Here is a 57,671-nt window from a genome sequence, read left to right as displayed (position 1 = left end):
TCCGACAGGGGTTGAAACCCCTGCCTCAAAGCTAAAGTCGTCTGAAGACGACTAATGAGTTTTTCAGTTAGTCCGACAGGGGTTGAAACCCCTGCCTCAAAGCTAAAGTCGTCTGAAGACGACTAATGAGTTTTTTAGTCCTCTTTGAGAGGACTTTAGCTATTAGACAGGGAATTCATTCCCTGGCGGACTAAGGGGTGGGCGGGAGGACTGGTGGACAAAAAGCTTAAGTTGAACACCTATGGGCTTGGCCTAAGTCCCTACACTCGCCGTGTCCCTACAAGGGCTTACCACCAAAAGTGCGATACTTACTTGCGGCCCGAAGATTGACCTTCCGTAGTCGCTATTTCCCCAGCTTCCATCAACTGCTTAAAGCGACGTAAATCATTGGCAATTTGCTGTTCGGGAGCTTCGCCAAATAGTTTAGCAGCACCAGCACCAATTGCACCGCCGGGAGGGTTGTATTCGATGACAACTTTTACCTCAGTTCCGCGTCCTGCGGATGCCGGTTGAAAGCGCACAAAACCCGAATTTTCAACATCAGATCCTTCCACAGACGCCCAAGCAATTAAGCGATTTTCTTCTTCGCGGACAATCTCTGCATCCCATTCCACACTATTACCCATCGGCGCGCTGGCAATCCAGTGAGAACGCTTTTCATCGATGACCGTAACGTGTTTGAGATGCTTCATAAACCGAGGCAAATTTTCAAAATTGCGCCATAAACGGTACAATTCATCAGCCGGTTTGTCGATCGTCACCGTCTTTTCAACTTTAATGCTTTGATTCGGATCTGCAGCAGACTGCAAACCCTCCACAACCCCCAGACCGCGCGCCGCTAAACCGCCGCCCGCAACTGCCAGCAAAGCACCTCGCAAAGAACGCTGCGACAAACCAAAAAGCACCAGCGCCCCGCCACCAATTAAAGATGCCCAGCGTTCGGTATCGCCGCTGCTACTTTGGTTTTGTTTGTCGGAATTTGTCATTGAAGTAGATTCCATTGGTTTCAACCTGGTAAATTAATAGCGAAAAATAGCAGCTAAAGGTGCCTCGTTCGGCACTTTTTCCGGCGGCATAGCGTAAACAGTTCCGCCGTTGAGAATAGTTTGAATTGCTGCGACATTCAACAAATCTTCGTCACCCAATTCTGCATCGGGGTGGATTTGCACCGAGTTCGTCTCGGGATTAAAGCTACCCCACTGCTGAACGCCAAGAGCAACAAACAGTCGATCGACTCGTCCAAAATAAGCAGCCGAAACAGCTTCTTTCAAGTCAGCAGAAATTTTATCGCTTCCTGTCAGATCGTGGTATTGTGCGATCGCCTCTGACTGAGCCTGCAAAAACAAAGGTTCTACCAGCGGCAAAGCTTCGGCCCGCAATTCTTCCGGCTTGAGAAGTTTCTGATTGCCTGTAATTCCTTCTTCAAATAAATGCGGGTAGGTATTGGCTTCTCGGTAAAGCGGGAGCAAATATTCAACTCCAGCTAACACTAAAGGAGCTTTTTTATTACGCAAATATTCGTGCAGCGCCGCATCGATTATGTGGAAATACTGCAATATTTCCTGCTGGGGCTCATCTCGATCCGGACTTCCTTGGCCGTGAAAACTTCCCGGCTGCTGAAAAGAATTATTAGTGCCTCCTTTTGAAGTAGCAATCCGAAACTGACCATCTTTAGCTGTCGGGTCATATTGCAGAGCCTCCTCAAGGCTTTTCGGCAAGTTTTCAACTTCAACTTCCCGAGCACTGTAAGCCGTACACTCAATCAGCCTCACTTCCTTTTTACTGAGAGCTAAAACATAAAAGAAATTATCTCCTGTCAGCAGAGGCATCAGCGGTTTGACGTGAAAATTGTCGCTTACAACCACTAATTCGTCAAAATTCACCGGACAGGTATAGTAGCGAAAAAATCCAGAACCGACAAAAATCGCCAGCAGGTTGCTTTGATTTTCCCAAAAGTTTTCCTGGTCAATTTCGGCTCGGACTGGCTCTAGCAATTGGGCAGCTTCTTTTTTGTCAAATCCGTACTCTACTATTTTGTCTTCAGCCTCTCTGATTAAATTTTTGAACCGAATCGGATTTTGTTGAATTTCTGTTCCTTGAGCGACTGGCATATAAATAGAGACGCACAATCCAGGAGATTGTTGTACCAGCGCTTTGAGTTCCTCTACAGATATTAAGTTCACCGCTGAAACTCCTTTGCTAAGGGGTTTTGTAATAAAAACAACCGATTCTTTAAAATGTATCTCTCCTGACATGGCCCCTGCGTCTGCCTAAAGTAATGATCGCCTGCTGTAGAGCCTTTCATCCCCGAACTAAAACGGGGTTTGCAGCCGCTGTTCCAATCGAAGTGCTTATGACCTAAGATAGACGCGCCTAAGTCGGGCATTACTTTACCATAATTTAATTTATTCGGCTTCAAATACTCGTTATATATAATAATGAAAACAAAAATTTTTCTGGGGTTGCTCTGGGCAACATTTATTGCCTACACCTTACTGCTAGCTCCTCTAGATCCGCCCGGAACGCTAACAGTTATGGAAAAAATGCTCAAATTCCAGCTAGAAGGAATCAACCCCTACCTTGTCACTATATTCGCTCTCATGGGAGTGTGGCCGATGGTCTACGCTTGCCTCCTATTCATTGATGAGAGAACCCAAAATATATCCGCGCTTGCCTGCTTTCCTCGCTTCCAACGGCGCCGGCATCATCGGCTTAATTCCCTACTTACTCCTCCGCCAGCCCCAGCAAGAATTTTCCGGCCGCAAAGATATGTTAATCAAAATATCAGACTCCCGCTGGACAGGCATTGTACTTTTACTAACTACTATCTGGCTGTTAGCTTGGGCTTGGTTAAATGGAGATTGGGGAGATTTTGTCAAGCAGTGGCAGTCAATTCCTTTTGTGCATTTAATAACTTGGGATTGTTGCTTGATGGCTGTAATATTTCCCTCACTTCTGGGAGACGACATGGCACGCCGCGGACTCGCGGACGATCGCATTTTTTGGGCAGTATCTCTAGTTCCGCTGTTAGGGCCGCTAACTTATCTTTGTCTACGCCCCCCCTCTGCCAGAATCTGCAACTGAAATCGCCACTTTCCCACTGACAGCCAGAAGTTGAAACATTTAAAAATTTGGTAGTGTTCAAGATGTAATGAATATTCAAGGCCGGGCGGGATTAACAAACGCTCAAAAAGCGACATTGAGAGGGTTAGGGGCGATCGCGTAGTCTGGGTGTACCGTAGAGAAAGATTTTAATTGTCCTGAAAATCTCGATCGACACTGATGAGGTCACTCTATGGAGCCAAATGATACATCGGCCCGCTACGACAGAATTGCCCAATGGTGGCAAACTCAGCATCAAGATTCAACCTACGGGATTGCCCAATTAGAACGGGCGATCAAATTTACTTCTAAACAGCACGCAGCACTTGATGTCGGGTGTGGAAGCAGCGGGCGTTTTATCAAGAGCTTATCCAAGCATGGATTTCAGCCGGAAGGACTTGATATTTCTAGCGAAATGATCGATTTAGCCCAGCGGCTACATCCAGAAATCACGTTTTACCGGGAAGACATTTGTGATTGGCAGCCGCCGAAACTTTACAGCCTGATTGCAGCGTGGGATAGCACGTTTCATCTGCCAATAAACAAGCAAGCGCCTGTGATACAAAAGCTATGCGATGCGCTTGAACCCAATGGAGTGCTCCTGTTCACTTGTGGCGGCGGACATACAAGCAGCGAGGTTTCGGGAGCATTTCAAGGTCAAGACTTTGATTACAGCACTTTGGGTGTAGATACTTTTCTGCAAATTCTGGTTGAGCATCATTGCACCTGTCGCCATCTCGAATATGACCAGTATCCTGAAAATCATGTTTATATCATTGCCCAAAAGACCTAATTTATCATTCGCACCATTAAAGTGTGGGATGTCGCAACTGGTGGCTGTATTAGCGGACGTTGATGGGCGATCGTATAAAGGCATGAATATTCAACGCGCAACGGGATTGACGAATGCTCAAAAATCGACATTGAAAGCGTTAGGGGTGTGGGTGTAACGTGTGTCGAGATTAGGGCGATCGCCATTTAGATCACCGCTGCGATCGGATATCCAATTACGAATCATTGTGAGGTGGATGTAGAGCGATAGAATGCAGGACTCCTCGAAGATTGACTACTCCTTCTCGGTTGAGTTGCAGCCGATCGATGGTAGCGCGTCCAGTTGGTGTTAAGCCCAACATTTGAGTCGAATCGCTGCTCCAAGTAAAGTGTTCGCTCCAGTTATCCTGTCGAGGATGATAAAGTGGGACGGAGCCACCTGTAACGGGGTCGATCGCCTCACTATGACTGTATTTGAAATTGTTGCACCCTTGACAAGCGATCGCCAGATTATCCAAATCACTGGTGCCACCTTTGGATCGAGGGATAATGTGTTCAATGGAGAAGGGGTCTGGAGAGAATTTAGCTTGACTGAGACAATACTCGCAGCAACCATTGGCGCGTTGTTTAATGAATTATCGTTGCTGCTGTGTGAGGCGGGATTCAGGCATAATCAACGATCTCAGGATGAGGATTGATGCCGAGGGTTTGCATGAGCTCCGTCAGAGGTTGGTTGCGGAAGGTTGCGAGTTGAATTAAGGCTTGAATGCGGGCAACATTGAGTTGTTCAAGGCGATCGCTCATTTGGATCAGTTGCTTGTGTTCTTCGGGAGTCAGGGTTTCGGCATGACGCTTGGCGATGAGGGCATGGTATTCTTCCCAGGTTTGTGCACTAAAGCCGATGTTAATTTGTTGCAGCAAGTCGGCTTCTGTAGGTTGGGTGGTTGGAAGTCTAGGCTGGAGGCGTTCTTGCAGGGCGTTGAGGATGTAGCGATCGGGTTCAACGCCTTGTCGAGACGCTTCAGTGCGGATCTGGTGTTCGAGTTCGGGAGAGAGGTTGAGGGTGATGGTGGTCATGGTTATCTTGGCAGCAACATCTATTCATCATTTTAGCGATCGGGCTTTCACCTTATCAAAAACTTCATCGCCTGGGACTTCTCGATTTTACTGCCCGCGTCCTGGTTTGCAATCTACGAAAGCTAATGCTTCTGTGTCGAGAAAACTGGCGATCGAAATGGCGATCGGATATTCAATTTTCGCAGCACGCGCAATTAGAGCAGCTTTAATTCGTTCTGGCAAACGTCCCAAAATAACTTCGGCATCAGGAGAAAGTTGTTCTTGAAGTTTAGCTTGCATGACATTCACCTTTGGGTTGGAATTTGATAGATACATTCAAGCCACTACCCAACTCAGATTTAGCGGTCTAACGTTGCCAATCACCCGCCGCAAATTACCTCAGACTGCCACCGACAGGATCTCGACGGTCGGGTGCATTGGCGTTGTTCGAGTGCGCGCATCTCTTGCCGTATTTTGATGCTACCGCAAAAAAGCGCGTAACTTTTCAAGTTCATCACCCTGTAAACACTTAGCAAAAGAACGGTGGGTCCGAGCATTTGGATGGGGGAGAAAAGCAAAAAATCTTTCACGATTCCCTATCTCAACGAACTCGGATATTGAATTTGCTGTAGAGATATTGAATTGGCTTTGAATCACTTGCTTTGCGCGTGCCCCCAGTACCACTATCACTTTTGCTCTTGCTAGTTCTAAAACTCTCAACAAGTAGGCTTCCACACATTGCTCCTGTGATTCTTCTACACCAGTTTCGGCACGAGACTTACAATGCACTATCTCGGTAAGCGCATAATCAATGCCTGGACTAACGTTCCGTTGAAGTAGCTCAATCGCACGTTGTCTAACCGCTGCCCAAAATCGAGTAGAGCGACTATATTTCCCGTCTTTTAGCAAGGATTTTGTACCATCAACGATCCAGTGCTTACGTCCTCCTCCAAAACGGTAATTGAAATAATCGTGTACTTCGCTACATGACCAATCCCAAGTTGGGTAATCTTCATCAGAGCCAATTGATGGATTTGAACTCAGGAAGAGAATGGGTGCTTGCTCTATCTGTCCACTCCAAGGTTCAGGCACTTGAAATTTTTCTAACCCAATTGCATTTTGAGAGTCAACAATTTTACGACATGGATTTTCAACAGAAAGATCTTCTTGACACTCTCGTGCATGGGGACAATGAACAATTTCACTTAGCAGAGTTTTTTCAGACATTCCCGAAATATATAAACTGATTACGAGTTTACGAAAATCTAGCAGTCGAACTTATAATTGTATCGCAGTTGCGGTACAATACCCAATAGAAGAGAAAAGTACCGCCGATCGATCGCTGATGTATGTCACCAAAAGTGGCACTAATTCACATAGCAATTGCTGCCGTTCGATGAAAATTCAACCAAATTGTCATGCGGCTAAAACAGGACGATCGAGCTTGCGGACTGCATACAGAAGCGTAGCTTTAATATAGTCAATTTCCAAGTCGGGAAATTCTTCAATAAACTTAAAAATTTGCTCACCCGCAGCCAGCAACTCTAGGATATCGATGACTCGAATCCGCATTCCCCGGATGCAGGGACGACCGCCACATTGTCTTGGGTTCACTGTGATTCTGTCAAACAGATAAGCAACGGATGCTGGCATTGCTTAAAATTGTTTAAAATCTTTGTCTTTAGCTTACTTCATTTATCGCCCGAAACTCACGCCGCGATCTAATTCTGCGATCGCTATGCTGTAATAGAGATCAGTCCCTTCAAACTTCCATAGTTTATGACCACAGCAGTATCTATTGACATTGGTACGCTCATTACACGCACTCCCGGACTGCATGGTGGATGTCCCCACATCGTCGGTAAAGGCGTTACCGTTCGCCGGATTGTAACCTGGTACAAGCGAGGATTGAATGCTGAAGAGATTTGCGATCGCATCGGACATCTCACCCTCGCCGAAGTCTACGCTGCATTAACTTACTATCATGCCAACACCCAAGAAATTGAAACTGATTTGATTAATCAAGCAGCAGAAGCCAAGCGTCTTGAAGCTTTGTACAGCAACTTTGGTAAAGAAGCATGAGTGAGATTAGGCTTTACCTAGATGAAGACTCCCAGGATCAGTCCCTACTACGGGCATTACGGGCACGTCAAGTCGATGTAACCACAGTCAACGAAACTCAAACAGAAGGATTAATCGACGAAGAACAACTTCGGCTAGCTGCCAGTCAAAACAGAGTTTTGTACAGTCACAATATTGGAGACTTCTGTCAGTTACATACTGAGTTCCTTGGCAGAGAGGAATCTCATGCTGGCATTGCGCTGATCTCACAAGACTATTCCGTGGGCGAGCAAGTTAGAGTCATTATGGAACTAACTGCTAATAAGACAGCAGAGGAAATGGTGAACCAGTTAGAGTTTTTGGGTAAATACTTGAAAAATAGCTAAATACCGAGAGCCCCGACTTCTTCAAGAAGCCGGGGTTCTAAAAGCAGACTACATCACAACTGCACTAATCAAAGTTTGCACATTTTGTACAACAGCAGTAGTAAAATTATGAGTCACAGGCAAACTGTCAACGACTATTCCCGCGCACAATAGCATCAGATACAGAATAGAGTATTTGAAGAGCGATCGCGCCACAATCTTATCCTCTGGAGTCTGCAACAGCAACCAAGCTTTTTGGGCAAAAATAGCACCCAGGAAAATAGCTGTTCCCGCATACACCGCGCCCGCTAAATGCAGGGGATAAACTAGCAGCAAAGTTGCAGGAATCATCAATAAGGTGTAAATCCAAATTTGGCGGGCTGTGGCTTCGTCGCCCTCAATTACGGGTAACATCGGGACGCCTACTTCTTTGTATTCGTCGCGAATCATCATTGCTAATGCCCAAAAATGCGGCGGTGTCCACAGGAAGATAATCCCAAACAGCAGCCACGCACCCCAACTCAAATCTCCCGTAACCGCAGCCCACCCAACTAGCGGGGGAATCGCCCCTGCTGCACCGCCGATGACGATGTTTTGCACGCTGTGACGCTTCAGCCAGTGGGTGTAAATTAGGACGTAGAAAACGATGCCTGACATTGCTAGCAATGCGGCTAATAAGTTGGCAACAACTGTGAGCAATGTAAAGGATATTGTAGCTAGGGCGATCGCAAATATCAAAGCATCCCGCTTCTTGACACGCCCGGAAGGAATCGGCCGCCAGCGGGTGCGCTCCATAATATAATCGATGTCACTGTCGTAGACACAATTAATCGTATTCGCCGACGCAGAAGCTAAAGCACCTCCGGTAATAGTTGATACCAGCAATAGCGGATCGACTTCTCCTTTTGCGGCCATCCACATTCCTGCTGAGGTTGTTATTAGCAGTAGTAAAATAATTCTGGGTTTTGTTAGTTGATAGTAACTTTTCACCACTTGCGAAAAGTTTTCGTGGATGCGGGGGCTGTCGTTGGTAAGGATTTCTTGCATCGGTTGTAAGCTGTTAGTAATTATTTGCGAATTCGTCATTAGTCATTAGGTTGGAGTGGCGGGTTTTACGAGATATATTTGGTGTAGCTACAAGGATTCATAAACCCGCCGCCTCTTACTTTAGTCTGATCTCTCAAGCTGATAAAACTCGATCGCGCCAAGCTAAAACACTAAAAGCTATCAGGGTTCCCAGCAAAGCAGCACCGACTGCTTGGTGGGCGACTGTCAGCGGTTCTACCTGAAGGTGCAGCCGGAAAGTTGCTAATCCCAGAACTAATTGAGCAAGGAGGCAAACACTCGCCCAGTTAGCCAGTTTTCGCAAGTTTGGACTCAGTGCAGGCTGTCGCCAAGCCATGACTGCTAAGGCTAAAGTCGCTGCTGTAGCTGGTACGATACCGGCGATGTGGCTGTTCATTACCGAGCACAATTCTGAGGAATCCAAACATTGGTGCAGCGCCCATCTAGAGCCTACTAATGCGCCTAGCAAACTTTGCAGGTAAACTAACAATGCTGCGATCGAACTTACCCAAGCTAATTTGCCGACATTTCCTGTAGCTTCGTAGGGAGTCAGCATGAAACCGATGACTAGCAGGGCGCCAAAAAACAGTAAAGCTGTTCCCAAGTGAGCGGTAACGATGTCAAATCTCAGCAGTTGTGTTACTGTCAAGCCGCCCAATACGCCTTGAAAAACGATTAAAAATAGTGCTCCGGCGCTCGCCCAAGGCAGCCATTTTGGCAGGCGGCTGCGGTAAAACAAAGATAGTCCTAAAAGTGCGATCGCGCTCAAGCCAATTGCCGCTGCGTCCAATCGGTGAAACCACTCCAGAAATACCTGCAAATTCATTTGCGCTGCGGGTATTAATTGACCGTAGCACAGCGGCCAGTCGGGGCAAGCGAGCCCCGCATTCATGACTCGCGTGGCGCTGCCTACAGCCATTAACAGCCAGGTTGCGATCGCAATTTTCCACACTAGACCGCGGATAATATCTTGTGGCTGCCACTGCACTCCTGCTGCTGCGTTTGGCTGATTGAAAACTGAGTTTGCCATGGAATTTACCTTAGCCTTTGTTATCGATCGAACTTAATGAAATAGCGAGCTTTTACTTTTGCTGAGCTTAGCGGAGCTTAACACTCTTTTTCTGTGACAAACCGTCATATATACTACCTTAGCGACATCGCAATCCAATTAGTTTGTCTTTAGATATTTTTCAACTTTCCTCTTTACATTACAAAGTATTGCAGCTATTTTTATAAATTTCAACAAACTTTAATTATTTTACCGAACCCTTTGCTGTTACAGCCTCCCTCCCTGTCCCCCTCGCGGAGAAAAATAAAGATATGATTAAGAAAAGCTTTTTTTCAAATGTTTATGATATATAGCCAACTTTAACGTAAAAATTTTTAACTAAATACAGGACTGAAGAGTTACCCCCTAAGTGTTTTTCAAGGTAGTTCTCAGGTTTACTCACGTCAGATTGTATAATTCAGTTCCAACACTCAGCGTTTTATCTAATCCACCAGTTATCATTTCTTGCCTGCATAACTACATTTGGAATGGAGGAAGTGGCGCTCTTGCAGGGTAGGGTTCACTAATCTTTGAAGCGGTAACTTATACAAATTCCTGCACTTTTCTGGTGGAACCACCTTGAAAGCATTCAGACTAAAGAGTGCGATCGCCCGGATTTGACTATGCCAATGTTACTGAATTATATCAGATCCGGGCGATCGCATATAATAAGGGAATAGTGACTACTGGATTTTAGGCTGGCAGGGTGCCTCAGCTCCGAAAGCATCAATTGATAGATCCAATCACTCTATCTGACGCACCCTACATCAATTCGGGATCGCCAAGTTAAAATCACTTTTTCTCCTTGGTCAATGTTTTTGACTCCCTCCTAATAACTAATGACTAATGACTTCGTTATTTCAAAAATCTAAAAAGGTAAAATTATGTCACAAAAAAATGAAACTGCTGTTCTCATCTTATCCCTCCTAATTACGATCGGGCTAGCCGGTGCAGGTATTTGGTGGCTGACAAGCCGAGGCAGCATCAATGTCGGGGGTTTATCACCCCAAAATCAGACTTTTCCCAACTCGGCGACGGGTAATTCGCCGCAATCAGAGCAGGCAATTGGGCAGCGTCTGAGTGCTGGCGAAAAACTGTTACTTCCAGCAGAGCAAGCCACAACAACTAAACAAGCAGCAGTACAGGCGATCGCATCTGGCAACTATAACGCAGCTATTTCCGACTTACAAGCTTCGCTGAAAACCAATCGCAACGATCCCGAAGCCTTAATTTACCTCAACAACGCCCGCATCGGAGCTCAAAAATCCTACACAATTGCCACTGCGGTTCCCATTGGCGGCGATATCAATGCTGCTCTAGAAATTCTGCGGGGCGTAGCTCAAGCTCAAAATGAAATCAACCAAAGCGGCGGCATTAGCGGTACTCCATTAAAAGTGGTAATTGCTAACGATGACAACAAGCCAGAAATTGCCGCACAAATTGCCAGTGCTTTGGCAAATAACTCAGAAATTTTAGGAGTTATCGGGCATTTTGGTTCAGATACAACGCTAGCAGCCAGCAAGATTTACCAGCAAAAACAATTAGTAGCAATTTCTCCCACAAGTACGTCGGTGCAGCTTTCAGGAGTTGGCAACAATATATTTCGGACAGTGCCGAGCGATCGGTTTGCAGCTAATGCTCTTTCCCGCTATATGCTGGGAAAATTGCAAAAGCAAAAAGCTGCTATATTTTTCAATTCTGCCAGCAGTTACAGCAAATCTTTAAAAGATGAATTCACTACTGCTATTTACGGAGATGGAGGACAAATAGTAGGCGAATTTGACTTTGCTAAGGGCAATTTTAATGCGGCCGAGAGCGTTAAAAGTGCGATCGCCCAAGGAGCAGAAGTGATTATGTTAGCATCCAATTCAGCCACGCTCGACCAAGCTTTGCAAGTAGTGCAAGTAAACGCCAAACGGCTGCCGTTACTAGCAGGAGACGATGCTTATACTGCTAAAACACTGCAAATCGGTGGCGCAGCAGCAACAGATATGGTGCTAGCTGTTCCTTGGCACATTCTCGCAGATCCGCAGTCAAATTTTCCCCAAACATCCAAACAACTTTGGAATGCTGAAGTAAGTTGGCGCACAGCTTTAGCCTATGATGCGGCGATCGCGTTAATTGCCGGTTTAGGGCGCAATCCGACTCGTACAGGCATTCAACAAACTTTATCGGCGTCGGATTTTTCGGCAAATGGAGCATCGGGCCCGATTCGGTTTTTACCTTCGGGCGATCGTAATCGAGTAGTTCAGTTAGTAACTGTTAAACCCGGAAATCGCACCAGTTACGGTTACGATTTTGTGCCGATATCCGGTTTGTCAACTATTAGCGATCGCCCAATTTAGGTTATAGTATTCATTGGTAAGTTCTAGGGCGGGTCAAGCAAAAATGCTTACAAGATGAGTAATTATATCAAATCCGGTTGCATCGGAATTAATATTACCCCCAATCAGGACACGGCAGTGCCGTTTCCCTACAATTAATCGCGTGAGAATTACATCTCTCATTAAGTGTTCTTGATTATTTGGGTGTATGAAAACGGCATTGCCAATTGGTGTCAACTTAAGCTTTTAGTCCATCAATCCTCCCGCCTACCCGGCAGTCCGCCAGGGGTTGAAACCCCTGTCTAATAGCTAAAGTCCTCGCTATGAGGACTGATATCAATTCCGGTTACACTCCTTATGATGGGGAGCGGGGAGTGGGGGAATGTGGAATTGCACGACCTTGACTTTATCATTCCCACCCAACCGGAAACGATATTACAATAAAAATTTTTAAACTCATTAGTCCTCTTTAGAGGACTTTAACTTTGAGGCAGGGAATTCATTCCCTGTCGGACTGTCGGACAGTCGGACTACTAAATTCTCCCATACTTACTTCTGTTTAATTACTACTAAAGTAATGTCATCAAATACTTTTTGCTCCCCGATGTATCGCCGCACGTCGTCAATAATAGCTTGCTTGATTTCTGCTGTTGACTTTTCCCTGTTAAGGGCAACAAGTTCAATCATTGGCTCAATACCGTATTCCTTTTGATTCATATCAAAAGCTTCGGTAATTCCATCTGTGTAGAGTACGACAACATCCCCGGAATTTAACTGTATTTCAGTAGTAGCAATGAAATCGGCAATATCTGGTTCCAAGGCGATGGGAAAGCCTAACTCCATCGTATCAATCCGCTCTACTTCGCCACTGGAACGCACGACAATCACCTCTTCGTGCTGTCCGCTCAAACGCAGGATGTTGTCCCCCCGATATTCCAGCAAAGAAAGGCTCATACTTTTACCGCAATTGATGCGCTCTACGTTGTCAAAAAGCGTTTGGTTGACTGTCTGCAATAATTTAACTGGGTCGGTTTCATTGTGAACCAACAAAGTGCGAATTGCTGTTTGCGCCATAATCATTAACACGCCGCTTTCTAAACCGTGTCCTGTCACATCGCCGATGCCAATTGTGGCTTTACCGCCGTAATTTAGTACGTCGTAGTAGTCGCCGCCAACTTCATCAGCGGGTTCCATGAATGCAGCAATTTCTAGCCCTTCAATAGACTCTAATTCCTGCTGTTGAGGCAAAATCATCTGTTGCAGGCGGCGGGTTACGTCTAGTTCGGCACTCATGCGAAGGTTTTCTACTTTGAGCCGATCGTTCAAAACCAATATTTCTGCATTAGCTTGGGCTAATTGTGCGGTGCGATCTTCTACTTTTTGCTCTAAAGTTCGGTTGTAATCTTCTAATTTTTCGTAGAGAGTTGCATTTTCAATCGAGATCGCAGCTTGAGCCGCAATGATTTTTAAAGTTTCCACTCTTTCCGAGGTAAATGCGCCGATCGCCAAATTATTTTCTAAGTAGAGAATACCACCGAGTTTGCCTTGATTGAGTAGGGGAGTGCAGAGGATCGATTTGGGTTGAGTAGCGGTAATGTAAGAGTCGCGGGTAAATTGTCCTTCATCTGTGGCGTTATTTAATACTACATTTTCGTGGCTGCGAGCGACGTAGTTAACTATGGCGGTTGACAGCAGGGGAATTCCAGTTGCAGGATCTACGGAATCTACGGGAATGGATTGCATAATGGTAATACGATCGCATTCTACTGCTGCTTCGGCTTCAATCGCCCAACTCCCACCTTGATCCAGAATGAGAAAACCTTTTTGGGCCCCTGCGTTTTCAATCACAGTTTTCATCACCTGGTTTAACAATTGTTCGAGAACGATTTCACCGGAGATAGCTTGGGATGCTTTCATTACTGCGGCAAAATCTAGCGCTTCGCCTGATTTTTCACCTGTTGTGGTAATCGGATTCTTGGTATTTTGAGTATCTGTTTTGGTTGAACCAAGCCACTGGAGATATTTTTCATCTAAATCTTCTACTTTGCGTTTTGCTCCCCAAATGTGATAACCTTGGTATGCTTTTTTTAAATAAATTTGGGCGAACTCAGATTTTTCTTCGGCAAACCAAAACTTGGCGGCTAGTTCGTTGGCGAGTGCTTCATCTTGAATAAACTCATTTTCTTTAGCCAATTTAATCGCTCGATCGTATAAATCGCTCGCTTCATACCACTTACCCGATATTCTGGTCATTTCTGCGGCGACTAAAAGATATTTATGTAGAAAATTTTCCGGGCAATTATTTGCCCAGTTTTGCATTTGCGTTTGGTTAGCCTCGATTTGAGTCCAGTATTCTTGTTGCTCTTCTGGAGAAACAGATGGATGGAGTGCAGCTAAAATCAGGGAATAATAAAAGTTGTAAGTAGAAGCTTGAATAGTGCCAGAAATAAACGCTGATAATTCTCGCGCCTTGGCTATCGATGCTAACGCTAATTGCAACTCGCCATATAAATAGAGAACTTGAGCCTTGAAAATGTAATAATAGCAGATTGCGTTTGGGGTTCGGCTAACTTCCTCTGGATTTAGATAGTCGGATTCCTGAATCTCATCGCCACCAAAATCAACTTTATCTTGCGTTTGTCCGAGCAGGTTTTGTAAGATTATTTTCTGTCCCAAGGTACAATCAACAGACCATTGGTTTTTGGTTTTTTGGCAAAAAGGGAGAATGTCAGATGCCTCTTGAGGAAGTAAAGATAGATTTTTGCCTTGGTAAATTCCATTTAATAAAGTATGAGTCATGCTAAAGCCAGCAAATTGAAGCATACCTGACTGTAACCCAGCCTCAATTGATTCTGCGTTAAGACTTTCAGTTTGCTTGATGTGCTTAACCCATGATAAAGAAAAATTGGCAAGAGCATTAGCTGTTTCGCTTAAAGAATATAAATCATCGAACTTTTTACTTAACTGATATCCTAACAACGTGAGTTCGTAACTTAACTGATAGTTTCCTAATATTGCTTGGAATGCACCAAATATACTGTAGCTAATTGCCGATTTGGATGTATGACCGTATTCAACGCTCAGATTGGCAGATTTACTCATTACGACACCGGAAAGCTCTGGAGCGCCTAAGTATGCTGGGGGTTGCATTTTTATCAATAGCTCTAAGGCCATCTGCTTGATCGGGTCTTCCATTTCTGGATTGTCAATCAGCGAAGCAACTTCTCGTTTTCCTAAACTTTCGCTAAACTTAGCTAATTCAGCTTCAACAGCTTTGTCAAAGTCGCGATCTGGAAAGTCGATACCCAATTGCGCTAAAGCTGTTCGACCGATGTGAATCGCCTCCAAGTATTTGCCCTGCATGGTATATAGTTCGATTAGCAAATAATATAATTCCGAGCGTTCTAGCGCTGACTTCACTCTATTAATAGCCAATTCTATAAGCAATTCTGACTCTTGAAAGTTGCTATTGAGATATTCAACCTGGGCTAGGCTTTTATATAAATCCACAGCCATTTTATAATTATTTTTCCCTTTCCATATATTTCCAGGAAAAAATTGCTTTGCCGATATAAAATATTCTCTAGCAGCCGTATATGCAGTAGATTCTTTGGCTTTATAACCTGCCTTGAGATTCAATTGACTCAGATGCACTTTTTCAGCCTTGCTGGCAATCAAGTTTTTTCCTTTATTAAGATGATCGACTATAGCAAAAATATTTTCTTCTTGTGCATCTGAAAGTGTACTTGCAAGTAACAACCTGCCAATTTTAAGATGAACCGTTTGCTTGTGATTGTCATCAATCAAGGTATAGGCGACTTGCTGGACGCGATCGTGTTGAAACTTATAATTCAGGATAACCAAAGAGGCATCGAGGGGATTGTTCAAGGTAGTTTCTAGCGATGAAGCCGGTTGAATCAGCCCGGACTGAATAGCAGGTAGTAAATCTACAAATGTATCTGTCAGGGATTTTTCACAGACTATAGAAAGAGTTTTCAGATCGAAGCTATTCCCAATACAAGCAGCCAGAAGCAATGCTTGCTGAGGCGCATCAGGTAGTTTTTTTAATTTGTCTATCAGCAAATCCACAACATTTTCTGTGATACCTAAAGCCTCGATTTGCGGGATATCCCAGACCCAACAACGCTGTTGCCAATCAAACTTTAATAAATTTTCTTGATATATAGTTTTAAGAAATTCATTGACGAAGAAAGGATTACCTGATGTTTTGCGATAAATTAACTCAGTTAGCGGCTCTACCAGTTCTAGATTGCTGTGGAGAGTATCGGCAATCAATTGAGCGATGTGAGGAGCAGCTAAGGGGGCTAATGTTGTCCTATTGAGAATAACTCCCTCTTTTTCTAAACGATTGAGGGTTAAGATTGAAGGGTGGGTGGGGCTAACTTCACTGTCTCGATAAGCACCAATCAGGAGCAAATATTTCATCTGCTCATCAGTCAACATTAATTCGATAGACTTTAAACTAGCTGCGTCTGCCCACTGTAAGTCATCCAAAAAAATGACCAGTGGATGTGAGCTTTGGCAAAACACCCTAACAAATTTTTGAAACACCAAGTTAAACCGATTTTGCGCCTCCATCGGCTCCAGTTGCTGAATCGGAGGTTGAGGCCCAACTATTAGTTCTACTTCAGGAATCACGTCAACGATGGCTTGACCATTAGAGGCAAATGCTGCCAGTAGTTTTTCACGCCATTCTGATAGCTGTGCTTCATCTTCAGCTAAAATTTGCTGTATGAGAGAGCGAAAAGCAGCAGCAATTGCAGAGTAGGGAATATTGCGCTGTAACTGCTCGAACTTACCAGAAATAAAATAGCCTCGCCGAGCTGTAATTGGCTTGTAGAGTTCCTGTACCAGCACAGACTTACCGATGCCAGAATAGCCGGAAACGAGTACCATCTCAACGCACTTTCGTGTCTGTTCTTCAGAGCTATTTGCTGAGGCTATCCGCGCAAAGTTTGATAATAATATCTCAATTTCTCGCTCTCTACCGTAAAGTTTCTGCGGTATACTTAACCTGTCAGAAAAATCTTGTTGTGCTAGCGGAAAATCTGCAATTTCTCCGCATAGCTGAAACTGTCTGAGGCATTCTTCCATATCTGCAGCGATGCCAAAGGCACTCTGGTAGCGTTCCTCCGCGGTTTTCGCTAACAATTTCACAATCAGGTTAGAAACAACTTTGGGTATATTGGGATCGAGTTCGTGAGGCGGTAGAGGCTGTTTGGCAATGTGGCAGTGTACTAATTCCAAAGCATCGCTTGTATCAAAAGGTAAATAACCAGTTAGTATTCGATAAAATGTCGCCCCCAGAGAGTAAAAGTCTGTAGTGTAGTCGAGGGCCCGATTCATCCGGCCTGTTTGTTCGGGCGACATATAAGCCAGTGTGCCTTCGAGAATATTTGGGTTTTTAATTGTGGGATTTTCCCGCGTAAATAGTGTAGAAATGCCAAAATCAATAATTTTCAGGATATCTGTTTTTAAATTCCAAACAATATTGGCAGGATTGATATCTTTGTGGATAACATTAACAGCATGGATTTCACCTAAAGTCTTCGTTATTTTAATAGCAATAGAAAGAAATTCAGGCAAGCTAAGTTTTCTATCTCTCAGGATAATGTCTAAGGATTCACCTCCAAAGTCTTCTAAAACTATTGCTAGTGTATTCTGATATTTTTGCAAATCATAAGCTCTAATCACTCCATCTATATTCAAGGAACGAGTAATTTCATACTCTTGCTTATATCTGGTTAGCTCCGCAGGGGTAGGATAATCTTCCTTGAGAACCTTGAGAATAACAGGTTGATTGTCATGGCGGTGATTTGCTCGATAAACTAGCGAATTCGAGCTTTCAAAAATTTGGGCGATAATTTGGTAATTAGAAAGAATTTTCATACTTAAGATTTTTCTCAACTAAAAATACAAACAAAAATTATGGTTTTTTAGCACTAATCAGATGATAATAAGCATGAGTTGGTATTGACTGAAAATCAATAAACCCTACTGAGGATAAGATTTCTTCTATTTCCTTTAAAGTATACTGCTTACCTTTCTCATACATCAGTAATATGGCTGACAAACAGGCGACTGTGAGCGGCCCATCTTTTGTGTCATGCAAAGGCATTTCATGCAACAACACTTTCCCGCCCGATTTAAGTACATCGAATGCTCGTCGAGCTAACAAATAGCAATGTTCTAAATCCCAATCGTGAAAAACATTGCCAAATAGAATACCGTCTGGTTCTCCAGGCCACGCATCTTCAAACATATCTCGCGCAACGGTAGTAATCTGTTTTTCTAAGCCATATTGGGCAATATTTTTTTGTGCAATCTCGCATACAGGCTCAAGATCCATAACCGTGCATTGAATCTGCGGATTAAATGCTGCGATCGCGATCGCCAGCGCTCCCGAACCACCTCCCACATCAAGAAGATGCGATATTTGACCGAACACAGGTTGTTTGGCTAAGTTTCCTGCGGTTGGCAGTATCATCATGTGCATCCGATCGATGAAGCTGTGCACCATCTCAATTTTGTGCTGATTCATCGCCACCGCCATCGGCATTGGTGGTTGAGCGCCACCGATTAATTTCATGCGAAGCAGATCCAGATACCATTCATGGGGAGGGCAAAACCCCGTATAGTAAAATGGGCTATCTGGAATCATGTATGTTTTTGCCACCTTTGTCAGGCCAAACCGTCCATCTTTCTGTCTTTCGAGTAATCCAAATGCGGCCAGAACTGCCATGAAAGCTTCAGAGATTATAGGTGTAACTTTGAGGTGTTTGGCAGCATCTTCAATTGTTTGCGGTGCTTCGTCTATCAGCTTAAATAGATTGATTTCTTGCGCTAATGTTATTACTGGCCCGATGATTCTAGAGCAACTGAGATCGAACAGTATACGCTCATCGACTTCGGGAACGGGAAAGGGTTCGTTGAACATATTTATTTAGGAGAAGGGAGTTGGGCCGTTAGGTTTGAATGACATTCAACTGATCCCGTAGAAACGAGCCGGATTTTCCCACAAAATCTTTTCTACAGTTCCCTGGGGCAGTTGCCCCTCAAGAGCAACTACTTGCTCGACAATATCCGATTCGTATTCTCCATGAGGATAATCAGAACCAAAGAGGATGTTATCGGAGCCGATATACTCAATAACTTGAGATAAGTGTGGCTCCGAAGGCTCCATAGAAACAAAACACTGACGGCGGAAATACTCTGAGGGCTTCATCTTCACACGATCTGCCACTTCCCAGCGCGAACTCTCGTATTCTCGATCGAGCCGCCACAACCAGTAGGGCAACCACCCGCCACCTGACTCCAAAAAGCCAACTTTGAGTTGGGGATGGCGTTCCAGTACACCACCTTCAATCAATGTTAGCAGAGCCATCATTTGTTCCATCGGATGGGAACAGGCACGTAAGGCAAAGCGAGTATTAAAGCGATCGGCCCCAGCAGTAGGCAGACGGCTAGGAGTTCCTTCGTGAATGCCTACGGCGATTTCCAACTCCTCGCACTTCGTCCAAAATGGCTCGTAGGCGCGATCGCTCAAAATTCTTCCTTTGACAGGGTTGGGACGCAAAAAGACTGCTTTCCAGCCAAAATCGGCGATTCGTTGTAATTCTGGCACCATCTCTTCTGGATCGTGAAGATTAATGCTGCCCACACCTTTGAGTATTTGGGGATTAAAACTACAGAAATCTCGCAACCAATTATTATAAGCTCGCACAAAAGCACCCACCAATTTAGGTGCCATAGTATTTACCGCAGTGATAAACAGCAGGGATGTGGGATAAATAAATGCCACATCAACCCCCATCTGCATCATGGCTTGTACCTGAATTTGGGGGTCAGCACCAGCCAGGGGCTCGACTTCCAAAAACGGTTTTGCCCATTGACGTAGATATTGCTCGGAGAACTTATTAATAATCGGTTCTCCTTGAATTTTCAGGTCTGGCGAAGGAGCAAAGTGCTTGAAAGCTGGTTCGAGATACTCTTCCCAAATGCTGTGGGGTTCGTAAACGTGAGCATCGGCATCGATAATTTTATAGTTTTTAAACATCTTTTGGGTAAGGGGAAATTATAACCACATTGGAATTGGATTCAGATTATCTTCAGATATTGGTTCGTTTAACCACCCCATTTGTACGGGTACATCATAGAGTCGTCCTGCTCCTAAACGCTTCCAAAAGTGTCGCATTCCAGGCACAATTACCTTGACGACCTTCAACCCAATATCAGGACGAGTTTGATCCAGGACTAACATTTCCATTCCCTTTTGTTCTACGATTTGTTGGCAGCGCTTGATGTCTTCTAGTAGATCGTCACTCCAGTTTTGAGCGTAATCGGCATAAACTTTAGCGCGACTACTTTTGTCGGGAACTAAATAGGGCTGATTATGTAGCGTTGCAGTTTGCCACCAGTTTAATGCTAAGGGTTCCGCTGAGGAGGCGTACTGGGTTTTACCATCGGCGTTAGTTGGTAACACAACACCCAAAATTTGATTGATTTCCGTCAGCGCTCTACTAACAGCAATTTTAGCATCGAAATGAGAACCGAATCCTAAAAGAATATCTTCCGAGTCGCGATCGCAACATTTACTAACAGCAACAAAGGTGGGAATATTCAGATCGCTGGTGACATCCAAAACCCACAAATCCCGATGTATGGACTGATAAGACTCTTCCAGAGAGCGAAAATAAGGTTCATCAAAACTGTCCAAATCCACCTCTGGTCTTTGAATTCGGTTGTACCACCACAGCGCCACGCTATCTCGTTCGACCAATTCCATAAAACCTTGTAATATCGCCTCTTCCAAGGTGTTACCTGCTGCACAGCCGTTCGTATCTGCCCAACAGTCAGGTTTTTCTGGTTTGGGATAGCCAAAGTAACAGTAAGCAGTGGGAAGATACTTAAATTCCTGCTGAGTCAAAGACCAAACAGCCGTCCACTCGATCGCGTTGGTTTGATCAAATGGTTCGGGGACTCTTTGAAAAAGGGTCTGACAACTGGCATTCCAGTTTTGGCGATCGCTATATTGGGATTGGCTGAAATTCATGCAAACATTGGGATGAATTGCGCGATCGCCAAATTGCTGATAAGTTTCTTTAATTCTGATTTCATCTCCCTGGAAAACCCCAGAATATCTCTCTATAGCTTCTCCAAAACCGCTAACTCGCGCCTGAATATCCGTTCTTCCCTTTCCTCCACTTCTACCGCCAATGTTTTGAGCCAATGATCTCAAGTCATCAAACATCGAGATAAAATGATGTTTTGCTACATAATTATGAAAACCATCTAGGCGATCGGGTAACTTTTGTAATTCTCGAATAACCCCCGTGATGGGACTAATATGATGCTGATATTTACTAAGGGTGGCTTCAGGAGAACTGCAACGGTGTCCGCCTTCAGCAGTAAAAGTTTTCTTGCGACTACCCAGAATTAATGGGATTGGTTTTGCACTATTCTGGCTTTTGCTAAATCCGCAAACCGGGCATTGAGGACGCTTGGTGAGAATATGGCTTTGAGTCTCTAAAGTCAAAGTATCGTGAGTAATTAATACCCCTTCCAATCGTTTATTTTCCCGATTCTGAACGATCCATTTTAAGACTTCAATAGCTGTCATCCCCAAAGCCGTTTGCAAGACACCAGGTATTTTCGCTAGGGGTGGCGTCAGCGGTGCTGTATCGTTCGTCCGTCTCTTAAGATACCCTTCAATGGGTCGATTGCATCGCAAGCGTTGCGCCAAACATTCCCAACAGCCCGTTTTTCTGGGATAGAACAGTGGGCCAAGCCAGATAATTGTGCCAATCGGCTTGACAAGTAACCAGGGACGCGATTTTTGTAAGGCAAGCTGATTGAGCGCGGCTAGATCCAGTTGCAGGTAATCATCACACAAAACGACTTGCAAATCGGCATCTTCGCTGACCTGGATTTGGTGCGATTCTAGAGTTTCAATCAATTCAGCAGCGGAAATAGAACCCATTGCCCTCACTGCGACTTTGGTTGTCTGTAAGTGATCGTGTGCGGCTTCCACGCTAATATTCAACTGCTCACAAAAAATCTGTAACGATGGCGACAGCAACTCATCACCGTTGCTCAGATAACCCTGATTTTTTAACTGACTTAGCCCATAGTAGATATAAGATGCCGGCAGGCGATCTTGCAATTGATTGACAATTTCATCAATGCTATGATTTCCATCCAACAACGGAGCTAATTGGGCGTAGATAGGGTCGCTCAGTACAGCCGCATTCCTTTCCGACAAAAGGAAAACTCCTTCTGTTCTTTCTGTCTCGATGCGAAAGCAATCCTTAAATTTTGGCTTGTAATCGCGATACATTCTGTAAGCAAATTTATTGTATTAATTTAAGTATTTTTTGTACGTTGTTGCGCTTTAGCGCTAAAGCGCAACAACCTACCTAACCACTTACTCATCAACTGGTGCTGAGATTACGACCTTAGCAAAGGCAGGTGGGAATATAGGGATTAGGAGGAGTGTACCCTCCATCTCCGACGCCCTGACTCCAATCGCGCAACTCAGATACCGTCAAAACCGATGGACTGAGTGCGGGGCGAGGTGGATAAGCTATTACCATCACAAACTTTTTCTTGTCGTTATTGTAACCAGCCAACCAGCCATTAAATCGATCGACAGTTACCACCCAGACAAAATTTTGAGTCAACTCTTTCGTAAAAACATACGGCTTTTGATTATTGGTAAGCTGCTGGTAAAGCTTAGGCAACGTTAAGTCACTCACCGATATGTCTCCAGTCAAATATTGAGACAGACGATCGCTCTGTGCCATTATTTGATCGACAAACATACCCGGACAGTAATGCTCCTGAATGCAGGTACGGGCTAACTCTTTGACTGCATTGATAAACTCTTGTCGGAGATTTTCCTGCGCTTCGTTTGGCTTATTTTCGGTATACTCATGAGGCTCAAGCCAAGACCAAGCAACCAATTGCGACCATTGAGCGGCGAATTGCTGTGTTGTCTCAGTTAGGTCAAACCCCATTTCTTTGAGCAGATTCTTTAGCTCATCTTCAGCTTTAGTTGGCTGATCTGGACTGACTAAGCTTTGGATTGTATTGAATTCAGACATTGCTATCTTCTCCTTAAGATTGTAGCTATATGGATGATATGTTGCTCTCTCGAAACCTTTGCTTCTCAATCAAAGCTAAGTTCAGGAATTGGGTTTACCATCGCTTGATACATTATTTCTCGAACTTTTAGCACGTTGCAATAGAAAACTAAAATCTGACATGGCTTTTTCAGAAGTACCCCTAGAACTTGGTAGTGTTGCAGTGACGTGGCAACCAATACAGGAATCACCGTTGACCTGGGTTTGGGAATAAGCTTCCATAGCTACATTGAATAGCGGTCCTGGTGTAGTCCCCGTTCTACTGTTTGATATTAACTTATCATTTGTCAAAGACGTAAGTTGACTAGCAGTAGGAGGATTTTGCACCCATTGAGTTCCCACAAGTTGATAGTATTGCCATACAGAATTCCCATCCACTTTTCGGAATTCTTGCTGCCAATTTTTGTTCTGTTGTTGGAGAGATTTCTTTACAGAGTCACTGAGTTGGTTGCTTCTGCAATTGCGCTGTTCGGAGAGTCGTACAGCCTGGGTAGGAATTTGCGGCTTTATTTTCCCATCCTGGGATTTCGTCACCGCATGGGGAGATTGATCGCGCCAAAGAAAAGGCCATTCTACGTATGGATAGTTAGGTAGGCAAGACCCCTTATTTGGATCGTTTGGATCGCAATCTGGGTTGGATAGGGTTGGTTTCAATCCTAGAGGCCCATTATCCACTTTGAGATTATCCACCTGTTCAAAGGTAGCCCAAACCCATCCAGGAGTTGAACTTTGCTGTTTAGGTATTTTATAGGCAATATGGAAGCCAATCAGTCCCACTTCAATTTCCTGAAGTACAGGATCGTCAGTACCACAATTATCGGTAGTACAAACATATTGTTCTTTAGGAATTGCTAATACCCGCTTTGTGGTATAGTAACGACCTTTTTCCTCTGCGCTAGATTTTTTATCAAAAACGCGCCAAGCTGCCTTAACTTCTATGGGTGCATCTATACTTGAATGGGTGGATTTAAACTCTAACTTTTCCTTTTGGTTGTACTCAGCCAATTTGCTAGCATCGTACCATTTATTATCCACAATTTGCTTGAATTCATTTGGGTTCAAATGACTCTCGACTATTATGTAATTTCCTTGTTTATCGACAAGAGGAATGTTGTTGAGCAACAAATTATTTTCTTCATCGCTAACCTCAATTTTTGCTGGGCACTCCTTACTCTTAATAACTTTTTCGATCCAAGCACGGCTATTTTGTAAATTTTTTCGCAATTCCTCATTTTCTGGCGAACCCGATCCTTGCCCCTTGATTAAGTCTAAGTTTAAGGTTCTTATTGCAAAAGGGTTGGGTGTATTTAGCAAAGGGTTTTCACCATTAGGAAGAAACACTTCTTCAGGAGTTCGATAAAATTCCCATACACGTGGAGCGAGCGGTGCTTGACCCAAGGCAAGTTCCTTTAATGACCTGGCGTCATTAGCAGGCCAATTCAAAGTTACAAATGTTCTCCAAGCGATGTCGGCAAAAGCAAACGCATTATTAGAAAGAGGGCTTTGTGGCAGCTCTTTGAAATTTTCCAGCTTTATAGGTGGAGGTGAATAGCCGCTATCAAATACTCCCATAGCACGATAGGAGGCTACAAACCCTGAAAAAACAGAAATAATTGTTACGAGGCATAATAAACTCAGGAACCGAATAATCTTCATAGCTCTTTTGTTACTCCTGATAATCCCGAATGGTATCAATTGCTACTGAAACGATCGCCAAAATACTGCCTATAAAACTCGCAACTCACCGTCGCGAGATTGGCTTGTAAATTTACCAACCCCATACTTTCCAACTTAAATGCCTCCACTACATCCTATTCTACAGGTGTGCTGCTTTTTACCACTCGCATGAATGCTGCCAGCAACTATGGCTCCATTTCGGTTCATTTAAGCTCGATCCGCCCTAGCCCCCCTCCTTAAAAAAGGGGGGGACAAGAACTTACTCTTGCGTCCCCCAACAATCAGCAGGGCGGTTTCATTCTCACCAAAATCGCGATTTTGACTCTTGTAGTGCCAAGAATGCCTACCCTCCCACAGACGATTTCACGGCGTTTCAGACATGGGGGCAGCCCCTACAAGAGAATGAAACAACCATCTCCTGTGCGGTGTAGTCGCACAGGAGATGTTGTGAACCGCGGTTTAGTCCTGACCAACTTTATTGCTAAATTCTCACTGCAAAAGATGCTGCTAATTCCCGTTCTGGTTCCATACCAACTGTAGGCGGCATGGAACGATTTGCTACTTGCTCAATTAGTTGTAAATGTTGCGGCAGCATTTTAGCTAAACTGTAGCGTTCTAGGGCGGTTTGACGGGCTTTGATGCGAATTTCTGCCATGCGGGTAGGATGGTCTAAAACTTCATCAATGCGATCGGCTACTTGTTTCGGTGAGAAGTAATCGACTAGCAAACCGTTCTCTCCGTCGCGGATAACTTCTCTGACTGGCCCTGTGTCGGAACCGATTACTAAACATCCTGTTGATAAAGATTCAATCATCGACCAAGATAGTACAAAAGGTCTGGTCAAATAAACGTGTACGTCGGATGCTTGAATTACTTTTAAATACAGTCCGTAAGGTAGGGGCCCGACAAAGTGAACTCGCGACAAGTCTAGGGGGACTTTTTTGAGCATATAGTCTTTGTAAGACTCGCCGTTGGGTAAAGAACGCCCATAACAAACTCTTTCTGAACCAACGATTACGACGTGACAATTGGGGCGGCGTTCTTGTACATAGGCGATCGACTCAATGAATTCAGGAAAACCCCGGTAAGGTTCCATTCCCCGCGATACGTAGGTGACAATTTCATCAACGCCAGACAAGTCTAAGTTAGGCAAAACCAGTTTAGCACCGGGGTCTGGTTTGAAGTAATCGGTATCTACGCCGTCGTGGAGTGTGGATAATTTTTGTTGTAGTTCTGGCGGAAATTGCGATCGCTGCCAATAAGTGGGCGACAAACCCCAATCACAAGAGTATAAATCGATCAGAATCGGCGCATTTTTGATTCTAATTCTGGCCATATCGTCAACTGTTAAAGGTTCCGCTGGGTCAAAATCTGCGTCGGAACCAATAGCATGATAAAACCACTCGAAATAGCACAAAAGTGGTGTATTTGGAAAAGCTTCTTTGACAAATAATGTCGGCCCCCAACCGGAATGTCCGCAGATAATATCAGGTACGAAACCGTCTGCTTTGAGTTGTTCTGCCATTCTAAATACGGCTTGTCCGTAGATGACGGCACTTTCTAAAGGGCGGACGTATTGGTGAGTCTGCGCGTGGGGTTCCCGGCTGGGGGTAAATGCTGCTTTGCGAACGCCGGGAATGTTCCACTCTGGGCGCTCGTTTTTAGTGCCGAAGACAATTTGATTTTTGGGATCTGCGCCTAAAGCCGTGATAATGTGGCGGTATTGGGCGGGGAAGTTGGGATGGAGAAATAATGCTTTCATTGTCAGTTGTCTGTTGACTGTTGACTGTTGACTGTTGACTGTTGTCTGTTGACTGATAACAATCTAAAATCTAAAATCGATTGACTGTTGACTGTTGACTGTTGACTGTTGACTGATAACAATCTAAAATCTAAAATCTAAAATCGATTGACTGTTGACTGTTGACTGTTGGAATAGAATATTTTGAGGCGGCTAAAAAGCTTTAATTTTATTCATTGGGTGTTGGTGCTTTGCAGATCCAGACACAATCTCGCGGTACTGAAGATGTATTTTTCAGGATGATTTCATAGTTTAAATGATGGAGAAATCTTTCCATAATTGTATCAGTCATAACTGAAAATGCTGTGCCGTCTCTGTGTCCTAGCAAGTTTTTGTCCCACTCGCTGGCGAATTTTTGCCACCCTAATTCGCTAAAAATATTTGTGTGGTGAAACACGCAAATTCGATCGCCCTGCAGCAGTTTGGGAATTCGAGTCAGGTAGTTGAATATATCTACCGGCTCTACGTGTACCATTGTATCGTAACAAAAGCAGACATCGGCTGAACCTGGAGCGATGCCGTCTAATGTTAAACCGTCGAGTTTGACGTAAGAAACGCGATCGTCTCCCAAGCGCGATCGCGCCGCTTGCAGCATTTGACTGGAAATGTCGGCACAAATTAGTCGATCGCAATATTTCAGCAGCAGCGAACCGGTTTTTCCGCCGCCGATACCAATTTCTAAAACCGTATGTTCTTTTTTGATGTACGGTGCAATAAATTGCTGTTCTATCAGCGCTTCGTATTCGGCTAAGGAGTTGGCGGCACCGGCAGCTTTACCTATCCATTCGTCGCCAATATGGGCAAGTTCGGCATTAGTTTTTTGCCACTGTTGGGCGTAACTGTCCCAGGCCCTTTCATAATCTACTCTTGGGCGATCGGTCATTTTATCATCGTTCATTTTTGATTATTTTATAGTATTGATGGCTCAATTTCCAATATGTTCCGCAATTCTTGGCAAATTATATTAAATCCTGCCAAAAGTCTACGAGGTGAGTTACTGCCCTTCACGGGCGGGGACGCTGGGACTGTAAAATGACTAATGACGGCTGAAATATGCTTCGCAGAAAATCTCTGCATAAGCTTGAGTCATTTCCTCAAAAGTATTAAGTGAATCCAAGACATATTTAGCGTTTTCAGCTAACTGCTGCCGCAAAGATTTATCCTCCAATAAGGTAATCAAAGCTGCAACTAATTCGTCCGGGCGATCGGGCGTATAAAACAAACCATTAATTCCAGGCCGCACTTGTTCTTTAATTCCAAAAACCGGCGATGTAACAATTGGCAAATCGCAGACCATCGCCTCCAAAATCACTCTGGGAAAACTTTCAACGCGAGAAGTGCAAACAAAAATATCAGCAGCTTTGTAATATTTTCCCGTCTCCCCAGTTTCCGGGACTACTGTCACCCTTTGCCGCAACTCTTCTGGTAATTCCCCCACCAACTCGGCTAATTTATTGCTGTAAATACTCGGGCGATCGCCCACAATAAAACATCTAATCTTATTGTGCCATTTATCAGGTAAAAGTGAAAGTGCCTTAACTAAATCCTGCTGGCCTTTGCGTTCGCATACCGTTCCCAGCAGCAAAATTACCACATCTTCCGCTGCAACACCTAAAGTTTTTCTAGCCAATTCAGAATTCTCCGAATTTTCCAGTTTGCTCAAATCTAAGCCGTTGTGAATCACTGTAAAATTGTGGTGGCTGTTGAGAGGCAAATACCTATCCCGCGTGGCATCTGCCACAAAAATCACTTTGTAAGGAAAGCGAAAACACTCTAAAGCTCTCGCCGCAATCTCCGAACCAAACCTGTTAAAATAAGTTTGCCAAGGTTCGCTTTCGTGCACGTTCCACACTGTAGGAGTTCCGAGTTGCCGCGCGGCATCAACTACAAAAAAGTTTTCTAAAGTATTGGCATAAATTGCATCTACTTTTAAACTGGCAATTTCTGTGCTAAAACTGCGGATAGCTTCATCATAAGCATCGCGCTGATAGATGTGTTCGAGAGGATTGTCGCGCACAATTACTTCAATTCCATGCTGTTCGTAAGCTTGACGCAGGGGCCCGTCTGTTACGCAAAGTACGATCGGCTTAATCACACCCTCAGCCGCCAATTTCACCGCGATTTCGTACTGATGCAGCGGCGCCCCAGTGAAATCCAGCGAATTGCTGCACATCAAAACTTTGACACGATTAACAAAACCATTGGCTGCTTCCAACCAACCAGAATCACTAAATTTGCGTTCTTCCTTCTCGGTTACATCCGTTACATCCGTTACAAAATCCGTTGCCGAACCTTCTTCCTTCATAAAAACCCGTCGAGGTTGAATATGAAAATACTCATCTTCTAAAGACAAGTGCGGACTATAAAAACTGTCATTTTTCCCCGCATACTTACGCCTAAAAGCCGCCACTTCTTGAGGATTGTCGGTAAAACCCCTAGAAGTTCCCTCTTTGTGCAACAACTCCGCATCGGGACAATATACGCACCGATAACCGCGTTCTAACAATCGGTATCCGTAATCTGCATCATTGTAAGCAACAGCAAAATTCTCCTCATCAAAACCGCCCAATTCTAAGAACAATTGACGCGGAGTAATCGTGCAAGCGGCTGTTACCGCAGAGTAATTTCGCGTTACCATCGCTTGAGAAAGATAGCCTCGATTATTCTTGTCCATCAGCTTAAAAGCATGACCAGCCAAACCGTGATGCAGCCCGTGAATTACGCCCGCGTGCTGAATTCTGCCGTCGGGATATAAAAGCCTCGCGCCGACTGCACCCACGCCCGCGATTTGAGCGTATCCCACCATTTGACTCAGCCAGCGCGGGTTAATTACTTCAGTATCGTTGTTCAAAAACAACACATATTCGCTGTCAACTTGTTCCGCAGCGCGGTTGTTAATTGCTGCAAAACTAAACTTGCCGCCAGGATTTTTTATCCGCAAAACTTGGCAACTTAATTCCTTTAAGTATTCCAGAGTTTTCGGGTCGTCGCTTTCGTTGTCGATGACGGCAACTTGATAATTTTTGTATGTTGTAGTTTGTAGAGAATCCAGACAGGCTTTCAGCAATTTGAGCTGATTTTTAGTAGGAATAATTACCGTTACTGATGGGCCGTTATCCGGGAAATCCTGGGCAAATATCCCCAAATTTTCTTTAATCGCCCATGCGTGCTGAGCGACATTGCCGTTAATTTGGCGGCGGTTTAGTGCGTCTTGAATGGCTTTTTGACCTGCGGAAAAACTGGCGGGTTTCGCGGCCCCAGATATGGCTGTAGAACCGGGTGCGGTTCGCCAGTGATACAGCACTAGCGGCAGGTGGGCGACGTGGCGAGAAACTTCGGTGGCTCTCAAGGCAAAATCGTAATCTTGCGAGCCTTCAAAACCTATCCGTAAACCGCCTATTTCTTCAAAAATGTGTCTTCTCACGGCGCACAAATGACCTAGATACATATAGGAAAGCAGCAGTTCCGGCGACCATTCCGGTTTGAATTGCGGGGCGAATCGGCGACCTTTAGTGTCGATTTTGTCGTCGTCGGAATAGAGAAAATCGGTGGCTGGATGGGTGGCAAAATATAGGGCGACTTCGCCTAATGCGTCGGGAGTTAGTTCGTCGTCGTTGTCTAAAAACAGGATGATGTCGCCTGTTGCGAGGGCGGCGGCGCTGTTGGTTGCTGCGCTGATGTTGCCGTTTTCTGTGCGAAATGTGATGCGGATACGATCGTCCTTTTGAACCCAGCTTTTCAAAGTGTCAGCAACAGTGAAATCGGTGCTGCAATCGTCGGCAATGCAGAGTTCCCAGTTGGCATAAACTTGATTGATTACACTGTCGATCGCACTTTCGAGAAAATCTATCTGCGGATTGTAAACTGGCATTACTACCGAAATTTTTGGCAGGGGTTCCCGGCAGGATTTTAACCTAGAAATCAAGTAATCGCGTGCGCGATCGTTCCACTGATTCACCTCCAGCCATGCGTCATATCTATCAATGGGTTGAGGCACCACAAAACCCGCCGGTGGCAGTAAATCTCCCGGCGCACTAAACTGTTTTTGCTGCCGATAAATCTTCCCCAACTGGCGGAGCACTTTCACAATTTCCCAGGGCAAGGGCACAATTCTACCAAGACGCTGTTTTCTCTCCTTCGCCCGCTGCTGAATTGCGGCTGTAAACCTTGATAACTCCTCAAATTTATCTGCACTTCGCTGCCAGATATGGTAGCGCCGCACTGTCAATTTTTTAGGCGCTTGAAAAGACAAAATTTCCCCGCTTTCTAACTCAGCTTGCAGAGAAACGTGCCATTCCCCTGGCGGCAAATCGACAAGGGCCTCAAAACCGCTTTCCGAACTGTTAACCCAGTCAGGAAACACTTCGCCGACATCTTTTCGCCGCAAACCGTAGGCGCATTCTACAGAAGTATCGCCGCACAACAAGCTTAATTTAGCAATTTTGCGATCGTGGTGGCAGCACCAACCAGCAAACAAAATTTGACCCTGACGCTGTTCCCACACCACCGGTACATCTAACGATGCTTGAATCGTTGAAACTAACAACGGATAAGCTGCCAAAAGATGCCATTTACCTCGATCGTCTTGGGCTTCCAGTAGCACTTCGTGTCGTCCGGCCGGCGCTTCCAATTGAATTGTAAAACCTGATTTATTCGCAGCGGGAATATTAGAATGTGCTAGCGCTATATCACTTCTCTCTATGCCGTAAACGCCTACGAAACTCTGGTTTTTAATTCTGACGCGGACTGCTGTAGTCTCTCTTTTTTGGTTAAAAACCCAGCCAACAATTAGCAGGTTGGAATCACAAACTTGCCAAGTAGTGGGTTGATCTAACGAAAAAATAAATTTAGGGAACAAGTCGCGGATTTTTCGCTGAACTTCCCACAACTTTTCTCTCACTTGCCACCATATTGAAGACTTGATTATAGCAAGTTCTGCCCGAAAAATTTCATTTTCCTGGCGGGAGTTTTCTAATCTTTCCTGAGTTTGACTTTGTGCTGTTTCTAGCTGAATTAACTCAGCTAACTTTTGCTGCAATATAAATTCAGTCTCTTCAAATTGTACCTGAGTTTCCCCTAATTCTGCTTCTAATTTTAAGACTTTCGCTAAAGCTATTTGAAATTGCGATTCTTTGCCGGCAAGCTGTACCTGAGTTTGTCCTAATTCTGTTTCTAATCCCAGGAGTTTCGCTAACGCTTCTTGAAATTGCGATTCTTTGCCTGCAAGCTGTACCTGAGTTTGCCCTAATTCTGCTTCTAATTTTAAGACTTTTGTTAAAGCTTCTTGAAATTGCGCTTCTTTGCCTGCAAGCTGTACCTGAGTTTGTCCTAATTCTGTTTCTAATCCGAGGAGTTTTGCTAAAGCTTCTTGAAAATTTGATTCTTTGCCTGCAAGCTGTACTTGAGTTGCTCCTAATTCTGTCTCTAATCCCAACACTTTCGCCTGAGCCTGGTGAAATTGTTCTTGCCACTGTTTGAGTTCGGAAGAGCTGGTTTTTTGCTGTTTTTCCAGCAATCGGATTTTTAGCCAATCTTCAAAGGGCCAGATTGGAGATGCTGGGAAATGAATAACTTGATCGATCGCATCTTTCGATTCGCTGCTGAGATTGCCAGCTTGGGTTTCCAAAAGTTCATATAGTTCTAATGCTTCGGGAAAATATTTTTCTATTAAACTCGGTCTGTGACTTTTGACAATATCGTTGACTAATAAAGATTCTTCAAAATTGTCGCCCGGTATCGCACCTAAGTTAACATTAAATTTTTCGTTGACTCGATCGAGGAAAAGTTCAGGAGTGTTGCCGATGGGGTAAACGTTGGCTAGGAGACAGCGATGGGGGAAACGTTCGTAAAGTTCTAAAACTTTTTGATTGTAGTGAATCCACATTTTTACTGCCATTTCGGGATTTTGCAGCAAGCTGACATCGGTTCCCCGGCGGTAAAGGGAATCGACTACTTCCCAGGGCGATCGATAAACACAGATAAAATTAGCTTCGGGGAGTAAAGTCAGCCAAAAATCCCAAAAAAGGGCTGTTCGCGGGTCTTTCCAACCCCAATGTTTGTGAGTTTGTTGATTTTGGTCGATCGCCCTTTTGGCGATTTCGACGTATTCTGGTGCTACCGGAATCGTTTTTTCAAACGTACATCCGAGTTCATCAATACCGTGCGATCGCAAAACACTTTTGTGAAACTCCACAAAATCAACATTCTCGAAATGACCTTTCACATTTCCGTCGGCCGGGCCCACTAACTTTTTGCCAATATCAACCCCAACTTTCTGAAACAAAGAAGCTGTTAAAGACGTACCGGAACGGTGCATTCCGGTAACAATAAAAACCGACGGTTTGCTGTCATTTGTACTCACAATTTATCTCCCGCGCCCTAATACCCACACCAACCAAATTTACTCACTAATCTCCCGCTAAGCCCAGGGAGCGCCTGACTTGAAACCACGCGCTTCTAATCTTCCAGAACTTGCTGCTTTCCATTGCCAAAACCCGACACTTCGCTTGCTCTAATTCTTGCTTGAGATTAATTAGCTGATTTTCTGTTTTCTCCAACTGCATTTGCACAGATACTAACTGATTTTGAGTTTGCTCCAATTGCGTTTGAGCTGAAACTAATTGCGTTTGAGCTTCTTGCAAACTTGTTTGAGATTCTTCCAACTTTGTGTGAGTAATCATTAACTTACTTTGATTTTGCTCCCCTTCTATCCTAGCCGACTCTAACTGAGTCTCAAGTAATTGAAGTTTTGTCTGAGTAGAACCCAATAAAGACTGCGATTGTCTTTGGTTGATCAGCGATTTAACAGTGCAAGTTTCCAGAATCCATTCCCAACCATAGTTATTGATTGCTTTGACTATCAACACATCCTGCAATCCTACAATGTTTTTGGGTAAATAACAGCTCCAACCCGACTGCAAAGCCCCATCAGTTTCAAAATATCCAGCTACATCTGGGCGATCGTAAAAAGGCTCGCACCTCTGTACCACCTCCCCATTTACCAGCACTTGCAGCTCCTCAATTCGGCCGTTGAGGTTCACATCAGCTACCCATCCTTCTAGATACAAATTCTCCTTATTCGTAAAAGCAGCAACATCAATATATCCTTCCGGGTGATGATTGAAATTCAACTCCGAAAAATCTCTAACTAGCTCATTTGTGACAACATACAAATCCTGAAATCTGCAGATGCCTTTTTTGATGCGGTGAACAAAAGCTTTGCCTCCGCTAACTTTCTCGACACATTCTCTCACAAACTTTTCAGTTACATAAGTTGTGCCGTATTCCTCCTTATCTAAAGACTGGCTTTCGCTTTGAGGACTAAACAAAATACCATTTGCCGGCATTTCTATATTCGCTAGGCGCAAACACTCATCGTGAACGCTGAACATTAAAATGCCGTTAGGAGTCAACAAATCGTACAAATTTTGTAACCAACTTGTAAAAGTTCTTTCCGGCATATGGCTGAAAAAAGAATTAGCCAGAATGCAGTCAAACTTGCGGTCAATTAAATAATTTTCTGGTTTCCCAGTTGAGACAATACCGTTAACGCCCAAGTATTCAGTTTGAAACTTAACCGCATTAGCATAAATATCAGAAACCCAAATTCGTTCCGGCGGTATTTCCTGAATCAAAAACCTGGTAAATCTACCGTAACCGCAGGCAAAATCTAGAAAAGAGGGAACATTTTCAAAACTGCCAAAATGCCATTCCACAACTTGTTTAACCGTATCCAAGATGCGACGCCCGATCGAATAATAGCGCACCAAAGCCCGATCGCGATCGTCTTTGACGTTGTTCAAGCTGAACAAATACATTTCATCGTCTTCGCAGATATTCAGTTTAAAATTTTCGGGAAACTTAGTTTGATCTTGAATAAATGCTTTGATTACGGGATTTTCGACTAAATCTAAATTGATATCGCTCATTGTTTTTACAGAATTTTAGATAACCTCTGTTGACTGCTCTTTTACTAGAGCATCAGCATTAACAACAGTTAAACACGGTTCGATCAGCAAGTCAACGATGCCGTTACCGCAAGACTCAGTACAAGACTGAACTCTAAACATCGCCACATCAACACAGCGATCCAGATAAGTTAAATCTCCATCTACCGTTCCCACAACTCCAGCATTCAGAAAATAAACACCGGGATTCAGCAAACATTTAAAATGAAACTTTACTACAATTGTCGTTCCTGCTTCCACGTACCTAACTGACTGAGTAGAAGCCTTCAAAGAAGCACCCGCCAACTCAAAACCGCTAATTGTTTTAATCAACATTCCAAACCTAACCTTGGAAGTTGACCGCGAGAAAGTGACAGAGTAAGTATAAATATAATCTTGACGACCTAGCAAGTGATTTACCACCTTTCCCTTCAGCGTCTCGATGTGGGGGTTGATAATTTCCGCTCCACGAGACGGATACCTTACCGTATTCGACGGTATCATCCCCGGATCGTAAAATTCATCGTAATATTCCTGGGGTTTAGAAAGATGTTGCTCCGGTTTAACTTCCCTCTTTGTGCTTTCTAAATTAGCATCCTGAAGCTGGTCTTGACTTTCCTGTTTTGTCAGTTGGTTCAGAGTTCGAATATCTGACTTCAACCCCAGAACCTGATCCGGATCAGCATAAATCAGCTTTTGATACTTAGAAATTACCACTTTCGGCGTGTGAGCGAGCAGCAATTCACCGCTATCCATTAAAATCGCGGAGGTACAAAGTTGCACAACAGAAGTAGCAGCGTGAGAAACAAATAAAATCGTTCCGCCACCTTCCTGAATGCTTTGCAAGCGGGCAAAACACTTGCGTTGAAAAGCTTCGTCGCCCACCGAAAGCGCCTCGTCAACCACCAAAATATCTGGTTCGACGCTAGTCGCTACGGCAAAAGCTAGTCTGACAAACATACCACTAGAATAAGTTTTGACTGGCTGTTCAATGAAATCGCCAATATCAGCAAAAGCAGCTATATCGTCAAATTTTTCTTCAGTTTCTTTTTGATTAAATCCCAGTAACTGAGCGTTAAAAAACACATTTTGCCGCCCAGTAAATTCCGGGTTAAACCCGCTTCCGAGTTCCAACAAAGCGGAGACTCGCCCTTTAACATCCACGCTTCCTGTGGTAGGAGTCAGCGTCCCTACAATTATTTGCAGGAGAGTGCTTTTTCCCGAACCGTTGCGACCGACGATTCCCAGAGTTTGTCCTTGAGGAATTTCCAGATTGATGTCGTGCAGGGCCCAAAATTCGTCCGCCAGTTTTTTGCTGGGGTAAATAATTTCCTTTAAGCGGTCTCCTGGACGATCGTACCGCTTAAAGCATTTGGAAACATTTTTTAGTGAAATTACATTTTCTGTCATTGGCGGCAGTCAATCGATTTTAGATTTTAGATTTTAGATTTTAGATTGACTTGAAATCTCAAACATATTTACACCAGAATCGATTTTAGATTTTAGATTGACTGTAGATCTCAAACAAATTTACAGTACGTCAGCAAAAGCGGGACGCAAACGCCGATAAACAGCCAAACCTCCACAAAATATAGCAGCAGAAATTAGCGTGGCGACACCCCATTCGCCCCAATGCTTAACTTCTCCAAGCAGTATGAGGTCTCGATAAACCTCCGAGATGGCGGCCATTGGATTCAGCCAAAATATCCACGCTCGCCACTCTTGGGGGATGATTGATGCTGGGTAGACGATCGGCGTCAAATAAAACCAAAAATTTAGAATAACACCTAATGTCTGAGGAATGTCTCGCAAAAATACAGTCAAGCCCGCTGTCAAATATCCCAAACCAGCAGTTATCAGCAACTGAGGCACCCACACCAACGGCAGTAAGCATAAAGTAGCGTTGAGCTTTTGCGACGATACTGCTACTATCACAATCAAAGCTGCTAAACCCAGAGAACTTTCAAGAAAAGCTGTAAAAATCGGCACTAGGGGCAGCAAACCGAGGGGAAATACCACTTTTTTTACTAAATTCGGCTGCCCCACCACCGAGACTGCCGACTTGATCAAACCGCTGGTGAAGGCAGTCCAAGGCAGCAAACCTGCAAACAACCAGACTCCAAATGTAATGTCGCTGTTTTCTGGGAAGCCTGCAAGGCTAAGCTTTACCTTGAGGACGATCGAAAATACGTATGTGTAAATCACCAATTGCGATAGCTGATTCAGCAGCGGCCACAAATTGCCCAGAATCGAGCCTTTGTATTGAGCTTCCAAGTCCCGGCGCACCAATGTTGCCAGCAGATTCAGCTTCGCCCACCGCCGGGGCGTATTTGCCGGCCGCCGGCCGCCCAGCCTTCGGACCTTTTGGGCAACTCCTTTCACAGTTCTCTGCAATTTTTTCGCCCTCGTTCACTAGCTTCACACCTAAATCAACTCAAGCTACAATTATGCAGCTTTTGCTAAACCGCAATTATTCCACAGCCCCGCCGCTTTGATCAAGGATCTGCCACCCTGGCTTGGGCTTCTTCGTTCTTTCTTCTTTCCCCTTCCTTCGGAGGTTATTTTAGCCGATCGCCGATCGAACTGCCGAACCCATCGCTAGTTTTTGCTCGTCGTCATAGCCCCACCGCTGGAAAAATTTTTCATACTTGCCGTTGGCACTCTGCAAACTTTCTAGCATTTGCGACGCTATAGTTTGACAGGCTGGCAGTTGCAGGATTTGAATTAAATTGCGCGATCGCTCCTGCACTCTAGCAGAATCGGCCGCCATTTCCTCCTTTTGCTGGCGCGAATGATGCACAACCATTGCCGCCGACATCGCCAAATTTTTCACCAGCAGTTCTGCTACGATCTCAGGAGCCGATCGCAGCGCCTCGACTACTCCGGGTGACGGGTGATCTGCCTCCTGTCCATCGTCCGTTAGATAGGTGACAAAAAACCCCCTAGCACCGTTCTGTGTTTTCACCAAAGATGTAACAGCTTGCTGGATGTCGGCTTGTAAAAGTCGATCGGCCTCCATGAACGAGAGTAAAGATTGAGTCAGCTCGATCGCCCCCTCAAAAGTTATGCTTTCCGATGCTAATAAAGAAGATGGAATACTCATAACGAACTCAATAATTGTCAAGATTCTGCCAATAATTGTAAACAATTCCCGCTGCCCGATCGCAGATAAATATGGCTATTATCTCCTCCAAACAACAGCCCTCCGACCAAAATCTACCCGAAGACATAGCCCCAGCCCGTCGCAAAAAAGCCGCCAAACCCCAGGCGGAATCTTTGCTAGAATCGCAAGAACTACCCGACGAAATAAACAGCAAACAAGACGACAAAATCCGACCCCAGCGCTTAGCTGAATACATCGGACAAAAAGACTTGAGAGAAGTTTTGGCGATCGCAATTGCAGCAGCTAAATCTCGCGGCGAACCTATGGATCACCTGTTACTCTACGGGCCTCCTGGGTTGGGAAAAACCACAATGTCGCTAATTCTAGCAGCAGAAATGGAAGTTGAATGCAAAATTACCACCGCCCCAGCGTTAGAAAAACCGCGAGATATTGTCGGATTGCTGATCAACCTCAAAGCAGGCGACGTGCTGTTTATCGACGAAATTCACCGTTTATCTAAAGTTACAGAAGAAATCCTCTATCCGGCGATGGAAGACTGCCGCTTAGATATTACGATCGGGCAAGGCAAAAGCGCCAAAATTCGCAGCATTCCCCTGAAACCATTTACCTTAGTAGGAGCAACCACAAAAGTCGGGTCGCTGACATCTCCGTTGCGCGATCGTTTCGGCTTGATCCAAAGATTGCGCTACTACGAAATAGACGAACTCAGTCTAATTGTCCAAAGAACCGCCCAAGTTCTCGACACTAAAATCACTCCTGAAGGAGCCACAGAAATTGCCCGCCGAGCGCGCGGAACCCCCCGGATCGCTAACCGTTTGCTGCGGCGAGTTAGAGACTACAGCGAAGTCAAAAACTTAAAGCCAATTGATGCCGAAGTGGCCTCACTCGCCCTGGAATTATTCAACGTCGATCCGCTGGGTTTAGATTGGACAGATCGACGGATTTTGACAGCAATGATTGAGAACTTTAACGGTGGTCCGGTGGGTTTAGAAACTCTCGCAGCTTCGACAGGAGAAGATACTCAAACCATTGAGGATGTATACGAACCGTACTTAATGCAAATCGGATTTTTGCAGCGGACAAGTCGGGGCAGAATGGTAACTATTGCTGCTAGAAAACATTTGGGTTTTATGGAATAAAAGGAGTAAAAAATGGTACAAATACCAACAAAAAGACTAACTTTGTCCGAGTTTCTAAAACTGCCCGAAACCGAACCAGCTAGCGAATATATCAACGGTCAAATCATCCAAAAAGCTATGCTACAAGGAAAACATAGCCGGATTCAAGGTGAATTAGTCCCAGCCATCAATGTCGCTGTTAAGATTCAGAAAATTGCCTTAGCTTTTCCTGAATTGCGGTGTACTTTTGACGGCAGGTCAATCGTGCCCGATGTCACAGTATTTACTTGGGAAAGAATACCAGTTGATGAAAAAGGGGATGTTGCTAATGTATTTGAAACTTACCCAGATTGGACAATTGAAATTCTGTCTCCAGGGCAGAGTCAAACTAAAGTAACTGGGAATATTTTACACTGTCTGAAAAACGGCACTCAAATGGGTTGGCTGATCGATCCGATGGTGCGCTCGATCTTAATTTATCCCCCAGGAAAGCAACCAGAAATTTTAGCAAAACCCGAAGAAGTGTTGCCCGTTCCAGATTGGGCAGCAGAATTGCGGCTGACGGTAGGAGATTTGTTTGGGTGGTTGAAACTATAGCCGAAGTCAGTTGACAGTTGTTACCAATTCCCAATTACTAATTACTAATTACTAATTCCAATTTCCAATTCCAATTCCAATTTCCAAATTCCAAATTCCCCATGTTAATATCCCTCAGAATAGAAAACTTTGCCTTAATAGACTGCCTGGATCTAGAATTTGGCCCGAGTTTGAACGTATTTACAGGGGAAACCGGCGCTGGTAAATCGATTATCCTAGATGCGATCGATGCAGTTTTGGGCGGGAAAGTCGATCGCCGATCGATTCGCACCGGAGCAACGCGGGCAATACTGGAAGCTACCTTTGAATTGGACAAAGCCGCAGCTTTGTGGCTGGGCGAGCAAGAAATTGAACCCATAGACGGAAATTTAGCCGTTTGCAGCCGGGAAATTAACGCATCAAGCGGTGCTCTACGCACCAGATCCCGGTTGAACGGAATTCTCGTCAACCGCCAGTTAATGGACCAACTGCGCGATCGGCTGGTCGAAATTACCGCCCAAGGCCAAACCGTCCACCTCGGACAAGAAACCCTCCAGCGAGAATGGCTCGATTTATACGGCGGCAAAAAGCTCGCTGAAGCCCGATCGATCATCGCCTCCGCGTGGCTGGGAGCCAACAGCGCCAAAACAGCCCTCAAACGGAGGCGTCAGTCGGAACAGCAGCGACTGCAAAGACTTGATTTGTTAGAATACCAAGTCCGAGAACTCGGCGAAGCCCACATCGAAGACGCCGACGAACTCGAACAGCTAGAACACGAATCAATCCGGCTGGGCCACGTCGTCGAATTGCAGCAGCAGAGTTACCAAGTCCACCAAGCCCTGTACCAAAACGAAGGCGACACCGCATCAGCCGCTGACTTGTTGAGCAAAGCCGAAGTAATTTTAAGCGACATGGCGGTTTACGATGTGCAGTTGCAACCAATCCTAGAAATGGTCAGCGATGCTTTAGCTCAAGCCACAGAAGCCAGCCGGCAAATTAGTAGCTACGGCGAACAATTAGAAGCAGATCCCGAAAGACTCGAAGAAGTAGAAGATCGGATTCGCGAACTCAAACAAATTTGCCGCAAATACGGCCCGCTCAAAGAAGCGATCGCCTACTACCAAAGCATTCAAAACGAACTAAATGAACTTTTAGAAGGAGGCGAGTCAATGGAAGCCTTAGAACTCGCATATCAGACCGCTTTAGAGCAATTAAAAGACGCTTGCAGCCACCTCACTACCCTGCGGCGCGAAGCAGCCCTCAAACTAGAAACGCACCTCGTAGGAGAACTTAAGCCGTTAGCAATGGAAAAAGTGCAATTTCAAGTCGAGATCTCGCCTTGTACCCCAACTGCTACCGGTGCCGACCAAATCGCCTTTTGTTTCAGCCCCAATCCGGGCGAACCTCTGCAACCTCTGGGCGCGATCGCCTCCGGGGGAGAAATGAGCCGCTTTCTGCTGGCCATCAAAGCTTGTTTTTCCCAAATAGAAAGCGCTGGTACGCTGATTTTTGACGAAATCGACGCCGGAGTCTCCGGGAGAGTCGCCGGGGCGATCGCCAAAAAACTCTACCAACTTTCCGACAAACACCAAGTTCTCTGCGTCACCCACCAGCCGCTGATCGCCGCGATGGCTGATTTTCATTTTCGCGTCAACAAACAGACGATCGAAGCAGAACCAAGTATCGGCGAACCCGCAGCCGACTCGGAACCAATGGAACGCACAGTAGTGAGAGTTGCCGCCCTCAACAGTGAGCAGCGGCGGGAAGAACTCGCCCAACTCGCCAGCGGCCGCTCAGCAACAGAAGCCATCGCGTTCGCCGAATCCCTGCTTGTCGAAGCCGCCGGATTGCGCCAAACTCAGTCCGCCAAACCCTGATGACACACTTGAGCCGATCGGGGGGTTAAAAGGCGGAGTTTTTTCAGAGTCGGAGGTTACACTAAAAATATCAACCGCAAATTTTACAAAAAAAAGCTGAAAACCCCGTGAATTTAGTGGGATGAAAGCTAACAGCAGCAAAATAGAGAGAAATTCTAGTTAAAAACCACAATTGTGTAGAGAAGGGCACACATCACTAGCAACTGGTAGTGTCACAATTGCGGCTAGTCCCACAAGGCCACCCCTCTTTCAGCAGTCCTCCCGCCAGTACGCATTCATGTTCCTGCGGGCGATCGGCTCAAAGCTCGGTAGAACATACTTAAACCAGGCACGCACAATGTCAAAATCAGTTAATAAACCCTTTAAACAAGATTGGCGCTCTGTAAAAAGATTGCAGCACTCCCACCGCCTCCTTACTCTCCCACCCTCCGTTCAGCAACAAGGTCAACTTAATTTCCCTTGTCTTGTGGCCGGAGTTCTGTAAACTGGGAAATACTTTCACACATACTTGAGTCTTGTGCGACAAGTGACTCACTAATCAACTTCCCCGCTCTCTTGGCTTAGAGACTAACCCTTACACTTAAGCTTCTGTAAAGGTCTATGAAATCTGCATCTTCCACCAATTACTCTTCTCTGGACAACGTGATTGATGTCGCTGTTGTCGGCGGTGAAAATCATCATCAGGAAAATTATTCTCCCCCGGAAATTAGGAGCAGTGCAATTATCCCGCGCCAAGGAAACCTCTCTGGCATTCTCGACCTTCTAAATAAGCAAAGTTTCACAGTAGTAGTTAAGGAAGTAGAAGACAAACTTAAGGTTGTCAATCAAACGCTGGGAATGCTCGACAATATCCTGGAGAGCGAGGGATTTGATGCCATACTCAACGAGATGTTGCAGTCGATTACCCTCAAAACAGGGGAATTGCTGAATGCCGATCGCACCACGATATTTTTATTAGACGACGAAAAAAATGAACTCTGGGCGATCGTTGCTAAAGACGAAAATGGCAAAAACCTAGAAATCAGAGTTCCCGCCCATGTAGGCATTGCCGGAGAAGTAGCCACGTTCCAAAAAGTGGTTAATATCCCTTACGATTTTTACAACGACGAACGATCGGCTAACGCCAAAAAATTTGACGAAAAAACGGGCTACCGCACTTATACAATGCTGGCAATGCCCCTGATTAATGAAGACACAAAAGAGTTAGTAGCAGTTGTTCAACTGATTAATAAATTAAGACCAAATCACGAAAAATACCCAACTTTAGACGAACAAATAGACAGGCACGGATTTACTAAAGAAGACGAACAAGTTTTTAAAGAATTTGCTCCCTCGATTCGCCTAATTCTAGAATCTTCCAAATCTTTCTACGCAGCAACTCAGAGACAACGCGCAGCAACGGCGCTGATGAATGCCGTCAACGCTCTTTCTCAGAGCAGTTTAGACTTAGAAGATACCCTAAAAAGGGTGATGGATCAGGCCCAAGAACTCATGAATGCCGATCGCAGCACCCTGTGGCTGATCGACGAAGAGAAAGACGAACTGTGGACGAAAATCCCGATGGGCGGCAACTTGAAAGAAATTCGCATACCCAGAACCGCCGGTTTTGCAGGCATCGTCGCCCAATCTAGCGAACCGCTGCTGATTCCCTTTGACGTGTACGACGACCCCCGCGCCGCCACTTCCAAAGAAGTCGATCAAAAGTCGGGCTACCGCACTTGCAGTATGCTTTGTATGCCAGTCTTTAACTCGGACAAAAAATTGATTGGCGTCACCCAATTAGTTAATAAAAAACGACAAGGAGAATTCCCCCCCTACAACCCGGAAGATTGGCCTCACGCCCCCGAACAGTGGAAAGCGAGTTTCAATCGCAACGACATGGAATTTATGAAGGCGTTTAACATCCAAGCAGGAGTGGCGCTGCAAAACGCCAAACTGTTTGCAGAAGTCAAACAGCAAGAACAAAGACAAAAAGATATGCTGCACGCCTTGACTAACGGCGTGATTTCTACAGATAAAAAAGGCAATATAGTAGCGACAAATCCCAGTGCCCAAAAATTACTGGGTGTCAGCGAGGCAGAATTAGCCGAAGGTCAATCTTTGCGCGAGTTAATTAAGTTAGAAAAAGGCGATTTTGCCAAATGGTTTGATGCGTCTTTGTCTCCAGAAGACGATAAAGACCGCCAGCAGTATTACCCGGATCAAGTTTTGCTCTCCTGTGAAGCAAAATCGCAGAGTATCAATCTCTCGATTAATTCAATGACCGACGCTACCGACCCCAGCAAGGTCAACGGCGCGTTAGTAGTAATGGAAGATATTAGCAGCGCTAAGCAAGTCAAAAACTTGATGTACCGTTACATGACCCCAGAAGTAGCCGAAGCTTTGTTAGCTTCAGGCGATACTGGATTGGGCGGTAAGCGCAAAAACGTTTCGGTGCTGTTCTCAGATATTCGCAGCTATACCACACTTACGGAAAAATTGCAAGCCGAAGAAGTGGTAGTGATGCTGAATAAATATTTTGAAGTGATGGTAGATGTCGTATTCGAGTACGGAGGGACTCTCGACAAATACATCGGTGACGCTCTGATGGCAGTTTTTGGCTCTCCAGCGCCCCTAGAGGATCATGCTTGGTGCGCCATGCAAACGGCGGTGAAAATGCGGGAAAAACTGGCCCAGTTCAATCGAGAGCGTATGGCAAATGGCGAATTGCCGATCGGCATCGGTATGGGCGTACATTCCGATGAAGTTGTCAGCGGCAACATCGGTAGTAGCAAACGCATGGAATTGACTTCTATAGGAGACGGCGTAAACCTCGCCTCTCGCTTAGAAGGCGCTAGCAAGCAGTACGGCACCGACTTGATCATCAGCGACAATACTTACAGAGATTATGCCGATCGGCTGTACGTGCGAGAACTCGACTTTATTACTGTCAAAGGCAAAAGCGAACCCGTAATCGTTTACGAACTCGTCGGCATCCGCGAGGGATACTCGCCAGTGGGCAAGCCCCTAACCGAAACACAGCAACAAACTATAGAACATTACACCAAGGGGCGCGAACATTACAAAACTCCAGTCAGCCAAAGACTCTCAGAAAGTGAGGTGAAAAACATCTTAAATGAGGTCGCCGAAATGCCAGAGGCAGAGATTAAGAAACTGTCCTACAATCTAGAGCAACAGTTGGAACACGAACTCAAGAACCTGTTATATCAACTGAAAAAGCTGTCAGAGTACGACCCGAAAAACCTGTCGGAAGCAGACAAACTCATCGTACTGTTGCAGCCTGAAATCCAACTGCTGAAATTGGAAGGCATCAAAAACCTCTCGGAAGACGAAGCCAAAATGCTGCTGCAAGCAAAAATCAAGCCCCTATCAGCAGACGATATTAAATACTTGCAAGAAGGTGAAGTCAAAAAGCTGTTGGAAGCAGACATCTTAGAACCATCAAATCCCCCAATCAAGCGGTTGAAACCGGCAGAGATAAGGCAGCTATTGCAGGCGAAAATTAAAAGTCGGGCTTGCGAGACAGTTGGAGAAATGTTAGATGAGGAATTTGAAAACCTGGGACTTGATCGAGTGAAAAAACTGCTGAGCGAGTTTAAGAAAGCCTTAGAACCAAAAGCCAAACAAGCCTTTAAAGACGCTGAACGCGAATTTAACGCCGTTCTGGAAGTTGACCCGAAAAACAAGGCAGCTAAATTGCACGTCGATCGCTGTATGTTATTTCAACATCGGTTTTCAGACGTACTCAACTGGGATGGTGTGTGGAATCTCACAGAAAAATAGCAGTGGCCCACAGCAAATGCTGGCGGTGGCGTCAGGGTTCCGGGTGGGGGCGATCGCGATCGGGGGTGCGCCTCCCATCCCACCACCAATTAACCTTAATATCCGATTGAGGTAATTGTAAATAAGCTCCAACAGGTATTATGGTTATATAACCGGATTTGAACTTGCCAGCGAGATGGCGGGGTTTCACCCTACGTGTTTCGTTTGCACTACCTACCGCAACAAACTTAGCACTTCTATTATTTGAAGCGCTTATAAATAGTTATGACTGGCGGCAGCGTTACCCGGTTTCTGAGAAAAATCTTGGACAAAGGCGACGAAACATCCGCTCAAAAACCGGGTTAATCACCCCGCCCGCGTAAGTCTTAATAGCGTTAGCGGCTCCTAAAAAGAGCTGCCTTCGCAGATAGTCAATGTTCTAGTCTTAGATATAGAAAACCACTAGCGTCAGTTATGGATAATTGGAATTCGCAATCGGGAGATGTTGAGTGGGTAGATCAGGTTTACCAACTATTGCTGGAGATTGCTCGGAGCTCCCTGTCAGATATCCCCAGAATCCCGGAAAATATCACAGTTAAGGCTATCCCTCTGATCCAGAAGGTACAAACCATTCAGCAAAGACCTGACGGGCAAGTGTTCAAATCAGGTTCCTTTTCAGTAAACGATCACGAATGGGTCGATCGAGTCTGCCAACTATTGGTAGAACTAACCAGCGCATCTTTGTCGGAACAGCCCAAAATGCCGGAAAACCTGGCAGGCAGATCTTTAGCCCTGGCAGATCGAGCACAAAAAATTAAAGAAGATATCGAAGAAAATGCAGCCCAAACCCCAGCAGATGAAGATGACAATTCCGTACAGTCTCCAGACGCGCTGCTTTCCCTCTTGCACCACAGTTTGAAAACTCAGCGCGCCAAAAGCTACAACCCCGATGCCCCCGAATGGCAGCAAGTCTTGAGTCTGCTCGACGTAGTGCAGTCAATTTACAAGCAAATCCAAAATTAAATTCCAGCTTAACTCAGGCGCGTCTTGATTGTCCCAGAAAGCTGGCTTTTAAAGGCGGTTGCTATTTGACATAAAATTTTTTTTGCCCTAGCCCAAACATTTCCGATTATTGCGCTTTTGTCAACTACACTAGGTTTAATCGGTTCTAGGGCAAGAGAACATGAGCGGAGAAAACATCGGCGATTTGTCAAAAGAAATATTAGCCGATCGCTATCAGTGCGATCGGCGGCTCGGCAAGCAAGCAGGAAGGCAAACCTTACTCGCCCGCGACTTAAAAACCCAAAAGCAAGTAGTAGTCAAACTCCTGTCATTCAGCAGCGACTTTAACTGGGAAGACTTAAAACTGTTCGAGCGAGAAGTCGAAACCTTAAAATCCCTATCCCATCCCGCAATTCCCCGATATCTCGACTCCTTTGAAATCGACACGCCCAAGCGCAAAGGATTCGCCCTAGTTCAGACTTACATCGCAGCCAAATCCCTACAAGAATATCTCTCAGACGGCCGCACCTTCAGCGAAAGCGAAGTCAAACAATTAGCAACAGCATTATTAGACATCCTCGCCTATCTGCACCAGCGACAGCCCCCAGTGATTCACCGCGACATTAAACCCAGCAATATTTTACTCAAAAATCGATCGGGCAACAGCGTCGGCGAAGTTTACCTAGTTGATTTCGGTGCAGTTCAAACTCTAGCCACGCAACAGGGAAAAACTGTCACCGTTGTCGGAACTTATGGCTATATGCCGCCCGAACAATTTGGCGGCAGAGCAGTTCCCGCTTCCGACTTGTACAGCTTGGGAGCAACATTAATCGCCTTAATTACCAAGCAGCATCCAGCCGATTTGCCACAGCAAGATTTGCAGATTGAATTCGAGCAATTGACCAAACTCAGTCCCGGTTTTACCAATTGGCTGAAGTGGATGACGCATCCGAGTTTAGAATGCCGTCCCGCCTCAGTCCAAATAGCAAAAGAAGTTCTAGAAAAACCACAGGAAATAAATAAATATTCCCAGACATTGAGACTGGGAAAAACGCTAGATACCTCTAGGTTGTTCAAGAATGCGATCGGGCGCAGCACTTGGATGGGAACTCTAGGCGTAGGATCTTGTGCAGCAATTTACGGAACCTTTATTTTTCCGGTAGTGGCGACAATTTTCGGAGGATTTATCGGTCTTTTTCTCGGCTTGCTGCTGGGGTTTGGGAACGGAATAATCGTAGGAATTGTGACGCGCTTGTGGTTTTTTCCCCTAACTAATCCCAAACTTCACCGACAGGTTTTAACTGCAATTAGTATCGTACTCTGTACCTCGACAAGCATCGTCTACTTTCGGATAATGGGTTGGAATAAGCTAAACGATTTGAGTTTTGAGATTATTTTCGTGCTAGCACCGTCGCTAATTGCAGGACTGTCAATGGGGGCAAGTAGCAAGTCTATTGCCCGGTGGTATCAAAAAGAAAGTGGACTGTAATCTAAAATTTACAGTTCTGGACGCACTCCGAGCAAATAAACCGGGTTTTTACGAAAAGACGCATTACAACCGCCAGACTCGCTAAACAACCCGGTTTCTGAACCCCGACGCTCCCCTCACACTCAAATTCATGTAAAAAAATATGACCAGCAAAATATTAGCAGAACGCTACGAAGTGCAGCGACAACTAGGAAAACAAACTGGTCGCCAAACGCTGCTGGCTCGTGACTTACAAACTCAAGAATTAGTTGTTATCAAACAACTATTCCTCGGCAGCGATTTTGAATGGCAAGACCTCAAGCTATTTGAACGGGAAGCGGAAACTTTAAAAGCACTTTCTCACCCAGCAATTCCGCGCTACCTCGATTACCTGGAAATTGACGAACTAAACAGTAAAAGCTTTGCCCTGGTACAGACTTATGTAGAGGGAAAAACTTTGCAAGAGCATTTGCGATCGGGGCGTACTTTTAGCGAAAGCGAGGTAAAACAATTAGCTAAATCGCTGTTAGCAATTTTGAATTATTTGCACAAGCAAAATCCGCCTGTTATTCACCGCGATATTAAACCTAGCAATATTTTACTGCATAGCAGATCAGGTAACTCGGTTGGACAAGTTTATTTAGTTGATTTCGGTTCGGTGCAGAACCAAGCTGCAAAATTTGGCGGCACAATTACAGTAGTGGGAACTTACGGGTATATGGCACCCGAACAATTTGGCGGGCGCTCGGTTCCGGCTTCTGACCTCTACGGTTTAGGTGCAACTTTAATTTATTTGGTAACGGGTTTGCATCCCACCGAACTGTCGCAGCAGGATTTGAAAATTCAATTTGCCGATCGGGTACCGCAGGTCAATCCTAATTTAATAGATTGGCTGGAGTGGATGACAGAACCAAGTTTGTCCAAACGGTTATCTTCGGCTAGGGAAGCATGGCGAGGGCTTAAAAATCCCCACCTTATAAACAAAAGTCCTATGGTGGTGCTGCAGCCACAAGGCAGCGATATTAAACTTACAAAAAATTCGGAGTTTATAGAAATTGTAATTCCGCCACCAGGCATCGGTTTTGGTTTAATTGCCACGCTTTCGGCTGTGGTATCTGCGAGTCCTGTCTCATTTATAGCAAGGGATATGTTGAGCGATGCGTTAAAGATAAATTCCCAATTTTTTATAATAATATCAGGAAGTTTGTTATGTATGGCAGGACTAAAGTTGATATTTGCACTATTTAGGGAAAGGCGCCTCAGAATTGATCGCCAGCAAATCTCCTGTAGCAGCCATCTACTGGGGTTGAGATGGAATCATGCCAAGCCATCTCCCAGGAACGAGATTTGCCAGTTGGAAATTCAACAACGTGAATATAGAAACAGCGGTATTGGTGTAAAAGTTATAAAAGTTATGATTTTTGCTTTTTCAATCCCTAGAGAGTTATATCAAGCGGCATCATTACTTATGCAGGAGAGCCACTCGGAAGTGAGATTCGGGAAAGTCTATCAGATGATAGTTCAAGCAGGCAACCACAAATATCAGTTAGGAGAGAAGGAGGGACTAAGTGAATCAGAAATCAAGTGGTTAGCAACAGAACTGAGCCAGTGGTTGAGATTGAAAATTCAAAGAACTTTGACAGACGGTCAAAAGAAGAGATCGATGTGAAAATATCTCCCTCGCCCAAACAAAGCATTCCCCTGTCAAACTGTGGGATGGGCGTCCCGCCCGTCCGCTCTCTCTTGTGTGGGATAGGCATCTCGCTTGTCCAGTGTATTATCCCAGCCGGCGACACACTCCCCCGCTTTCGGTCAATCTCATGCAGCATCGATCCCGATCGCCCGTAAAATGCTATCAAAGGGATTTGGCAAGTAGCACTCATCCCAATCATCTGTTAACTTGGAGATATTGTTGTGGACTTATCGCTAATTCCGGCACAGCCGAAACCAGGACTGCTCAACGTCCTCATCGAAATTACCGCCGGTAGCAAAAACAAGTACGAATTTGATAAAGACTTACAAGCCTTTGCTCTCGATCGGGTGCTTTCTTCCTCAGTCCAATATCCGTGCGACTACGGCTTCATACCCAATACCTTAGCCGATGATGGCGACCCCCTCGACGGCATGGTGATGATGGATGAGCCCACATTTCCAGGGTGCATAATCGCAGCCCGTCCGATCGGAATGCTGGAAATGATCGACGGAGGCGACAGGGACGAAAAACTTTTGTGCGTTCCCGACAAAGACCCCCGCTACGCTCACTATAAGTCCCTCAAAGACGTAGCCCCCCACCGCTTGGACGAAATAGCCGAATTTTTTAGAACCTACAAAAATTTGGAGAAAAAAGTCACGGAAATTCTGGGTTGGCAAGATGTCGATCAAGTCATGCCCTTAGTGGAAAAGTGCATCGCAGCCGATCGCAAATAAGCCCCTAGCCCGCACTCCTCGACTGCAACCCGACTAAAAACTCAGGGGGCCGAACTTAAGGCGCTGCTGCACGTCTAGGGATGTAGTCGAGGAACGGGTAGCTAGAAGGTCAAATCCGTCGTCAATGCTGAGTCACCGGAACAGCATTCCTAAAAACCCCGCCCCGGCCCCAATCTTGAAAAAAATACTACTCCTAGAGTAAGATTAAGCGCAAATTATACCCCTGGGGAATGCGTTCTACGTTTGAGGAAGTTTTACCCGAACAACTCTGGTTCGGCGCTATCTTAATCTCAGAACAAAGAACACGACGGGCAGCCCGCATTATGCAAAAAATAATCTCTCAAGCGTGACATCTCCTACACGAATCGGTAAGGTTGAGAATTCTAACAGCCCAAGTATTAGGTACTCGAATGGTTTCCCGATCAAGGGCTTTATTATAGTACAGATTGCTAAAAAGTAAAAACTAAAAACTAAGATTTCAACTCCCAAGTTCCAGCCCCCAAAGCTAAAAAAAATGCCAGATTCCGCACCCTCTCTACCCAATCCACAGCCTTCCGATCACAAAGCCACTATGGAAAATAGTCCTTTGACCGAGTTTGTCGTTCAGTTTTGGGGCGTGCGGGGCAGCATCGCCACCCCCGGCACCAAAACACTGCGCTACGGAGGCAACACCTCCTGTGTAGAAATGCGCTTGGGCAAAAAACGTTTGATTTTTGACGGTGGTACGGGCCTGCGAGTTCTGGGCCTCAATCTGCTGCGGCAAATGCCGGTGGAAGCCCATATGTTTTTCAGCCACACTCACTGGGATCACATTCAAGGGTTTCCGTTCTTTACTCCCGCCTTTATCCCAGGAAACTGCTTTCACATTTACGGTGCGATCGCCCCCAACGGCACTACAATCAAACACCGTCTTGCCGACCAAATGGTGCACCCCAATTTTCCCGTCCCCATCCAGGTGATGCAGTCAGACCTCAAATTCAACGATTTGACCCCTGGGGATATTCTCGAACTCGACGATGTGAAAATCGAAACGGCACTGCTGAACCATCCCAATACCGCGATCGGATATCGAGTCACCTGGGAGGGACACACAGCCGTCTACTGCACCGATACAGAACACTTTCCCGATCGCCTTGACGACAACGTGTTACACCTAGCTCGCAACGCCGACGTGCTGATTTACGACGCCAACTACACCAACGAAGAGTATTACGACTTCAAAACCCCAAAAGTCGGCTGGGGACACTCGACTTGGCAAGCAGGAGTAGAAATAGCCAAAGCTGCTGGAGTCAAAAAAATCGTGATGTTTCACCATGATCCGGGTCACGACGACAATTTTCTCGATCGTACAGAAGCAGAGGTGCAGGCAGTTTTCGCCAATAGCTGCTTAGCCCGCGAAGGCATGAGCATACCAGTGATTTAACCAAAAATAAATTCAGAATTATGAAACACGAAAAACCCCGCAAACGTCGCAGAGTAGGCTTGCGGGGGCTTTACTCAACGTTGCTAGTATTGATAATTATCTGTTGTACCTGCGGCGGATGGGTTGCAGCTCAGACTGCCTATTCTGGCACTCCCGCGCGACTTGCTCAGGTGTCTTCGATCGAGGATACTGGTACGGTTGATCGCATCCCCGAACGCTACCAACTCGGACAGCAACTGTACCTAGAAAACTGCGCCACCTGTCACATCGCTTTACCGCCGCAAGTATTACCTACAGAAACTTGGCGCAGATTGCTGCAAGATCCCCAACATTACGGACAAACCATCAAACTGCTAGTAGACCCGCCCCGCATCCTAGTTTGGAACTACCTGCAAACTTTTTCTCGTCCCCAAGCAAAAGACGAAGAACTCGCCTACCGAGTCGCCAGTTCTCGCTATTTCAAAGCACTGCACCCCAAAGTAAAACTGCCACAACCCGCAAATATCAGCAGTTGCGTTACTTGTCACCCCGGCGCGTCTCAATACAATTTCCGCAAGCTTACCGCCGAGTGGGAAAACTCTCCGTAACGAAGATTAAGTTCGTAATTATATCCGAGTGCGAGCGAGACGATCGCACTAACAACAAAACGGCGATCGCATTCTCCACTAGAGACTTATCCAAAGTGTGGGTGCGATCTTTCAATTCATGCTTACTGGGCATCGCACCTTACCAATAACCTCTCGCTTTACCCTCCTCAATAACTCTGACGGCTAACGGTGAAGTTGTGCGACTGCCCATAACGTCTGTTGCAAAACCGACCAAACTTGCTAGTCCGTTCCAACTGAGATGTTGCACCATTCTCAATAAGCTTTATATGAACAGGCTTTTCGGCCTGTTCCACAAGAAAATTCACTCTTTGTGGAACAGGCATCTTCCCTGTTCCTGAGAATGGTGCAAGATGTGGGTTCCAACCGAGTGGTTCGCTGGGGCTTGGGTGGCATAGAAGTAAAAAATCTGTGCCTTTAACTACTTTTTGAGCAATTGTTATGATATCTTAACTTTAGCAGAGGCTAGTTCAGACAATTTAAGAAGCCTGGTTATCAAGTAACCTGATTTATGATTGACCCTAAAAAAATTCAACTGAAATGGGAAAGTTATTGGTTTAAAACCCTTGGGAGATGGCAATCGTGTCCATTGGCCTGCCCAATAGACAGACCTCATCCTCGGCATATTTTTTGGAGTTGGATTGGCAGTTTTTTGGCAATCACTGCAACGTCCTATCTTGCTGTAAAAACTAATTCTCCTTTACTAATGGCTCCGTTTGGCGCTACAAGCGTTCTGATCTTTGGTGTCCCTGACAGCCCTTTGGCTCAACCCCGGAATGTCATTGGGGGCAATTTCTTAGCTGCTCTCACCAGTTTAATGATTCTGCATTTTCTCGGTTCTTCTCCCTGGGCGATGGGAATGGCTGTTTCTAGTGCGATCGGAATTATGCAGATTACCAGAACTCTACATCCCCCTTCGGGAGCAGTTGCCTTAGTGGTCATGATGACCCAACCAGACTGGAAATTTTTGCTAACACCTGCTTTTGAGGGATCAATAATCTTGGTCTTGTGCGCCGTCATCTTTAATAATTTAGCGGCAGAAAGGACCTATCCCAACCACTGGTTATAGCATTGTCTCTAATTCTCTCATCCTTCCCTTGGGAGCACTACCCAAAATCTGGATGCTCCCTCGATTCCGACTTCCATCGGGCTTCTTTCTTCCATCCGTTACATCCCGATCGCGTGCTTCGTTGCCGAACTTCCTTCGGCTAGATCAATCAAAAAAAACGGACGAATTGGGGGAAGTTCGAGATCCATTGTGAAAGCGTTCCCAAGACTGCTTTAACTGAGCCGGCGCCGGATATTCTTTATCGTAAACCACCAGCACATTCGTCAAATTCCGTCCCGGTGGCAATAAAATCTGCCCTTGATGAGCCAAACCCACCGAAGCGCCCCCGTCCAAATTCATCGCTTCAAAACAGCCGATCGCCTGCATAACTTTAGCTTCTGCTTCCAAAGACAAACTGTCAAGAAAAGTCACCAAAAATAACTTATCTCTCGAAGCCGGAAAGCCGATCGCCGTTCTCGAACCCACGCCCAAAACACCAGCATCTTTAAAACCTTCCGACAAAGGAGACAGCCAAACTTTCCCCGCTTTAACCAATCTCGGCCCGCAAGTCAGAGAAAACCAATGTTGACTCCAATCCGGCTTACCTTCAGTTCTAGCCGTCACCATTTCCAATTGATTTCCCGCTTTAATTCCCAAAGTCGTGCCGTAATTTTCCCATCGACTATATTTCAGATACTTACCGGCCGCCACCATATTTCCCAGCACAGATTTCTGCTCATCTTTACCAAAAAAAGTCCCGTTAGCAACAACAGCAGCCCGGTAACGCGACACCATATTTTCAAAAGGTTCGTCGCCCCGCGTTACTTTAGAAGTATTTGCAAAATCTGCATTATTAGCTAACCCAATTGTGATATAAATTTCTGGGTCTGCGAGGTCAATAGTTGTGAGATAAAAACTTGCGCCAGCTATATTTTGGCTGCTGACTTGTACAGGTTTTGCTTGCTTAGCAGAACGTTTGATAATTTGAGGTTGAGACGGTTGCGTAGGCGGAGAATTTTCGGGCGATTTTACAATAGGATTACTCGGCAGAGGTTGATGGGTTTTTGCCGATTTTACAATGGGATTGTTAGGGAGATGTTGAGGAGTTTGATTTGATTGTATACTTGATAGAAAAGCGAGTGACTTTTGCCACAGTTGACCCACGAGAGTCAAGAAACTATCTCGGTTTTGGGCGATCGCAAAATAGTCAGCCGCAACCCGCGCCAAAGCGATGCCCGTTAAAAATAAAAAAGTGCGCCGCAGCATCGGGCGACAACCTTCAGACTGTTTGGGTTTAGACATAAAAAATCTCAGCTAGGATAGCGAACAGTTTCCTATGGCTGTGACTACAATGGGCGATCGCCTGAATTCTGAAACTACCAGTAGCAAGGTGCGCGCTTACGCACCTTGCTACTAATTCAAAACTCACAACTATTTGCCTAGCCGGTATTCCGCATCCCCGCAGCAATTCCATTAATCGTCAGCAAAGCTCCCCGCAACAATTCACCCTTGCTGTAACGCGAGTGAATCACCCCCGGAACCCCGCCACTACCATGCTGCCGCAAGCGTTTCAGCAACGAAACCTGCAACAAACCCAAAGGCACAATCGTCGCATTTCGCAACTGCACCGATCGCTGCAGGGATGGATCTTCGTCCAACAAACGTTGGTGTCCGGTAATCGTTAAAACCAAATCGCGAATCAAGTGAAATTCGGCAGCAATTTGATCAAATAAAGCCTTAAAACGCTCCTTATCAGCAGGCAAACCTAACTCCTGCACGTAGTGTTCTGCAATCTGCAAATCCACCTTAGATAAAGTCATTTCCACCTTAGAAATTACCATTCTAAAAAATGGCCATTTTAAGTAGAAATACTGCAAAAGTTTCATGTGTTCTTCCGGTTCCTCCAGCAAAAACTCTTGCAAAGCTGTGCCGACACCGTACCAAGAAGGCAGCAAAAAGCGGCTTTGAGTCCAGCTAAACACCCACGGAATTGCTCGCAAACCGCTGATGTCTTTTTTGCCACCCCGCCGGGCCGGACGAGAACTAATTTGCAACTGGCTGATTTCTTGAATCGGGGTAACTTGGTGGAAGAAATCAACTAAATCCGGCTGTTCGTAGATTAAATTGCGGTAGTGCGATCGCGATTTCGCCGACAACTCCTCCATAATCTCATTCCAAGGGTCGATGCCATCAAAACCAGTGTGCAGCAAACTAGCTTGAATTACCGCCGCCGCCACAGTTTCCAAATTGTAAAGCGCCAACTCCGGCAAAGAATATTTAGAAGCCAAAACCTCGCCTTGTTCGGTAATCTTAATTCGCCCGCTAATACTCTTTCCAGGCTGAGCCAAAATTGCCTTGTAAGCAGGCCCGCCGCCTCGCCCTACAGAACCGCCTCGGCCGTGAAAAATTCGCAACTCTACATTGTATTTTTCCGCAACCATTTGCAAAGCCTTTTGAGCTTTGTGGATTTCCCAATTGCTGCTGAGGAAACCCGAATCTTTATTGCTGTCGGAATATCCCAGCATCACCTCTTGCAATTTAAGAATTTCGATTGGGCATTTGAGATTTTCTGCGTTTTTTACCGCTAGTTCCTGCGCGTATCCTCCTGCTAGCAAAGCTCGATAAAGTGGCAAATCAAATATTTGCTGCATAACTTCCGGCGCTTTTTTCAAATCTTCCACAGTTTCAAACAGGGGAACTACTTGAATGCTGCTAATTCCTGTCGCCGGATCGTAAATTCCGGCTTCTTTTGCTAACAACAAAACCGCCAGTAAATCGCTGACATCGTGGCTCATGCTAATGACGTAAGTTTCGCAAATTTCAGGACCAAACTCCTGCTGCATTTGCCGCAATATTCGGAAGGTATTGATGGTCTCGCAAGTTTTGGGAGAAAAGGGCAATTCTGCTGGAATTAAAGGGCGGCGAGTTTGCAGTTCCGTTGCCAGCCAAATAATTCGATCGCATTCCGACATTTGATTGTAAGGCTTAGGCAAAATTTGCAAGTATTCAGCAATTTCGCTCAAAGCGTCGGAGTGTACGGTTGACTCTTGGCGGATATCTAGGTAAGCCAAATTAAATCCGTAAATTTCTACTTGGCACAGCAGATTTTCCAAGTCCCGACAGCTCAAACCTGTTTCCACTAAATTGCGCTCGATGAGCTGCAACTCGGTCAAAAACTCAGTACCAGATCTATAAAGCCCCGACATTCCGGGATGTTCTGACAAAGCTTCGCGTTCCCGCTGCAACTCGTCTCCTTTGTAGAGCCGCCAATTACGATCGCGCGTATTTTCCAGTCGCTGCTGCACGTAGGCCAGCTTCAACCGATAAGGTTCTTGGCGGTAGCGGATTGCCCATTGCTCGTAAACCTCCGGGAATTCCGATTTGTCGCGATCGAGAGATTCGAGCAATTCGGGCAGCACGTCGCTCCAGTGCAGCGACAAACTCAAAAGTTCGTTCAGCCGCTTCACGGCGTTGATGTACTTACACAGCACCAAATGGCGCTGATAGCAAGCGGTTTGCCAAGTAACTTTCGGAGTCACAGAAGGATTGCCGTCTCTGTCGGAACCTACCCAAGAGCCGAATTTGCAAAAATTGTAACTCGGCGGTTTCAGGTAAGGATAAGAAGCGTGCAGCGCTTGCTTGAGTCGGTGGTAGAGTTCTGGAATTGCATCAAACAACACTTCATCAAAGTAGTGCAGAGTGTACTCCACCTCGTCAAGCACAGTTGGCTTGAACTGGTGCAGTTCGTCAGTGCGCCACCATAGGCGAATTTCTTCCATCAGTTGCTCTTGGAGAGCGGCTGCTTCCCAGCAAGACACCGGGTAGGGGCTTTGAGAGTCGGCCCCCAGTACCTGAAATTTTTCGTCAACTTGGTCTAGCTGTTGGAGAATCTTCGCCATTCGTCGCTGTTTGGTGCGGATCGTGTGGCGAACAATTTCCGTCGGGTGAGCAGTGAATACCAAGCGGATGTCTAACTGATCGATCAAGCGCTGAATTTGCTGGCTGGGCACGTTCAAGCGCAGCAGCATCGGGAACAGTTGGTGAAAAGTGCCGGCATCACGAGTGATCATCTCGTTGCTGTCTGCCTTGCTCAAAGCCATTTGGGCTGGGACTGGGCCTTCCCGGTGGCGCGGGCGATCGGGGGCATCAGTTGCTTGTCCGGGCAGCTTAGAAAACATCCGCCCACCAGCATCGTTGCTGCTAACGTAAGCTAGCTGTTGGTCTCGCTGTTCGTAGTGCTGTTCGACAATGTTGATCAACTGAAAATACAGTGCAAAAGCCCTAGCGGCGCGGATGGCGGCGTTGAGGTCGAGCTTTTCGATTAGCTGTACGACATTCGACTCGCGAAAGTGAGTGGCCTGTCCCTCGGCGGAATTGACCGATCGCATTTGTTGGAGCAAATCCACCAATTCCTGCCCGCACTCCTGTCGCAGCACCGATTCCCACAAGTCCTCTACAACTTTGAGGCGATTTCGCAGAAACAGGTCTGATTTTGAGTAAGCGGGAGAATGGGAAATAGATGTTGTATCAATAGCCTGTTCTGAAGACTGGAGGACTGAACTCATCGGGCTGTTCCTCAATAGCTGCGGGTGTCAAGAAAATTGTATGGTTTAGTTTCGCCTAAAACACTTTTGTTTGCAGTCAAATTTGAGACAACTTATTGCAACGTAGAAAGTAGAAGGCACTTATGTACAAAGTATAAGGAAAGATTAATTTTTAAACCACAGATTGTACCTATTGTCAAGCTTTTATATCAGTTGACTTGCGATTTTAGATTTTAGACGCTCGGCCTGAGACGTTCGGCGAGCGGTCAGTTGAGTCGCGCTAAGTCGAACAATTTGAGATTTACTCCCAAGATGAATC

General features: G+C 45.4%; 43 protein-coding genes. 17 read left to right on the top strand and 26 right to left on the bottom strand.

What is annotated here, in order from left to right; translation table 11 throughout:
• Positions 1–308: 308 nt before the first annotated feature.
• Positions 309–1,001: an SRPBCC family protein gene (locus QUA34_RS10445; RefSeq protein ID WP_333386298.1), complete on the bottom strand. Its 693-nt coding sequence runs from the start codon at positions 999–1,001 to the stop codon at positions 309–311.
• Positions 1,002–1,019: 18 nt separating this feature from the next.
• On the bottom strand, positions 1,020–2,183 hold the full coding sequence (locus QUA34_RS10440; RefSeq protein WP_333386296.1) for a baeRF3 domain-containing protein: 1,164 nt from the start codon (positions 2,181–2,183) through the stop codon (positions 1,020–1,022).
• 460 nt (positions 2,184–2,643) lie between these two features.
• Here QUA34_RS10440 and QUA34_RS10435 point away from each other — a divergent pair, with 460 nt between their 5' ends.
• The 3 genes from QUA34_RS10435 to QUA34_RS10425 all read left to right on the top strand — a co-directional run bounded on the left by QUA34_RS10435 (position 2,644) and on the right by QUA34_RS10425 (position 4,052).
• Positions 2,644–3,084, top strand: a complete 441-nt coding sequence (locus QUA34_RS10435; RefSeq protein WP_333386293.1) for a hypothetical protein — start codon at positions 2,644–2,646, stop codon at positions 3,082–3,084.
• A 211-nt stretch (positions 3,085–3,295) separates the two neighbouring features.
• Positions 3,296–3,895: a class I SAM-dependent methyltransferase gene (locus QUA34_RS10430; protein ID WP_333386290.1), complete on the top strand. Its 600-nt coding sequence runs from the start codon at positions 3,296–3,298 to the stop codon at positions 3,893–3,895.
• A 28-nt stretch (positions 3,896–3,923) separates the two neighbouring features.
• Positions 3,924–4,052: a hypothetical protein gene (locus tag QUA34_RS10425; protein WP_333386288.1), complete on the top strand. Its 129-nt coding sequence runs from the start codon at positions 3,924–3,926 to the stop codon at positions 4,050–4,052.
• Between the two features lie 57 nt (positions 4,053–4,109).
• Here QUA34_RS10425 and QUA34_RS10420 read toward each other — a convergent pair whose 3' ends face one another.
• The 5 genes from QUA34_RS10420 to QUA34_RS10400 form a co-directional block, all read right to left on the bottom strand.
• The gene (locus QUA34_RS10420) at positions 4,110–4,505 is read right to left on the bottom strand and encodes an HNH endonuclease (protein ID WP_333386317.1); all 396 of its coding nucleotides are present in this window, start codon (positions 4,503–4,505) and stop codon (positions 4,110–4,112) included.
• A 31-nt stretch (positions 4,506–4,536) separates the two neighbouring features.
• Positions 4,537–4,950 (bottom strand): hypothetical protein, encoded by a 414-nt coding sequence (locus QUA34_RS10415; protein WP_333245659.1) that lies wholly within the window; start codon positions 4,948–4,950, stop codon positions 4,537–4,539.
• Positions 4,951–5,037: 87 nt separating this feature from the next.
• On the bottom strand, positions 5,038–5,229 hold the full coding sequence (locus tag QUA34_RS10410) for a hypothetical protein (RefSeq protein WP_333386285.1): 192 nt from the start codon (positions 5,227–5,229) through the stop codon (positions 5,038–5,040).
• Positions 5,230–5,409: 180 nt separating this feature from the next.
• Positions 5,410–6,156, bottom strand: coding sequence for a uracil-DNA glycosylase family protein (locus QUA34_RS10405; protein ID WP_332997913.1), 747 nt, complete (start codon positions 6,154–6,156; stop codon positions 5,410–5,412).
• Positions 6,157–6,345: 189 nt separating this feature from the next.
• Positions 6,346–6,582, bottom strand: a complete 237-nt coding sequence (locus tag QUA34_RS10400) for a DUF433 domain-containing protein (RefSeq protein WP_333297618.1) — start codon at positions 6,580–6,582, stop codon at positions 6,346–6,348.
• Positions 6,583–6,708: 126 nt separating this feature from the next.
• Between QUA34_RS10400 and QUA34_RS10395 the strand changes: the two genes are divergently transcribed.
• Together QUA34_RS10395 and QUA34_RS10390 are read left to right on the top strand one after the other, a co-directional pair.
• Positions 6,709–7,011: a DUF433 domain-containing protein gene (locus QUA34_RS10395; RefSeq protein ID WP_333326689.1), complete on the top strand. Its 303-nt coding sequence runs from the start codon at positions 6,709–6,711 to the stop codon at positions 7,009–7,011.
• Positions 7,008–7,376: a DUF5615 family PIN-like protein gene (locus QUA34_RS10390; protein ID WP_333113410.1), complete on the top strand. Its 369-nt coding sequence runs from the start codon at positions 7,008–7,010 to the stop codon at positions 7,374–7,376. The genes QUA34_RS10395 and QUA34_RS10390 overlap by 4 nt, the downstream gene beginning before the upstream one ends.
• A 48-nt stretch (positions 7,377–7,424) precedes the next feature.
• On the opposite strand, the gene QUA34_RS10385 is transcribed toward QUA34_RS10390, so the two are convergent.
• Together QUA34_RS10385 and QUA34_RS10380 are read right to left on the bottom strand one after the other, a co-directional pair.
• Complete coding sequence (locus tag QUA34_RS10385) at positions 7,425–8,402, bottom strand: heme o synthase (protein ID WP_333386314.1); 978 nt, start codon at positions 8,400–8,402, stop codon at positions 7,425–7,427.
• Positions 8,403–8,535: 133 nt separating this feature from the next.
• Entirely contained in the window at positions 8,536–9,450 is a 915-nt protein-coding gene (locus QUA34_RS10380) for a heme A synthase (protein ID WP_333326691.1), read from the bottom strand.
• Between the two features lie 902 nt (positions 9,451–10,352).
• Here QUA34_RS10380 and QUA34_RS10375 point away from each other — a divergent pair.
• Positions 10,353–11,813 (top strand): ABC transporter substrate-binding protein, encoded by a 1,461-nt coding sequence (locus QUA34_RS10375; RefSeq protein ID WP_333386281.1) that lies wholly within the window; start codon positions 10,353–10,355, stop codon positions 11,811–11,813.
• A 528-nt stretch (positions 11,814–12,341) separates the two neighbouring features.
• Here QUA34_RS10375 and QUA34_RS10370 read toward each other — a convergent pair.
• From QUA34_RS10370 to QUA34_RS10305, 14 genes are all read right to left on the bottom strand, one after another.
• A complete protein-coding gene (locus QUA34_RS10370) occupies positions 12,342–17,702 on the bottom strand; it encodes an AAA family ATPase (protein WP_333386278.1) in 5,361 nt (1,786 codons plus the stop codon).
• Between the two features lie 37 nt (positions 17,703–17,739).
• Positions 17,740–18,750, bottom strand: a complete 1,011-nt coding sequence (locus QUA34_RS10365) for a methyltransferase (RefSeq protein ID WP_333386275.1) — start codon at positions 18,748–18,750, stop codon at positions 17,740–17,742.
• Between the two features lie 45 nt (positions 18,751–18,795).
• Positions 18,796–19,869, bottom strand: coding sequence for an amidohydrolase family protein (locus tag QUA34_RS10360; RefSeq protein WP_333386272.1), 1,074 nt, complete (start codon positions 19,867–19,869; stop codon positions 18,796–18,798).
• An 18-nt stretch (positions 19,870–19,887) separates the two neighbouring features.
• Positions 19,888–22,149 carry a TOMM precursor leader peptide-binding protein gene (locus tag QUA34_RS10355; protein ID WP_333386270.1) on the bottom strand — a complete coding sequence of 754 codons (2,262 nt, stop codon included), beginning with the start codon at positions 22,147–22,149 and terminating at the stop codon, positions 19,888–19,890.
• 118 nt (positions 22,150–22,267) lie between these two features.
• Positions 22,268–22,915, bottom strand: a complete 648-nt coding sequence (locus QUA34_RS10350; RefSeq protein ID WP_333326703.1) for a hypothetical protein — start codon at positions 22,913–22,915, stop codon at positions 22,268–22,270.
• A gap of 81 nt (positions 22,916–22,996) precedes the next feature.
• The gene (locus QUA34_RS10345) at positions 22,997–24,610 is read right to left on the bottom strand and encodes a hypothetical protein (RefSeq protein WP_333326705.1); all 1,614 of its coding nucleotides are present in this window, start codon (positions 24,608–24,610) and stop codon (positions 22,997–22,999) included.
• A 35-nt stretch (positions 24,611–24,645) separates the two neighbouring features.
• A complete protein-coding gene (locus QUA34_RS10340; protein WP_333326707.1) occupies positions 24,646–24,759 on the bottom strand; it encodes an AAA-like domain-containing protein in 114 nt (37 codons plus the stop codon).
• 353 nt (positions 24,760–25,112) lie between these two features.
• Positions 25,113–26,393, bottom strand: a complete 1,281-nt coding sequence (locus tag QUA34_RS10335; protein WP_333073645.1) for a glycosyltransferase family 4 protein — start codon at positions 26,391–26,393, stop codon at positions 25,113–25,115.
• Positions 26,394–26,601: 208 nt separating this feature from the next.
• On the bottom strand, positions 26,602–27,330 hold the full coding sequence (locus QUA34_RS10330; protein WP_333386266.1) for a class I SAM-dependent methyltransferase: 729 nt from the start codon (positions 27,328–27,330) through the stop codon (positions 26,602–26,604).
• A gap of 138 nt (positions 27,331–27,468) precedes the next feature.
• Positions 27,469–32,793 (bottom strand): glycosyltransferase, encoded by a 5,325-nt coding sequence (locus QUA34_RS10325; protein ID WP_333386263.1) that lies wholly within the window; start codon positions 32,791–32,793, stop codon positions 27,469–27,471.
• A 46-nt stretch (positions 32,794–32,839) separates the two neighbouring features.
• On the bottom strand, positions 32,840–34,360 hold the full coding sequence (locus QUA34_RS10320; protein WP_333386260.1) for a methyltransferase: 1,521 nt from the start codon (positions 34,358–34,360) through the stop codon (positions 32,840–32,842).
• Between the two features lie 15 nt (positions 34,361–34,375).
• The gene (locus tag QUA34_RS10315; protein ID WP_333082265.1) at positions 34,376–35,788 is read right to left on the bottom strand and encodes an ABC transporter ATP-binding protein; all 1,413 of its coding nucleotides are present in this window, start codon (positions 35,786–35,788) and stop codon (positions 34,376–34,378) included.
• Between the two features lie 120 nt (positions 35,789–35,908).
• A complete protein-coding gene (locus QUA34_RS10310) occupies positions 35,909–36,760 on the bottom strand; it encodes an ABC transporter permease (protein ID WP_333326714.1) in 852 nt (283 codons plus the stop codon).
• Between the two features lie 181 nt (positions 36,761–36,941).
• A complete protein-coding gene (locus tag QUA34_RS10305) occupies positions 36,942–37,481 on the bottom strand; it encodes a hypothetical protein (RefSeq protein ID WP_333386257.1) in 540 nt (179 codons plus the stop codon).
• 71 nt (positions 37,482–37,552) lie between these two features.
• Here QUA34_RS10305 and ruvB point away from each other — a divergent pair, with 71 nt between their 5' ends.
• The 10 genes from ruvB (at position 37,553) to QUA34_RS10255 (ending at position 51,742) form a co-directional block, all read left to right on the top strand.
• Complete coding sequence (gene ruvB / locus QUA34_RS10300) at positions 37,553–38,641, top strand: Holliday junction branch migration DNA helicase RuvB (protein WP_333386254.1); 1,089 nt, start codon at positions 37,553–37,555, stop codon at positions 38,639–38,641.
• Between the two features lie 12 nt (positions 38,642–38,653).
• On the top strand, positions 38,654–39,217 hold the full coding sequence (locus QUA34_RS10295) for a Uma2 family endonuclease (protein WP_333386251.1): 564 nt from the start codon (positions 38,654–38,656) through the stop codon (positions 39,215–39,217).
• A 101-nt stretch (positions 39,218–39,318) separates the two neighbouring features.
• On the top strand, positions 39,319–41,073 hold the full coding sequence (gene recN / locus QUA34_RS10290) for a DNA repair protein RecN (protein ID WP_333386248.1): 1,755 nt from the start codon (positions 39,319–39,321) through the stop codon (positions 41,071–41,073).
• A gap of 600 nt (positions 41,074–41,673) precedes the next feature.
• Entirely contained in the window at positions 41,674–44,856 is a 3,183-nt protein-coding gene (locus QUA34_RS10285; protein WP_333386245.1) for a GAF domain-containing protein, read from the top strand.
• A 453-nt stretch (positions 44,857–45,309) separates the two neighbouring features.
• Positions 45,310–45,858, top strand: a complete 549-nt coding sequence (locus tag QUA34_RS10280; RefSeq protein WP_333295147.1) for an inorganic pyrophosphatase — start codon at positions 45,310–45,312, stop codon at positions 45,856–45,858.
• A gap of 160 nt (positions 45,859–46,018) precedes the next feature.
• Complete coding sequence (locus tag QUA34_RS10275) at positions 46,019–47,326, top strand: serine/threonine-protein kinase (protein ID WP_333386242.1); 1,308 nt, start codon at positions 46,019–46,021, stop codon at positions 47,324–47,326.
• A 142-nt stretch (positions 47,327–47,468) separates the two neighbouring features.
• On the top strand, positions 47,469–48,974 hold the full coding sequence (locus QUA34_RS10270) for a serine/threonine-protein kinase (protein WP_333386239.1): 1,506 nt from the start codon (positions 47,469–47,471) through the stop codon (positions 48,972–48,974).
• A gap of 245 nt (positions 48,975–49,219) precedes the next feature.
• On the top strand, positions 49,220–49,732 hold the full coding sequence (locus tag QUA34_RS10265; RefSeq protein ID WP_006634582.1) for an inorganic diphosphatase: 513 nt from the start codon (positions 49,220–49,222) through the stop codon (positions 49,730–49,732).
• A gap of 514 nt (positions 49,733–50,246) precedes the next feature.
• Positions 50,247–51,155, top strand: a complete 909-nt coding sequence (locus tag QUA34_RS10260; protein ID WP_333082256.1) for an MBL fold metallo-hydrolase — start codon at positions 50,247–50,249, stop codon at positions 51,153–51,155.
• Between the two features lie 20 nt (positions 51,156–51,175).
• On the top strand, positions 51,176–51,742 hold the full coding sequence (locus QUA34_RS10255) for a diheme cytochrome C (protein WP_333326732.1): 567 nt from the start codon (positions 51,176–51,178) through the stop codon (positions 51,740–51,742).
• Here the strand turns inward: QUA34_RS10255 and QUA34_RS10250 are convergent.
• Entirely contained in the window at positions 51,714–51,875 is a 162-nt protein-coding gene (locus QUA34_RS10250; protein ID WP_333326734.1) for a hypothetical protein, read from the bottom strand. The two genes, QUA34_RS10255 and QUA34_RS10250, sit on opposite strands and share 29 nt — an antisense overlap.
• Before the next feature lie 396 nt (positions 51,876–52,271).
• On the opposite strand from QUA34_RS10250, the gene QUA34_RS10245 reads away from it, so the two are divergent.
• A complete protein-coding gene (locus tag QUA34_RS10245) occupies positions 52,272–52,829 on the top strand; it encodes an HPP family protein (RefSeq protein ID WP_445242811.1) in 558 nt (185 codons plus the stop codon).
• Between the two features lie 144 nt (positions 52,830–52,973).
• Here QUA34_RS10245 and QUA34_RS10240 read toward each other — a convergent pair whose 3' ends face one another.
• Both QUA34_RS10240 and ppc read right to left on the bottom strand, forming a co-directional pair.
• Positions 52,974–54,110, bottom strand: a complete 1,137-nt coding sequence (locus QUA34_RS10240) for a phosphodiester glycosidase family protein (RefSeq protein WP_333386232.1) — start codon at positions 54,108–54,110, stop codon at positions 52,974–52,976.
• A gap of 137 nt (positions 54,111–54,247) precedes the next feature.
• Positions 54,248–57,373, bottom strand: a complete 3,126-nt coding sequence (gene ppc, locus QUA34_RS10235) for a phosphoenolpyruvate carboxylase (protein ID WP_333386229.1) — start codon at positions 57,371–57,373, stop codon at positions 54,248–54,250.
• Between the last annotated feature and the right edge of the window lie 298 nt (positions 57,374–57,671).

Origin of the sequence: Microcoleus sp. POL10_C6, from assembly GCF_036701585.1 — a bacterium.
Taxonomy (GTDB): Bacteria; Cyanobacteriota; Cyanobacteriia; order Cyanobacteriales; family Microcoleaceae; genus Microcoleus.
The sequence above is the reverse complement of the archived record's forward strand: the minus strand, read 5'-3'. Positions and strand labels throughout refer to the sequence as shown.

Excerpts from the sequence above, each read along its gene's own strand:
- QUA34_RS10445 (WP_333386298.1), bottom strand. The coding sequence starts at position 1,001 with ATGGAATCTACTTCAATGACAAATTCCGACAAACAAAACCAAAGTAGC.
- QUA34_RS10435 (WP_333386293.1), top strand. The coding sequence starts at position 2,644 with ATGAGAGAACCCAAAATATATCCGCGCTTGCCTGCTTTCCTCGCTTCC.
- QUA34_RS10430 (WP_333386290.1), top strand. The coding sequence starts at position 3,296 with ATGGAGCCAAATGATACATCGGCCCGCTACGACAGAATTGCCCAATGG.
- QUA34_RS10425 (WP_333386288.1), top strand. The coding sequence starts at position 3,924 with ATGTCGCAACTGGTGGCTGTATTAGCGGACGTTGATGGGCGATCGTAT.
- QUA34_RS10415 (WP_333245659.1), bottom strand. The coding sequence starts at position 4,950 with ATGACCACCATCACCCTCAACCTCTCTCCCGAACTCGAACACCAGATC.
- QUA34_RS10410 (WP_333386285.1), bottom strand. The coding sequence starts at position 5,229 with ATGCAAGCTAAACTTCAAGAACAACTTTCTCCTGATGCCGAAGTTATT.
- QUA34_RS10405 (WP_332997913.1), bottom strand. The coding sequence starts at position 6,156 with ATGTCTGAAAAAACTCTGCTAAGTGAAATTGTTCATTGTCCCCATGCA.
- QUA34_RS10400 (WP_333297618.1), bottom strand. The coding sequence starts at position 6,582 with ATGCCAGCATCCGTTGCTTATCTGTTTGACAGAATCACAGTGAACCCA.
- QUA34_RS10395 (WP_333326689.1), top strand. The coding sequence starts at position 6,709 with ATGACCACAGCAGTATCTATTGACATTGGTACGCTCATTACACGCACT.
- QUA34_RS10390 (WP_333113410.1), top strand. The coding sequence starts at position 7,008 with ATGAGTGAGATTAGGCTTTACCTAGATGAAGACTCCCAGGATCAGTCC.
- QUA34_RS10385 (WP_333386314.1), bottom strand. The coding sequence starts at position 8,402 with ATGCAAGAAATCCTTACCAACGACAGCCCCCGCATCCACGAAAACTTT.
- QUA34_RS10380 (WP_333326691.1), bottom strand. The coding sequence starts at position 9,450 with ATGGCAAACTCAGTTTTCAATCAGCCAAACGCAGCAGCAGGAGTGCAG.
- QUA34_RS10375 (WP_333386281.1), top strand. The coding sequence starts at position 10,353 with ATGTCACAAAAAAATGAAACTGCTGTTCTCATCTTATCCCTCCTAATT.
- QUA34_RS10370 (WP_333386278.1), bottom strand. The coding sequence starts at position 17,702 with ATGAAAATTCTTTCTAATTACCAAATTATCGCCCAAATTTTTGAAAGC.
- QUA34_RS10365 (WP_333386275.1), bottom strand. The coding sequence starts at position 18,750 with ATGTTCAACGAACCCTTTCCCGTTCCCGAAGTCGATGAGCGTATACTG.
- QUA34_RS10360 (WP_333386272.1), bottom strand. The coding sequence starts at position 19,869 with ATGTTTAAAAACTATAAAATTATCGATGCCGATGCTCACGTTTACGAA.
- QUA34_RS10355 (WP_333386270.1), bottom strand. The coding sequence starts at position 22,149 with ATGTATCGCGATTACAAGCCAAAATTTAAGGATTGCTTTCGCATCGAG.
- QUA34_RS10350 (WP_333326703.1), bottom strand. The coding sequence starts at position 22,915 with ATGTCTGAATTCAATACAATCCAAAGCTTAGTCAGTCCAGATCAGCCA.
- QUA34_RS10345 (WP_333326705.1), bottom strand. The coding sequence starts at position 24,610 with ATGAAGATTATTCGGTTCCTGAGTTTATTATGCCTCGTAACAATTATT.
- QUA34_RS10335 (WP_333073645.1), bottom strand. The coding sequence starts at position 26,393 with ATGAAAGCATTATTTCTCCATCCCAACTTCCCCGCCCAATACCGCCAC.
- QUA34_RS10330 (WP_333386266.1), bottom strand. The coding sequence starts at position 27,330 with ATGAACGATGATAAAATGACCGATCGCCCAAGAGTAGATTATGAAAGG.
- QUA34_RS10320 (WP_333386260.1), bottom strand. The coding sequence starts at position 34,360 with ATGAGCGATATCAATTTAGATTTAGTCGAAAATCCCGTAATCAAAGCA.
- QUA34_RS10315 (WP_333082265.1), bottom strand. The coding sequence starts at position 35,788 with ATGACAGAAAATGTAATTTCACTAAAAAATGTTTCCAAATGCTTTAAG.
- QUA34_RS10305 (WP_333386257.1), bottom strand. The coding sequence starts at position 37,481 with ATGAGTATTCCATCTTCTTTATTAGCATCGGAAAGCATAACTTTTGAG.
- ruvB (WP_333386254.1), top strand. The coding sequence starts at position 37,553 with ATGGCTATTATCTCCTCCAAACAACAGCCCTCCGACCAAAATCTACCC.
- QUA34_RS10295 (WP_333386251.1), top strand. The coding sequence starts at position 38,654 with ATGGTACAAATACCAACAAAAAGACTAACTTTGTCCGAGTTTCTAAAA.
- recN (WP_333386248.1), top strand. The coding sequence starts at position 39,319 with ATGTTAATATCCCTCAGAATAGAAAACTTTGCCTTAATAGACTGCCTG.
- QUA34_RS10285 (WP_333386245.1), top strand. The coding sequence starts at position 41,674 with ATGAAATCTGCATCTTCCACCAATTACTCTTCTCTGGACAACGTGATT.
- QUA34_RS10280 (WP_333295147.1), top strand. The coding sequence starts at position 45,310 with ATGGATAATTGGAATTCGCAATCGGGAGATGTTGAGTGGGTAGATCAG.
- QUA34_RS10275 (WP_333386242.1), top strand. The coding sequence starts at position 46,019 with ATGAGCGGAGAAAACATCGGCGATTTGTCAAAAGAAATATTAGCCGAT.
- QUA34_RS10270 (WP_333386239.1), top strand. The coding sequence starts at position 47,469 with ATGACCAGCAAAATATTAGCAGAACGCTACGAAGTGCAGCGACAACTA.
- QUA34_RS10260 (WP_333082256.1), top strand. The coding sequence starts at position 50,247 with ATGCCAGATTCCGCACCCTCTCTACCCAATCCACAGCCTTCCGATCAC.
- QUA34_RS10255 (WP_333326732.1), top strand. The coding sequence starts at position 51,176 with ATGAAACACGAAAAACCCCGCAAACGTCGCAGAGTAGGCTTGCGGGGG.
- QUA34_RS10250 (WP_333326734.1), bottom strand. The coding sequence starts at position 51,875 with ATGCCCAGTAAGCATGAATTGAAAGATCGCACCCACACTTTGGATAAG.
- QUA34_RS10245 (WP_445242811.1), top strand. The coding sequence starts at position 52,272 with ATGATTGACCCTAAAAAAATTCAACTGAAATGGGAAAGTTATTGGTTT.
- QUA34_RS10240 (WP_333386232.1), bottom strand. The coding sequence starts at position 54,110 with ATGTCTAAACCCAAACAGTCTGAAGGTTGTCGCCCGATGCTGCGGCGC.
- ppc (WP_333386229.1), bottom strand. The coding sequence starts at position 57,373 with ATGAGTTCAGTCCTCCAGTCTTCAGAACAGGCTATTGATACAACATCT.